The 57671-nt window shown below is 47.8% G+C and carries 44 protein-coding genes (1 of these 44 running past the window's edge); 21 read left to right on the top strand and 23 right to left on the bottom strand.

Annotation, left to right across the window (positions count from 1 at the left end):
* From ACJJIM_RS09550 to ACJJIM_RS09505, 10 genes are all read left to right on the top strand, one after another.
* Positions 1–4373 carry the 3' portion of an amino acid adenylation domain-containing protein gene (locus ACJJIM_RS09550; protein WP_444913121.1) on the top strand. Its footprint begins 1213 nt before the window's first position, so only the last 4373 of its 5586 coding nucleotides appear in the window; its start codon lies off the left edge, out of view; the stop codon is at positions 4371–4373.
* Complete coding sequence (locus tag ACJJIM_RS09545; protein WP_413662059.1) at positions 4374–6182, top strand: ABC transporter ATP-binding protein; 1809 nt, start codon at positions 4374–4376, stop codon at positions 6180–6182.
* Entirely contained in the window at positions 6179–7933 is a 1755-nt protein-coding gene (locus tag ACJJIM_RS09540; RefSeq protein ID WP_413662058.1) for an ABC transporter ATP-binding protein, read from the top strand. The genes ACJJIM_RS09545 and ACJJIM_RS09540 overlap by 4 nt, the downstream gene beginning before the upstream one ends.
* Positions 7930–9030 (top strand): saccharopine dehydrogenase NADP-binding domain-containing protein, encoded by a 1101-nt coding sequence (locus tag ACJJIM_RS09535; RefSeq protein WP_444913120.1) that lies wholly within the window; start codon positions 7930–7932, stop codon positions 9028–9030. The genes ACJJIM_RS09540 and ACJJIM_RS09535 overlap by 4 nt, the downstream gene beginning before the upstream one ends.
* A complete protein-coding gene (locus ACJJIM_RS09530; RefSeq protein WP_413662056.1) occupies positions 9027–10178 on the top strand; it encodes a class I SAM-dependent methyltransferase in 1152 nt (383 codons plus the stop codon). The genes ACJJIM_RS09535 and ACJJIM_RS09530 overlap by 4 nt, the downstream gene beginning before the upstream one ends.
* Positions 10179–10187: 9 nt before the next feature.
* Complete coding sequence (locus ACJJIM_RS09525) at positions 10188–12461, top strand: class I SAM-dependent methyltransferase (protein WP_444913119.1); 2274 nt, start codon at positions 10188–10190, stop codon at positions 12459–12461.
* Positions 12451–13557, top strand: a complete 1107-nt coding sequence (locus tag ACJJIM_RS09520; RefSeq protein WP_444913118.1) for a Gfo/Idh/MocA family oxidoreductase — start codon at positions 12451–12453, stop codon at positions 13555–13557. The genes ACJJIM_RS09525 and ACJJIM_RS09520 overlap by 11 nt, the downstream gene beginning before the upstream one ends.
* A gap of 75 nt (positions 13558–13632) precedes the next feature.
* Positions 13633–14520 carry an ABC transporter ATP-binding protein gene (locus tag ACJJIM_RS09515; RefSeq protein WP_444913117.1) on the top strand — a complete coding sequence of 296 codons (888 nt, stop codon included), beginning with the start codon at positions 13633–13635 and terminating at the stop codon, positions 14518–14520.
* Complete coding sequence (locus tag ACJJIM_RS09510; protein ID WP_444913116.1) at positions 14517–17927, top strand: ABC transporter permease; 3411 nt, start codon at positions 14517–14519, stop codon at positions 17925–17927. The genes ACJJIM_RS09515 and ACJJIM_RS09510 overlap by 4 nt, the downstream gene beginning before the upstream one ends.
* 31 nt (positions 17928–17958) lie before the next feature.
* The gene (locus ACJJIM_RS09505) at positions 17959–20103 is read left to right on the top strand and encodes a TonB-dependent receptor (protein WP_444913115.1); all 2145 of its coding nucleotides are present in this window, start codon (positions 17959–17961) and stop codon (positions 20101–20103) included.
* Positions 20104–20202: 99 nt separating this feature from the next.
* Here the strand turns inward: ACJJIM_RS09505 and ACJJIM_RS09500 are convergent, their stop codons facing one another.
* The 4 genes from ACJJIM_RS09500 to ACJJIM_RS09485 form a co-directional block, all read right to left on the bottom strand.
* Positions 20203–20886, bottom strand: coding sequence for a VOC family protein (locus tag ACJJIM_RS09500; RefSeq protein ID WP_444913114.1), 684 nt, complete (start codon positions 20884–20886; stop codon positions 20203–20205).
* 291 nt (positions 20887–21177) lie between these two features.
* The gene (locus ACJJIM_RS09495) at positions 21178–21789 is read right to left on the bottom strand and encodes a hypothetical protein (RefSeq protein WP_444913113.1); all 612 of its coding nucleotides are present in this window, start codon (positions 21787–21789) and stop codon (positions 21178–21180) included.
* Positions 21790–22107: 318 nt separating this feature from the next.
* Positions 22108–23406, bottom strand: coding sequence for a type II toxin-antitoxin system HipA family toxin (locus tag ACJJIM_RS09490; protein ID WP_444913112.1), 1299 nt, complete (start codon positions 23404–23406; stop codon positions 22108–22110).
* Positions 23400–23756, bottom strand: a complete 357-nt coding sequence (locus tag ACJJIM_RS09485; protein WP_282932855.1) for a helix-turn-helix transcriptional regulator — start codon at positions 23754–23756, stop codon at positions 23400–23402. Before ACJJIM_RS09485 ends, ACJJIM_RS09490 begins: the two co-directional genes overlap by 7 nt.
* A gap of 829 nt (positions 23757–24585) precedes the next feature.
* Between ACJJIM_RS09485 and ACJJIM_RS09480 the strand changes: the two genes are divergently transcribed.
* On the top strand, positions 24586–27549 hold the full coding sequence (locus ACJJIM_RS09480) for a DUF3857 domain-containing transglutaminase family protein (RefSeq protein ID WP_444913111.1): 2964 nt from the start codon (positions 24586–24588) through the stop codon (positions 27547–27549).
* A gap of 394 nt (positions 27550–27943) precedes the next feature.
* Complete coding sequence (locus ACJJIM_RS09475) at positions 27944–28408, top strand: GNAT family N-acetyltransferase (protein WP_444913110.1); 465 nt, start codon at positions 27944–27946, stop codon at positions 28406–28408.
* A 120-nt stretch (positions 28409–28528) separates the two neighbouring features.
* On the opposite strand, the gene ACJJIM_RS09470 is transcribed toward ACJJIM_RS09475, so the two are convergent.
* Positions 28529–29062, bottom strand: coding sequence for a Dps family protein (locus ACJJIM_RS09470; protein WP_444913109.1), 534 nt, complete (start codon positions 29060–29062; stop codon positions 28529–28531).
* 136 nt (positions 29063–29198) lie between these two features.
* Between ACJJIM_RS09470 and ACJJIM_RS09465 the strand changes: the two genes are divergently transcribed.
* The 3 genes from ACJJIM_RS09465 (at position 29199) to ACJJIM_RS09455 (ending at position 34063) form a co-directional block, all read left to right on the top strand.
* A complete protein-coding gene (locus tag ACJJIM_RS09465; protein WP_282932851.1) occupies positions 29199–29420 on the top strand; it encodes a hypothetical protein in 222 nt (73 codons plus the stop codon).
* A gap of 615 nt (positions 29421–30035) precedes the next feature.
* Complete coding sequence (locus ACJJIM_RS09460) at positions 30036–32090, top strand: S8 family peptidase (protein WP_444913108.1); 2055 nt, start codon at positions 30036–30038, stop codon at positions 32088–32090.
* A gap of 587 nt (positions 32091–32677) precedes the next feature.
* A complete protein-coding gene (locus tag ACJJIM_RS09455; RefSeq protein WP_444913107.1) occupies positions 32678–34063 on the top strand; it encodes a S8 family peptidase in 1386 nt (461 codons plus the stop codon).
* A gap of 100 nt (positions 34064–34163) precedes the next feature.
* On the opposite strand, the gene zigA is transcribed toward ACJJIM_RS09455, so the two are convergent.
* The 6 genes from zigA to ACJJIM_RS09425 form a co-directional block, all read right to left on the bottom strand.
* Positions 34164–35369: a zinc metallochaperone GTPase ZigA gene (gene zigA / locus ACJJIM_RS09450; protein WP_444913106.1), complete on the bottom strand. Its 1206-nt coding sequence runs from the start codon at positions 35367–35369 to the stop codon at positions 34164–34166.
* Between the two features lie 127 nt (positions 35370–35496).
* Entirely contained in the window at positions 35497–36750 is a 1254-nt protein-coding gene (locus ACJJIM_RS09445; protein ID WP_444913105.1) for a tyrosine-type recombinase/integrase, read from the bottom strand.
* A 324-nt stretch (positions 36751–37074) separates the two neighbouring features.
* Positions 37075–37476: a hypothetical protein gene (locus tag ACJJIM_RS09440; protein ID WP_444908249.1), complete on the bottom strand. Its 402-nt coding sequence runs from the start codon at positions 37474–37476 to the stop codon at positions 37075–37077.
* Between the two features lie 54 nt (positions 37477–37530).
* On the bottom strand, positions 37531–37929 hold the full coding sequence (locus ACJJIM_RS09435; protein ID WP_444913104.1) for a hypothetical protein: 399 nt from the start codon (positions 37927–37929) through the stop codon (positions 37531–37533).
* A 96-nt stretch (positions 37930–38025) separates the two neighbouring features.
* Complete coding sequence (locus ACJJIM_RS09430) at positions 38026–38454, bottom strand: hypothetical protein (RefSeq protein ID WP_444908251.1); 429 nt, start codon at positions 38452–38454, stop codon at positions 38026–38028.
* 206 nt (positions 38455–38660) lie between these two features.
* Positions 38661–40073 carry a S41 family peptidase gene (locus tag ACJJIM_RS09425; RefSeq protein WP_444913103.1) on the bottom strand — a complete coding sequence of 471 codons (1413 nt, stop codon included), beginning with the start codon at positions 40071–40073 and terminating at the stop codon, positions 38661–38663.
* 291 nt (positions 40074–40364) lie between these two features.
* Between ACJJIM_RS09425 and ACJJIM_RS09420 the strand changes: the two genes are divergently transcribed.
* The gene (locus ACJJIM_RS09420; protein WP_444913102.1) at positions 40365–41258 is read left to right on the top strand and encodes an enoyl-CoA hydratase/isomerase family protein; all 894 of its coding nucleotides are present in this window, start codon (positions 40365–40367) and stop codon (positions 41256–41258) included.
* Positions 41259–41497: 239 nt separating this feature from the next.
* Here ACJJIM_RS09420 and ACJJIM_RS09415 read toward each other — a convergent pair whose 3' ends face one another.
* On the bottom strand, positions 41498–42064 hold the full coding sequence (locus ACJJIM_RS09415) for a carboxymuconolactone decarboxylase family protein (RefSeq protein WP_282932840.1): 567 nt from the start codon (positions 42062–42064) through the stop codon (positions 41498–41500).
* A gap of 108 nt (positions 42065–42172) precedes the next feature.
* On the bottom strand, positions 42173–42835 hold the full coding sequence (locus ACJJIM_RS09410) for a peroxiredoxin-like family protein (protein ID WP_444913101.1): 663 nt from the start codon (positions 42833–42835) through the stop codon (positions 42173–42175).
* A 192-nt stretch (positions 42836–43027) separates the two neighbouring features.
* Here ACJJIM_RS09410 and ACJJIM_RS09405 point away from each other — a divergent pair, with 192 nt between their 5' ends.
* Complete coding sequence (locus ACJJIM_RS09405; RefSeq protein WP_444913100.1) at positions 43028–43921, top strand: LysR family transcriptional regulator; 894 nt, start codon at positions 43028–43030, stop codon at positions 43919–43921.
* Positions 43922–44068: 147 nt separating this feature from the next.
* Here ACJJIM_RS09405 and ACJJIM_RS09400 read toward each other — a convergent pair whose 3' ends face one another.
* Together ACJJIM_RS09400 and ACJJIM_RS09395 are read right to left on the bottom strand one after the other, a co-directional pair.
* A complete protein-coding gene (locus tag ACJJIM_RS09400; protein ID WP_444908257.1) occupies positions 44069–44818 on the bottom strand; it encodes an alpha/beta hydrolase family protein in 750 nt (249 codons plus the stop codon).
* Between the two features lie 302 nt (positions 44819–45120).
* Positions 45121–46017 (bottom strand): peroxiredoxin family protein, encoded by an 897-nt coding sequence (locus ACJJIM_RS09395; protein WP_444913099.1) that lies wholly within the window; start codon positions 46015–46017, stop codon positions 45121–45123.
* A 1912-nt stretch (positions 46018–47929) separates the two neighbouring features.
* Between ACJJIM_RS09395 and ACJJIM_RS09390 the strand changes: the two genes are divergently transcribed.
* From ACJJIM_RS09390 to ACJJIM_RS09380, 3 genes are all read left to right on the top strand, one after another.
* Positions 47930–49354 (top strand): serine hydrolase domain-containing protein, encoded by a 1425-nt coding sequence (locus ACJJIM_RS09390; protein WP_444913098.1) that lies wholly within the window; start codon positions 47930–47932, stop codon positions 49352–49354.
* A 541-nt stretch (positions 49355–49895) separates the two neighbouring features.
* Positions 49896–50885 (top strand): hypothetical protein, encoded by a 990-nt coding sequence (locus ACJJIM_RS09385; RefSeq protein ID WP_444913097.1) that lies wholly within the window; start codon positions 49896–49898, stop codon positions 50883–50885.
* Between the two features lie 474 nt (positions 50886–51359).
* Positions 51360–51767, top strand: a complete 408-nt coding sequence (locus ACJJIM_RS09380; RefSeq protein WP_444913096.1) for a DUF427 domain-containing protein — start codon at positions 51360–51362, stop codon at positions 51765–51767.
* 76 nt (positions 51768–51843) lie between these two features.
* Here ACJJIM_RS09380 and ACJJIM_RS09375 read toward each other — a convergent pair whose 3' ends face one another.
* From ACJJIM_RS09375 to ACJJIM_RS09345, 7 genes are all read right to left on the bottom strand, one after another.
* Positions 51844–52395, bottom strand: coding sequence for a dihydrofolate reductase family protein (locus tag ACJJIM_RS09375; RefSeq protein WP_444913095.1), 552 nt, complete (start codon positions 52393–52395; stop codon positions 51844–51846).
* Positions 52396–52559: 164 nt separating this feature from the next.
* Positions 52560–53042, bottom strand: a complete 483-nt coding sequence (locus ACJJIM_RS09370; RefSeq protein WP_444913094.1) for a VOC family protein — start codon at positions 53040–53042, stop codon at positions 52560–52562.
* A gap of 66 nt (positions 53043–53108) precedes the next feature.
* Positions 53109–53363: a cupin domain-containing protein gene (locus tag ACJJIM_RS09365; protein WP_444913093.1), complete on the bottom strand. Its 255-nt coding sequence runs from the start codon at positions 53361–53363 to the stop codon at positions 53109–53111.
* A gap of 48 nt (positions 53364–53411) precedes the next feature.
* Entirely contained in the window at positions 53412–54038 is a 627-nt protein-coding gene (locus ACJJIM_RS09360; protein ID WP_444913092.1) for a YdeI/OmpD-associated family protein, read from the bottom strand.
* 80 nt (positions 54039–54118) lie between these two features.
* Positions 54119–54775: a dihydrofolate reductase family protein gene (locus ACJJIM_RS09355; RefSeq protein ID WP_444913091.1), complete on the bottom strand. Its 657-nt coding sequence runs from the start codon at positions 54773–54775 to the stop codon at positions 54119–54121.
* A 104-nt stretch (positions 54776–54879) separates the two neighbouring features.
* The gene (locus tag ACJJIM_RS09350; protein ID WP_444913090.1) at positions 54880–55353 is read right to left on the bottom strand and encodes an SRPBCC domain-containing protein; all 474 of its coding nucleotides are present in this window, start codon (positions 55351–55353) and stop codon (positions 54880–54882) included.
* A gap of 206 nt (positions 55354–55559) precedes the next feature.
* Entirely contained in the window at positions 55560–55919 is a 360-nt protein-coding gene (locus ACJJIM_RS09345) for an ArsR/SmtB family transcription factor (RefSeq protein ID WP_444913089.1), read from the bottom strand.
* A gap of 279 nt (positions 55920–56198) precedes the next feature.
* Between ACJJIM_RS09345 and ACJJIM_RS09340 the strand changes: the two genes are divergently transcribed.
* On the top strand, positions 56199–56684 hold the full coding sequence (locus ACJJIM_RS09340; protein ID WP_444913088.1) for an SRPBCC family protein: 486 nt from the start codon (positions 56199–56201) through the stop codon (positions 56682–56684).
* Positions 56685–56705: 21 nt separating this feature from the next.
* Here ACJJIM_RS09340 and ACJJIM_RS09335 read toward each other — a convergent pair whose 3' ends face one another.
* On the bottom strand, positions 56706–57563 hold the full coding sequence (locus ACJJIM_RS09335) for an urea transporter (protein ID WP_444913087.1): 858 nt from the start codon (positions 57561–57563) through the stop codon (positions 56706–56708).
* Positions 57564–57671 lie beyond the last annotated feature (108 nt).

Below are 57671 nucleotides of genomic sequence, written 5' to 3'. Positions count from 1 at the left end.
TACTGCGGGAAATGTCCCGTGCGCGAGGACCCGAGGCCGCATTGATGCCGGTGGTATTTACCAGTGCTATTGGTCTGGGAGATACCGAAAAACCTGTCAGCGGTAGAAAGTCCGGCAGGGGAATTACCCAGACACCGCAAGTCACCCTGGATTGCCAGGTGAGAGATGATGCCGATGGTCTGGAAATTAACTGGGACGTGCGCCAGGGCGTTTTTCCATCGGGCTTGGTAGAGGATATGTTCGCGGCCTTTACCGGCTTATTGAATGAGCTCGCCGCTGGCGGCGACGGGCAATGGCTTGGCAAGTCTCCGGTTTCTTTACCCGAGTGGCAGCAACAGGAACGGTATCAGGTTAATCAAACCGATGGACCAGTTCCTTCAGAGTTATTGCACCAGGGCGTATTTGCCCAGGCAGCGGCAACACCGGAAGCTACTGCCATTATTGATAGCAATGGCAGTGTGAGTTATGGGGACCTGGCGAAAAAAGCGGCGGGTATCGCCAAATCGCTGAGAAAAGAAGGTTTCCAGCTGGGTGGTCGCGTAGCCATTGCAATGCCCAAAGGGCGAGAGCAGATAGCGGCGACCCTCGGTGTGCTCCTGGCTGGTGGTATCTATTTGCCACTGGACGCGGCACAACCGGAAATACGGCTCAATAAACTGTTGCTGAGTGCAGAGGCGGAATATGTCCTGACACTCAGCGACCTCGCCAGCCAAATTAAGTGGCCATCAGAAGTACAGGTGATCAGTGTAGATACCCTGGCACCTGAAACCGAGATCCCGGTAGCCAGTAATGGCGACCCGGAGCAGCTGGCTTATGTTATCTACACCTCCGGCTCTACCGGCGAGCCCAAGGGTGTGATGATTAATCATCGGGCCGCTTTAAATACGGTGCTGGATATTAATCGCCGCTTCGAAGTGGGCCCGGGCGATCGCATTTTGGGTTTGGCCCAACTCAGTTTTGATTTGTCGGTCTACGATATTTTTGGCCCCTTGGCAGCCGGTGCGATTTTGGTGTTGCCTGATCCGGCTCGTGGTGCAGACCCTTCACATTGGGCGGAAGTCATGGATGAGCACCGGGTGACACTGTGGAACTCTGTCCCCGCGCAGTTGCAAATGCTGGCCACCTATTTGGATACGGAGCCTCGGCCGCTGTCCGAATGGCGATTGGCAATGCTGTCGGGAGATTGGATTCCGGTTACTTTGCCTGAACATATCAGGCGCCATGTGCCCGCACTCGACCTTATCGGCATGGGTGGGGCTACAGAAGCTGCAATCTGGTCCAACTACCACCGTATTGATCGAGTCGATCCCGCCTGGAGCAGTATTCCCTATGGCGTGCCGCTGACGAACCAGGGCTTCCGAGTGCTGGATAGCCAATTGCGCGATGCCCCTGTGTGGGTGGCGGGTGAGCTGATGATTACTGGCCTGGGATTGGCCGATGGTTATCTCGGTGATACGGCCCTCTCTAAACAGAAATTCTTCTCTCATCCGGTGGATGGTCAGCGCCTTTACCGCACCGGCGATTTGGGCCGTTACTTGCCCGGTGGTGAACTCGAATTCCTGGGCCGTGAAGACGGACAGGTAAAAATTCGTGGACACCGTATCGAACTGGGAGAAGTGGAGTCTGCATTATTGGCCCACCCCGCAGTATCAACAGCAGCGGCGGTGATTGAGAAGAAAGAGGGCGGCTCGCGAGCGGATTTAAATCTGTTGGGTTTTGTAGAAAGTCGTCGCATGGATGATGCCGAGCCAGTAGCCATCGATCCAGAACTGGTAAATTCGGTGCGTCAGTTTGCGCACTACCAGGCCGGTGAGCCGGAAGCTGTCAGTGTCGGTGACTATGTGCAGGCGCTTGAGGAAGCGGCCCTGTTGTCGATGCTTCACGGCTTGATGGGCCTGGGGGCATTTACAGATTGCGAGCAGGGATACAGTGCAGAAGAAATTCTTTCACTAGCGGAAGTCCATGAAAAGCATCACTGGCTGGTGCGTCGTTGGTTGGACCTTCTCGTTAACGCAAAACTGCTCAGCTTATCCGCGATCAGCGCCGCTGCTGAGGAAAAATATACGCGTACCCGGGCAGTCGACATCTCTGCTGTTGACGAAGCGTGGAAGCGCGTTGAACAGGGAATTGAAAGCGATTTTTGTAATCGGGAATTCCTGCAATATCACCGGGATCATGTCGAGTTATTACCCCAGTTACTAGCGAATCAACAAAATCCGTTTGAATTGTTGTTCCCCCAGGGCGACCAGCAGGTGGCCTTGTCCCTTTATCGGGACGATCTTATCGCCCGCTATAACAATGCTGCCGTTTCCGCATTAATTAACCGCATTGCCGCCCAGAGCGATAGAGGGTTAACGGTTCTTGAGTTGGGTGCTGGCACAGGGGCTACCAGTGCGTCGGTTATCCCCATGTTGGATGGATATGACGTTGACTATCTATTTACCGACATGACCGCATTTTTCCTGACTGAGGCTCGCCATCAATTTAAAGAATGGCCTTGGGTGCGCTTCGGGTTAATGGATCTCAATACAGACTATCGCGCCCAGGGTTTGGCGCCCAATAGTGCAGATGTCATTTTATGTGCTGGGATGCTCAACAGTACCCGAGATCCAGACGCGGCTATTGCCAGTGCTGTCGAATTGCTGGCCCCCGGGGGCTGGTTAATCCTGACTGAGCCAACGGTGGATCACGCTCATATCCTGCTTACCCAGGGTTTTATGATGGACCCGGCTGGTGATGATCGCGCTTGTGGGGCGACCAAGTTCCTTTCTATCGAAAAATGGCAATCGCTGCTAAAAGCCCATGGTGCTGGCCAAGTGCTCTGTCTGCCGGAAGATGAGCATCCTTTGTCTGCTTTTGGTATGAACTTATTGGCCGCGCAGATGAAAACTGATCGGCAATATTTGAGTGCCGGGAAACTGCGGGACTTTTTAGCGAATAGATTGCCCGCGCATATGGTGCCCGCCCATTTACAAGTTCTCGACCAGCTGCCGCTCACCGCCAATGGCAAAGTTGATCGCAAAATGCTCGCCGGTTGGCGCCCTACGACTGGCGATGCACAAGAGGCTGCGCACTCAGAACAGATGGACCCTCTGGAAACGGCTCTGTGCAAACTCTGGGCTAATGCACTGGGCCTCGATAATGTGGGCCGACAGGACAGCTTTTTCGATCTCGGTGGTGACTCGCTGATTATGGCGCGGGTTGCAGGGCGCTTGTTGGAAGAGATTCCCGAGGCAAAATCGTTTACTTACGACGCCTTGTTGCGCCACATGCTCAATGGACCGACGGTTGCTGCATTGGCCAGAGCACTGAGAGTCGAGCCGGATGCCGCTGCCGAGGAACACGCAGACACTGATATCGACAACCTGGTTGCAACTACCCGCGAGGGCAGCAACTCCTTGATGGTTCCCTTCAGTCATAAGGGCGAGGGTAAAGGGGCATCCAAAGAAGAGGCGCCGGTGCGGATTATGTTCCATGCGGCCCTGGGTACCCTGGATTATTTCCAGCACCTGGGCAAAGCGCTTGCGGCCCAGGATTTGGGCCCGGTCATTGGAATTGCTGTCGCCAATACAGAAACGTATCTGTCCATTGATGCCAAAGAATTAATCGAGCGCACTGCCGATGATTACGCCCAGAGAATCATCGACGAGGGCTATCAGCGTTGCCAGTTAATTGGCTATTGCTTGGGCGGTCTGCTGGCAACGGAAGTTTCGCGCAGACTGCTGGAGCGCGGTGTCGATGTGATTGACCTGAGCCTGATCGACAGTATCCCAATGTTTGTCGATACCGATGAAGAGCTGGCTTTCGAAGCGATTTTTGCCCCCAACCTGAATCTCGACCCGGTAAAAGCGGTATTTGGTGAGCATATCGAGAGCGAAGATATTTCCCGCGCGATCGAGACCTTAATGCAGGAACACAACGGTCGTGTTCCCGCCGGTGCAATGGCAGAACTCGACGGTGATGCCGGGCTTAAAGCGGTAGCGGAAGCCGTGCGGCAACGCTCTCAACTCACCCAGGAGCAGCGCCTGGCCGGTTATACCGAGATGGCCTCTGCCCAGGCGGGTGTGCCGGTTGAAGCTGCGATGATACCGGGGCTTTTCCGGGTGTGCCGACACAGTATGCGCGCTGCCTGTTTTGATCTGCCTCCCTATATTGGCGATATGACCTACTTGCGCTGCCAGGAAGAGCAATCCTTCGGTGTCACCGCCGGCGTAGGCCATATGGCTGCGCCTTATTGGCAGGATGTTTGTCTGGGTGACTTTGAATTAATTGATGTGCCGGGCAATCACTTCAGCGTGATGGAGCCGCCGCAGGTTGCCACTGTCGTTGAGCACTTGGCAAAACCATTACAGCGCGGTAAAGCGGGCAAATAGATGGCTGAGCACATTTTGCCAAAGACCAACTTGCGAAAGTCCAACCTGCGGGAACTGATGCGTCCATTTCGTGGCCTCGTGTGGCTGGGGGTGGTGCTCGGTGCCTGTGGTGCGCTCACTTCACTGATTCCTTTTATCGGTATCGTTGAGCTGGCTCGCCTGTTCCTGGCGTCCGATATCAGTGATATCGCCGATGCGATTATTCCCGTTGTATTCGCGATAGTTGCCGGGCTGGCGATGGGATGGATCTGCACCGTGATCGGTTTGTGGTTAACCCATATTGCCGACCAGCGTATGCAGGCGGAACTGCGACGTGCCCTGGTGCGGAAATTGGGACAGGTGCCCCTGGGTTGGTACAGCGAACACACCTCCGGTGCGGTGCGCAAAGCGGCGCAAGATGATCTTGATGATCTTCACCATATGGTTGCGCACCATCAGGTGGAGTTGGTCGCTGCATTTGCACTGCCGCTGGCGGGCTTGGGCTACTTATTCTGGCTCGACTGGCGCTTGGCCCTGTTAGCGGTAGTTACCCTGCCAATTTACCTCGTGTCCTACGCCTGGATGATGCGTGGTTTCGGGGAAAAAATGCAGCAGCTGGATAAGGACTTTGGCCGGGTCAGTGCTGCGATTGTTGAATTTGTCCACGGCATTGCGGTGGTCAAGGTTTTCTCGCAAACCGGTCGCGCCCACAGGAATTATCAACAGGCCGTCGAGGATTTCAGTCGCCGTTATACAAGCTGGGTTACACCGCTTGTGCGTCTGGAGGCAGTCACCTCTCTGGCCCTGTCGGTGCCGGTCATTATGTTGGTGAGTCTGGCCGGAGGCGCTTGGCTGGTGGTGAATACAGGCATTCAGCCGATTGATGTTCTCGCAACAACGCTGATCGCTGTGATGATTCCCCAGACGATTCTCACCTTGAGTCAGGGGCTGACCGCCCAGCAAAAAGCCAAAGCTGCCGCAGGCAGGATCGATCAATTGTTGGAGGTTGAGCCTCTGGCTGTTACCTCTGAACCCAAAGAGCCCAAAGATGCAGGGCTGCTCTTTAAGCAGGTCAGCTTTGTCTATACCCAGGATCGGCCGGTATTAAGCGATATTACTTTGCGCTGTCACCCCGGCTCGATCACAGCTTTGGTGGGGAGCTCCGGTGCCGGGAAATCCACCTTGGCCAAACTAGTTCCCCGTTTTTATGACGTGGCCCAAGGTGCTGTGCTTCTGGGAGACGTCGATGTCCGTGATATAGATCCGGACAATTTATATCGACATGTTGGCTTTGTACTTCAAGAGACTCAGCTATTGGCTGGCACTGTGGCAGATAACCTGCGCCTTGGGCGCCCGGATGCCAGTGACCAGGAGTTGGTAGATGCAGCGCGCAGTGCCTGCATCCATGAAAAAATTTTAAGTTTCCCCCAAGGTTACCAGGCGGTTATTGGCAAGGATGCCTTTTTTTCTGGTGGAGAAGCGCAGCGTTTAAGTATCGCGCGGACGCTTTTAGCAGATGCCCCTGTGTTGATTTTGGATGAGGCCACAGCTCACGCCGATCCGGAATCCGAAGCCCAAATTCAGCAGGCATTGTCCTGCCTGGTGCGCAATCGCACGGTACTGGTGATTGCCCATAAGCTGCACACCATCACCGAAGTCGATCAGATTGCGGTCCTGGACGGCGGCCGCTTGGTTGAATGCGGAAGTCACCGACAACTGTTGGCTGAGAGCAAGCACTACGCGGAACTATGGCGTTTGTACAACAGTGCCGAACAGAGTGAAAAAGCAATGAGTGGTGAGGCTCAGGTTATTAGCGGGGTCTCATCATGATTCGCAGTTTGCTCGCCATTCTCGGACCCGCGCATCGCCGTGAAGTTGGCATTTACGCGGTATGGCTTCTCGCCTATGGGGTTTTGCAGGGAATCGCGGTGACACTTCTGGTGCCCCTGCTCAGCTCACTGTTGGCCTCTGAGATGGAGGCGGTTGGGTACTGGTTGCTTTCCCTGTTATCGGTAGTTGTGATTGCTTGTATTGCTCGTTACCAGCAAACCGTAAAAGGGGCTGCACTGGCCATCCTGGTATTGAAAACCCTGCACAATCGTTTGGGTGAACACCTCTCTCAACTTCCCCTCGGTTGGTTCAGTGCAGAAAAAGTCGGTCGTTTGTCCCGCAGTGCAACCGGGGGCACCTTGATGGTGACTAACGTTTTTGCCCACCTGTTGCCCCCCACTGTCAGCGGTGTTGTCACTCCGCTGACAGTGGGGGTGGCAATGTTGTGGTTTGACTGGCGACTGGGGCTGACCGCTTTGTTGTTTGTGCCCTTGATTTATATTGGCCATCGCTGGTCCGCCCAGTGGATAGGCGCCATGGAAACGGAAGTGGATGCTGCCGGTGCTCGCGCCAGTAGCCGGGTGGTGGAGTTTGCCCGCAACCAAGCGGTACTCAGGTCTTTTGGCAAAAATGTCAGCGGTTATCTCCCACTGGAAGAGGCGATTGCCGGGCAAAGCGGAGCGGCGGGTTCCATGTTGCGGCAGACCTTCCCCCGCTTGTTTGCCGGTGGATTTATGGTGCAACTCGCCTTTGCCGCAGTGATTGCCGTGGGTGTTTGGCTCACGCTCAATCAACAACTTCCCCCTATTGAATTGGTGGCTTTGCTAGCTTTGGCGGCCAGATTTACCGGTCCTCTGGCGGAACTCGCCGGGCGCAGTGGTCTGCTGCGCATGGCCGGTAATGATTTGCACAGACTGGCCGCTATCTTTTTTGAGCAGTCGCTACCTGAGCCATCCAGATCTCAGCCTTTTACCGAGCAGGGTGGGTTGGTTGAATTTTCAAATGTGAATTTTAGCTACGAGTTGGGGCAACCGGTATTGAAGGATCTTTCCTTTAGGGTTTCTCCGGGTACCACTACAGCGATAGTCGGTGCATCAGGCTCGGGTAAAACCACCATCACTCGTTTGTTGTTGCGTTTTTTTGATACCGACCAGGGCCAGGTAAAAGTGGGCGGGGTGGATGTGCGGCAACTGCGCACAGAAGACCTGATGCGGCAGATCTCTATCGTTATGCAGGATGTGTATCTGTTCAGCGACACCCTGGAAGCGAATATTCGATTGAGTCACCCCGAAGCCAGTCAGGAAGCCCTGGAACGTGTGGCGAAACTGGCTGGAGTAGACGAGATTATTGAGCGCTTGCCCCAGGGATGGCAGACGCAGGTAGGTGAGGGGGGCGCTGCACTTTCTGGTGGCGAACGCCAGCGGGTTTCTATCGCCCGTGCCCTATTAAAAGCTGCACCTATTGTTGTGCTGGATGAAGCAACAGCAGCACTCGATCCGCGCAATGAAAAGTACCTGAACAGTTCCCTGCAGCAATTAAAACAAGGGTCCACTGTCATTGTGATCGCCCATCAATTATCCACCGTTATGAACGCGGATCAAATAATCGTACTTGAAGAAGGTGCGGTGGCTGAAGTTGGCAATCACCGCAAGTTGTTATCACAGCAGGGTCTGTATGCACATTTTTGGCAACAGCGCAGTCAAGCTACTGGCTGGCGTTTGGTTGAGTCCGATATGGAGGTAAGCCTATGACAATTGCGATTTTAGGTGGTTATGGCGATGTGGGTGCAGCGGTTACCGGTTATTTACAGTCCCTCGAGTTGGGTGCTATGCGTATCGGTGGTCGCAACGCACATAAACAGCCGCTATCCAGTGATTCGGTAATTTCTTATCAGACGGTGGACTACCTGGATGCAGCCTTACTGGATCAGTTTGTATCTGGCTGCGAGGTTCTGATCAATTGTGCAGGACCTTCACATTTAATTGGCGACAGGGTTGCCAAAGTTGCGGCACAAGTGGGAGCAGCCTATATCGATGTTGCTGGCGATGAAGCTCTCTATAAGCAACTCGATGGATCCTATTACCAGAGCCATGGTCTGACCGCAGTTTTATCAGCCGGCTTACAGCCGGGGCTCAGTAGTCTGCTACCACGCTGGCTGGCAGAGCAGGAGTTTTCACAGGTAGAGAGCCTGATCAGCTATTTCGGCTTGCGCGATCGGTTTACCGATGTCGCTGCCGATGATTATTTGCAAGGCGCCAATGAACAGCACAGCAAGCCCTTGGCGGCCTGGCGCAATGGACGCCGGGTGAGTGGAATATTGAAACGCCGTTCCGATGTCGAGCTGCCGTTTTTTCCTGAATCTACCACTGTGCTTCCGTATTTAAATAGCGAGGGCGAGCGCCTAGCTCAGGATTTATCCCTCTCTGATGGTGATTGGTATAACGCGGTTAGCGGCTCTTATATTTTATCCGCCTTTAATACTACCCATGGTTTTAGCCGCGACGAAGCGCGGGCAGCACTGTGTCGGGCCAGTGCGCTGGATCTGGCGGGGCGCGATCCTTATGTGCTGATGCTTTTGCAACTTACCGGTAAATACAACGAGCAAGAGCGCACTCGCACAGCCGCGTTGCGGGGCACTGGCAATGCAGATCTAACAGCAGCGGTAGCCGCAGTCACCACTATGGCTGTACTTCGCGATGAAATCCCACCGGGTTGTCATTACTGCGCCCAAGTATTGCCGCCGGCATTGGCGATGGAACGCATGTCGAAGATTGGGGCATTGAGTTTTTTAACCACCCTGGAAACAAGTATTGAAGATATGGTGTGCCTTGAGGAGGGAGCCATTTGAAAAACCTAACACCTCCACCCGCCGATACCGCCCATGAGGCTGGGCTGGCAGCTTTACCCGCTGAGCTTGCTACAGACAGTGGTTTGGCAAAACTGCCGGCTGCAATGCAGAGGCTTGAGTTTATCAGCCTGCGGACGATTATGGAGTTATTTTCCTCCAGCGGAGTGCTGACTCCAGAGAGTGTTGGGCGCGGCAGTGAGGAAATTATTAATACGCTGGGTGCCGCTTCCCGACACCATTGGCTGGTTCGCCGCTGGCTGGTGGCCTTGGTTGAACGAGAGTTTTTGAGGCTCAGTAATGGCAACTACTCCTGGGAGCAAATTCCTGAGAGTGCAGTCGGAGCAGATAAATTACCGGAGGCCTACAGTGCGCTGGGATTCCCCCCTGAAATGGCCGAGTCACATCAAAAGCTCCTGACGCATTTGTCTGAACTGGTGCGGGATCAAGTCTCCATTAATCAATTGCTGTTCGAGAATGGAGAAATACTAACGGCACTGGCCGCCTACCAGAACAACTGGTTTACGACGTATCTCAATTATGCCGCAGCGTACATCGTAAAACAGGCCGTCAAGCCAGGGCCTATGCTGAGAGTGCTTGAATTGGGGGGAGGTGCAGGCCTAACCACTTCGGCAATTTTAGATACTTTAGCCGGAAGGCCGGTTAATTATCGCTTTACCGATGTATCGCCAGTATTTACCACTGCGGCACAGAAAAAATTTCGCAATCACATCGGTTTGCGTTGCAGCCTGCTCGATATCAATGTCGATTTTTCTGCGCAGTCAATTGCGCCGGCAAGTACCGATATCGTTGTGGCTGGCAATGTTTTGCACAACGCTGCTCATATTGGCCAAACGCTACAGCGTATTCGCAGGTCGCTTGTCCCTGGTGGCTGGCTATTGTTTAGCGAATCCACTCGGGATAACCACGCCATGTTAACGGCAATGCAGTTTCTGCTTTCCCCTGCTGAATCCGGGACTCTTTTGGGCAGTGAAGATCGGCGAGGGGGCTCGGATCAGGTATTTATTGATAGCGCAGCCTGGCAGGAAGAGCTGGTTAGCGCTGGCTTTGAGATTAAGTATTTCCTGGCACCCTCGACATCGTCGCTATCAGTAGCGGGCCAAACCTTATTTGTTGCAAGGGCTGTTTAAGGGACTGTGATGAAAATAGAAGCAATAGCAGCAAATATTTTAAGTGGTTTGGAACAGTTGGGTGAATATCCCGCATTATCACTTGAAGGCTGTGACTGGAGTGGCAGTCAGGTGCTGACTTGGACTGGTTCCGTGGTTGCAAAGCTCAATGAGCAGCTTGCAGAACAGGGCTCACAGCGAGGCAAAACACTACTCTGGCAAGCTGATAATTCTGGGAATGGGTTGCCTCTGCTGATGCACCTGGTGGCACTAAGGCTGGGCATCGGGTTTGAACTTGTGCCTGAGGCGAACCCAGAGAAGGATTGCTTGACCTTAGAGGTACAAATCCCGAATGCGTTAGAAGGCCATCGAGGTGAGTTTTCGGTATTGCTGGCAGAAAACACCACCGTGGAGACAAACCTGACCTTACTCGAAGCGCAGCAAGAAGCTTTGGGGCCTATTCAGGGAAAGGTCGCCGTATTTTCTCCGCTCAATGAATTTGCTCGCTTTGGTATTTTCGCAGCATGGAGTTGTGGGCTACCTGTGCGATTGCAGGACCCCGCTATCAACCCAGCTAAAGCGCTGGTTGCTCTGGAGCGTTCAGGGTTTTCCGGTGTGGTATTGACGTCAACTTTGCTAAAAGGCTTGGCCGCACACCCGGCATTGGCCTTGACCAATCTCAAAAGCCTGCAATGCCTTTTGTATGAAACCGATGTCTTGCTATCACAATCTCTGTTGCGGGATATTCAACGCTTATTGGCAAACGATATTTCCGGTTGGGTCTGTACCGATAAAGGTATAGAACCCGTTGCAAAGGTCCAGCAAGCCCAGACCCAAAAGCTTGCGACTCTTGTCGAAAGTGTGGCGAAACACCCTGCGGTCGCCAGCTCCGTGACAATTCCCCTTGCTGGAGAGAATCGCTGGGCGGTCTTTGCGCAGCCCAAAATGCAGGCAGAGGCCAGTAACCTTGATATGACAGGGTTGTTCGCGCGAATTAATACCGAGCTGGATGCGGAATTTGCCCATATTGATTTGGAACATGCGGTAAAGGTAACGGAACAACTTAACGCTACTGCTTTGCTATCCATGCTGAATGCTTTCAGCCACCTGGGATTGTTTTGCGATCGACATTCCGTACACAGCTTAGCGGAAATACTTGAAGCCCCTCCGGTGGCTCAGCAGCACCGAGCTTTGATCAAGCGCTGGATCAAGGTTTTACAGGAGCAGCAGTTACTTCGTACTGATGGCGAGTATTGGTCGCCAGAGGTAGATCCAGACAGCTACAGTGATGCTGCCCTGGCTCTAGCATGGACTCGGCTGGAACAGGAATGGCGGATGCTGTCTGGAGCCAGTAAAACGATCGATTACGCCCGCGCTAACGCGGAACAATTACCGGATCTAATTCGGGGCAAAGTCCAGGCTGTGCACCTGCTGTTCCCCCGTGGTAGCACTGAGTTGGCGAGTGCGCTTTACCGGGAGGGTATAGCGGCCAGGTACCAGCAGCATTCAGTAAGAGCTTTATTGAAGTCCATCTTAAATAATTGGGAAGGCCAGCAACAGACTCTGAAAATACTGGAAGTTGGTGCTGGCACTGGGTCGACTACCCAGGCTCTACTGCCAGTGTTGGATGGTGTCAGTGGCCATATCAACTTTGAATACCAGTTTACGGATATCTCTGCGGCTTTTCTCGACAGCTTTTTCGCAAAACATGGGGGGCAGGAGCAGCGCCCCTGGTTGCACCGTGGATTGTTTGATATTGATCGTTCACCGCGCAGCCAGGGATTTTCCCCCAATAGCTTCGATGTAATTATTGCCGGTGGTGTTTTTAACGCCGCCCGCGACACAGATGCATCATTGCGCAGGGCAGCCGAGTTATTGCGCCCTGGTGGTTGGTTCATTATGACGGAGCCAACCAGTGAGGAGTTTTGGGTGATGGCATCACAGGCGTTTATGTTGGTGGATGCCGTCGATGAGCGCACAGATACCGGTGCAACCTTCCTGTCACTTTCCCAGTGGCACAACGCCATGGATGCCGCCGGCTTACAGCTGGTCATGGATTTGCCTGTCACCGAACACCCTTTGTCCAGGCAGGGGCACCGCTTCTTTGCCTGTAGAGCCAAGCAACATCAAATGCGACTGTCAGCAGATTGCCTGGCCGAATATCTCGATCACTTTAAGTCAGAAATCTATATCGAAGTTTTGGACAAATTGCCTCTGACTCTTGAGGGGCAGATAGATAAGGACCAATTAGAGAAATGGGCCGTGTCCATGGCTGAAAACCGAGGAGAGTCAAATGGGAATTGATAACCGCAAGCGGGTTGTCGTTGCAGGGACAGGTTTTGGTCGTATTTATCTCGAAGCCCTGACATCGTCCAGATTACCCGGCCGAGAACATTTTGAACTCTCAGGATTATTGGCTCGTGGCAGCGATTATTCCAGGAACTGTGCCGAGCAATATGGGGTACCGCTCTATACCGAAGCAGAGCAGGTCCCCGATGATATCGATATTATGTGTGTTGTTGTGCGTTCTGGTGCAACCGGGGGCGAGGGTTCTGAAATAGCTCAATCGTTTCTTAAACGGGGTATTCATGTATTGCAGGAGCATCCGGTCCACACAAAAGAAATTACCGCAAACCTGCTAGCTGCAAAGCAGGGAAACTCGGCCTATGCCGTTAACACCCTCTACCCCAATTTGCGCCCCACCAGGCAGTTCCTGGCTGCGGCAGAATACTTGCGTCGGCACCAGCGCCTGGAAATGATCGATGCTATTTGCAACAGCCAGATGGCCTATCCGCTTTTGGATGTTATTGGTCGTGCAGTGGGAGGGCTTCGCCCCTGGTCTTTTAGCGAGCCGGTGCAACCAGAGGGCCATCCTTTTCAAAGTCTGTCGGCTACCTTTGGTGGTGTGCCCATGACTTTGCGTATTCAGAATCAGGTTCATCCACAGGACCCTGATAATCATTCCCTGCTATTACATCGGCTTGCTATAGGTGGCGAGGCTGGGGTTTTGACTTTGACTGATACTCACGGCCCCGTGCTCTGGAATCCCAGGTTGCATTCACCAAGGGACCAAACCGGCCGGCTTATTTTAAAGGGTGAGGGTACAGAGCGGCTGGCCGTTCCCAGCATGGTTACCCTGGGCGATACGGAAATGCGTAGTTACCACGATATTTTTGCCCTCACTTGGCCGGAGGCGGTTATTGAGGCTCTGCACTCCCTTTGTACTGATATCGCACAACCCGAGAAGCGCAAGCAAAGTGGTCAATGGGCATTGAGTGTCTCAATGGCGTGGAGTGATTTAACGGCCCGAATCGGTATGCCGACTTTGATCCAGCCAGGGGAACCGGAGCCGGTATCAATTCAGGCACTCGCGGATATTGTCGGTCAGGCTTGCGACTAGAGTTTTAAGAAAACACGAACAGCACAAAAAAGTGATTACGGAATTTTTACTTATAAAACGGGGTTAGGAGGAGAGATGCAAAATCAATCAGGGTTGATCATCGAAGGGCTCTTTAAGACATATAAAAATGGGGTGAAGGCGTTAAACGGCGTTAACTTGGAAGTTGGCCCCGGCATGTACGGATTACTTGGACCTAATGGTGCCGGGAAAAGTAGTTTGATGCGTACCTTGGCTACCCTGCAAACCCCGGACAGTGGTCGGATCATGCTGGATGGTGTGGATGTGCTGGCAAACCCGGACTTTATGCGCAGTAAACTGGGCTATTTGCCGCAACATATTGGCGCCTATCCTGGAATTGCAGCGCGGTCATTGCTGGAGCGTTTTGCCTGGCTCAAAGGCTTCACCGAAACAAGCGCAAGGCGCCATGAAGTGGATAGGCTATTGGAGCAGGTCAATTTGGCCGATGTAGCCGATCGAGCCGTATCAACCTATTCTGGCGGTATGCTGCGTCGTTTTGGTATTGCCATTGCATTGATTGGCGAGCCGCGCCTGATCATCGTTGACGAGCCAACCGCTGGCCTGGACCCCGCTGAACGCAATCGCTTTCACTGTGTTTTGGCGGATGTCGCGGCGGATGCCATTGTATTGCTCTCTACCCACATCGTTGAAGATATCGAAAACCTGTGCCAGCGCCTGGCCATATTGGCTTCTGGGCGTATTGTTGTTGAGGGCACAGCCCCAGAGGTAACAGACCCCCATATAGGCAATATGTGGCAAGCACTGATTCCCCGCAGCGAATCACTTCCCGCATCCCTGCATAATATTGCCAGACCCGATGGTACCCAGGTAATTGTACACGGGGAAAAACCTGCAGACTCTCGTTTTACTGCCCACACGCCTCGCCTGGAAGATATTTATCATCTGGCTATTGAGCAGGTAAAAGATCAGCGGGAGGCTGCATGAACAAGCTGGCGCTTATTGCCCATGAGGCAAAGCTGGAGATAAGAGCCGGATTTAGCAGCGGCATCGTGGCTTTGGCCTTTTGGGGGCTGGTGATCTACCTGCTTCTGAATTTGGTCAATGCCGACTACATGCAAAAAATGGGGGCCACAGATATTCCCCGGAACTCACCATCACTCATTTACCTGATGGGTGCGGGATGTATGTTCTTTCAGTTTTTTGCCTGGGCCTGGGTATTTTCACAACCGATTCTGCGGGATCGCAAAGCCAGTTTGCATGAAGTGATCTATACAACACCGAATTCCCTGAGCGTAATGCTTTGGGGGCGGTTTCTTGGCGCTGCGGTAATAGGAGCCATATTAAGTGCATCTGCGCTGGTAGGGTTTTTGGTCTCGCCGGTATTGGTGTGGATGGGCTTGCTGCCCGAAACAGCGATTGGCCCAGCGCCCTGGAAAGCCCTTGGCTTTGTATGGATCTGGTTACAGATTCCCGCGAGCATCGGTATTGGTGCTCTGTATTTTGTCGCTACGCTGCGAACCCGCAGCCTGGCCGGTCCTTTTGGGCTCGCAGCGGCTTTAATGATGTTGTGGATGTTTGCTGTGATCGTTCTTCGGGGTGGCAATATTAATCCGCAGCTGGCTGCGGTTATGGACCCCTCGCTGTTTACTTTCGTTTATACGGAGGTTACTTCCTGGACACCACTGCAAAAATCAACCTCCCTACTGCCGTTTACTTTGGGTTCGGTACTGAATCGAATTCTATGGTGTCTTGTTCCTTTGCTTGCCTTGGCGGCTTGCCTGAAATACTTGCGAAGGGAAACACTGGTACTGGAAGGGGCTGCCAAACCTGCCCGGGCGAAGGCCGCTAAAAAGGCAGCCACTCGCAAGGTTAAAGATTTCTCTCCATCTAAGCCCGATACCGCATCGGTTGGCCGCTCCCTGCGTCAACTCATGCTGGAAGCCCGCTGGAGATTATTTCACGTATGGAGTAGTCGCGCTTGGTGGGTCGGTGTTGCGGTCCTGGTAATAATGGGGGTGGCTAGCTCGTTTACCCAGATCATCTGGCACGCTGAAGGGCCTATGGCACCGCGCTTGGAAATGCTATTGCCGCTTCTCAAGGATGTTATTTTCCTGGTTATTGCTTTTGTAATCGCCGCATTGACTGGCTTGGTGTGCCGCAGGGATCAGGTGCCCGGGTTTGACGACATGCTGTCTGCAACCCCCGCGCCCGACTACACACGATTATTTGGCGTTGCCCTTACCGTATTCGCCATGACGGTGCTGTTGGCCCTGTTGCCGGGTCTATCGGGCATTATTGCTGTGCTTCTCACCGCTCCGGCATCTGTCGATATCGTACAGGCGTTCACTTATCAATTGCTGATAGTGACAGCTCCTTTATTGGAGTTGTCGATGATGGTGCTTTTGGTGCATGCATTGTTCCGCCATGCGGGCTTTGCCTATTCCATGTCAATGTTTGTGACCTTTATTCTGGTCCTCAATCATGAGCTGGAGCTGGTGCATTACCCGCCCTATGAAGTGGGTATCACTGCTCATATTCAACTGTCAGCACTCAGTGGTTGGGAACCCTGGATCGGTTATTTATTGGCCTTGGATGGATTTAAAGTTGCGCTTGCCCTATTGATGATCGGCCTGGCCGCTCTTTTGATTCCCCGTGGACTGGATAGCCGCATGTCTCAGGGTTTTGCCCTGATACGTTCACGCCTTATGGCCCCTCAGGGCGCCCTGGTGGCTTGTTCTGCTTTATTTCTTCTCGGTCTCGGTTCTGTATTGGGAGATAGGCTGGTAGTGCAGGGCGGATATCAATCACCAGAGCAACTCAAACAAGAAGATGCCCTCTGGGAATCTTATTGGCTGCCGAAAGCGAGTGGGTTTGAGGTGTCCGGTGGTGAATTGAATATCAATATCAACCCGGATAACCAAACAGTAGAAGGTGAGTGGTTATTGCATAAAGTTCATGTCGAAGGGCAGGGCTTGCAGTTTGAATTACCCCACGGATTTGTATTGGTTAAGGCCTTAGTGGGCGGGCGTGAAGTCACACCGGATCAGCGTTACGACCATATGTCGCTGCCAATATCAGGCTGCTCTGAACAGGGTTGTAACATCAAACTGTTGTGGCAAATGACGGCGCCGGGGTGGTCCGCAGAGGGAGAGCCCTCAGGGCTAACTGCCAGTGGAGTCTGGTTACAAGCGAGCGATATTGTTCCGCGTATCGGTGTTGACCCCGAGCGTATCTTGCGTGTGTCAGCGGAACGTGAAGCGCTGGGCTTGAACCCTGAGTTCAGCCTGCCGGCTTCACAACTGGCCACAACCCTTGAGGGCGCGGCCCCATCGGGGGACTGGCGCTGGCAGATCCAAATCCAACGGGATGATAAAAATGTCTTTAGTGAGCAGGGGAGCACTCATGGCCCCTTGGATTTCTCCATTCAATGGGCACCCAATACGAAACTAGCGGTATTCGATGGGTTTGATGTTTCCCATGATTCCGATCGCTCAAATATGGTTTCTGCCATTGCTAAAGACGTTGGGCAGATGCAGGCCTGCGTGAGCCAGCGGCTGGGTACTGATATCGAAATTAAACGGATTGCCCAATGGCCAAGAGGACTTGGAGAGACACGGGCCAGCGGTAATTTGCTGCAATTGTCCGAGGGGCCTCATTGGGATATTGCCGATGAAGGTACAGGGCGTTGGCTGCGGCGGGTCGATATCGCCCGAGCTTTGGCCCGCCAGCATTTACTGGAAAGTTCGGACATACGACGTATTGCCGGCTCCGCGTGGCTCAGCGATGGAGTTTCCGGAGCGATTGGCCTGCTTTGTGTAGCGGAAATCGATGGCATCGAAGTGCTTGATGATGTGCTGGTTCGATACTCCGATAAGACGACCAGAGACTTGGCTGGCAGTGAGGTACCCGTTGAGCGCTTGAGCACCGCACCGATTTCCGGTTGGACTCGCTACTATGCGCCGGTGGCCGCACTGGACTGGACGCTTCTGCAATCTCCTGAGTCCCTGTCCGCGTTACTCGATGACATCAAGCAGCAGAAGAATATTGAAAATGTACTGAGCGCTTATGTCGGTGAGACACGGACGCAAAATATGCTCGGGGCTCCTCTTTCATCAGCTCTAACGGTCGAGTACCTGGAGTCCGGTCAAATACGCCTGGACGGACAGCGTTGGCGCTGGGAGAAGGGTGGATGGCAGCCGGTCGCACAAACGGCCAGCTACCGTTTGCTAGCCGATATCAATGAGTTGGATTCCGAGGTCATCAATGGAAAAACGCTGATTGAGCGTCTGCCCTCGGAGAAAGTTCTAGCGCTGGATATCTGGCCTTCCTATCAGCGGGACCCTGCACAGAATTTACTGGCTGAGAGTTCTGAAGTATCGAATATCAATTAATAGCCTAAGTAATAGAAAGGAAATTCAATTTATGCTCAGCTTAAACCTAGATAAGAAAGTACTTGCGAAACAAATTTCGCTAATATCGGCAAGTCTGCTATACGCTTCCGGAGCCTACTCTGCGGCGGAAGGAGCGGAAAAGGAGAGTTCTTCCGAAACAGAAATGGAAGTCGTTGAAGTTACTGCCCGGCTTACAAAAGAGAAAGCCAAGGATGTTCCCTTCAGCTTGAGTGTTGTTAGCGAAGAGGATTTGAAAAACCGATTGCTGCTCAATTTTGAAGATGCATTGCGCAGTGCACCTGGAGTAGATGTTTATTCTTCCAGTGGTGCGGTGGATGCAAATATCCGTATTCGCGGGGTTGGTTCACTGACTCAGGTAAATAAGGATGATGGCTCCGTTGTAGTGAACCTTGATGGCGTATCTATGCCTGCGGGAAATGTGTCCCTTGGGACCCTTGATATCGAAAGACTGGAAATATTAAAGGGGCCTCAAGGGACCTTATTCGGGCGCAACAGTGAAGCTGGCGCTATTAATATTACCACTAACAAGCCAACCGAAGAGTTTGAAGCTTACGGACGTGTAGAGCTCGGAGAGGATAACCAGAGTTTATATCAAACTGTGATCAGCGGCCCATTCTCTGAATCACTCCGTGGCCGAGTAGCCATCCGACATATCAGTGAGGACCATTGGGTTGAGAATACGACTAACGGCGATCCAATGACTGAACCCAAAGACCTGGCTTTCAGAGGTAGTCTGGAATGGGATTTGGGTGCGAAAACATCAGCCTTATTTATTGCTGAGAAGCAACAACAGGAAGGCTTTCTGAACCTTCAGTTATTACAACCTTTCGGTGATGACCCTGGCAGTGAACACACACCAGGAGCTTTTGACGATAATGAAAAAACCGTTGAGCGATTTTCCACTGAAATCAATCACCAATGGGCGAATACTCAACTGACTTCTATCACTGCATTGGTCAACACGGATTTTAGTTACCTAACCGGTTTTGACCAAGAGACTGCCCAAGCAGTGTTCAATTTCCCAATGGAGTATCTTCGTGGCGATAGCCAGGACGAGCAGACCATCAGCCAGGATCTACGCTTGTCCTCATTGCCTGAGGCATCTACATTCTGGGTGATTGGACTCAATCTACAAGAAGGTGAAAGAAGTTTTGACTCAATTGATTTGGTGTCCTTCGCCAATCAATACCGGGATTACGATACTGATAGCCAGGCTATTTACGGTGAGACTACATTACCTGTAACTGATTCCCTGAAATTTACAGCTGGACTACGTTACACCCAAGAGAGTAAGAAGTACGCCGGTGAGTATTCCAGCTACGGTACGGATGGCAATCTCTACGTTTCTCAAGATCAAAGAGATTTGGACGATAGTTATACAACTGGCCGATTGGCTCTTGGTTATTCGCTGTCCAATTCTACAAATATCTATGCAGTTGCCGCACGAGGCTATAAATCCGGTGGGTTCAATGACTTTGCTTTGCAGTCGGCCGATAGCGTTGCTTACAAGCCCGCAACTGTCGACACCTTCGAGCTAGGCATTAAAAATGAGTCAGATAGTCTGAATATCAGTGGTGCTGTATTCTTTAGCTCTGTGGAAGATGATCATTTGTTAGGCTTTGATTTTGCTTCCTATTCCTCTGCTGCAGTAAATGCAGATACGGAGACATTTGGTGCAGAGCTTGAGGCCGATTGGTTTATTACCGAGCAGTTTAGTATTGCCGGTGGCTTGAGCTTCCTGGATACGGAAATTACAAAAGATGTGTATGGTGTTTCCGGCGGTGACGTTTTGGCGGGTAATGAAGTGCCTGACGTACCCAGCTGGAGTGCTAGCCTGGCATTGAATTACTACCAGCCTCTACCAGACTTTATGGGGTTAAGCGCACCGGCTCTCAATACCAACCTGACTGTACGTCATGTAGATGAGCGCCCGGCAGATGCACAAAACCACTTTAACCTGGATGCTTACAGCAAGGTGGACCTTCGTGTAGCACTGCAAACGGACTCTATGGAGCTTTATCTGTTTGCTGACAATCTGCTTGATGAGCAGTATCAGTTATATGGCTACACCAATGCGATATTTGCCCCTGATGCCAGAATAGGGGCGCCGGCAAAAGGACGTCGTGCGGGAGTTGGAGTTCTATACCGTCTGTAATGAGATTTCGACAGTTTAGTTAACGACTGTTTTATCTATCTTGATGGTGAGTGGATCAATCTCTGTAGAGATTGATCCACTAAATAGCTCAGAGGCTCCTTAGCTTGCTGGGTTGATTGTACTCCCATGCAATAGAGTCGGGTCCAAATTTTCTCTCAGTCCACTAACCTCTATACCCGTAACTTTGGTTGTAGGCCCGGGTTTGACATTAAATGTGGAATCTTTATCGATTAAACGTTGTACAGTTTTCCAGTCTTGTTCACTGACTTCCATGTGCACTTTACTCAGGCCAGTAGCACCATTTTTATGGTTTGTTTCTTGAGGGTACTGAGGTGGGTTATATGGACTTACAATAAATGGCAGTCGCTCAGAGCGAGGATAAACAAAGCGGAAGCTGGTTTTTTGTCCGTTTGGTTTGGTTCGTTGCCAGGGAATCACTCGCCCGGTTTGAACACCCTCACGCTTCATCGCTGAAAGATCATTATCAAAATCGTCACTGACTAAGGCAACATCACAAAAACCTTCCCCTTCTTGCGACCAACGTATCATCCTACGTCCTGCGCCCCGGCCGGCAAAGAGATCAATAATCCATTTGAAGTATTGAGCATTGGATGGTGATGTCAATAACTCAATAATAGCCCCTTCACTAAACCAAATATGGGCGTGCTGGGCGTTCTTTTCTTTTGTGGCGTAATCCACAGAAAAACCGAGCTGACGGAAATCTCGTACAGCTTGATGAATATCCTCCACCCAGAGTAAAACGTGGCTACAGCGTGTTCTCATAAGAGTGCCTTTTGTCTAAAAATAGTGTTGTTTGTTTAGTTTTTATTTTTTAGGCGGCAGTTGTTAGTTAATCATTTCTTGTGGTTGATTTAACCATACCAGAAATTACGATAAGGGTGATTTAACTTTTGCCGAAATTTTAACAATTATGAAAGTAATAGAATCTACTTGGTGACTCTTTCAGGAATTGTATGGGCCGCTAAACAGTGTAGGGGTCAACGCTCCGTAGTGAGAATCGGATGTCTATTTCTAAAAACACAAAAGACTGATGTGGCTTGGACCGAGCAGAAATTACTCTGAAACCTCAGGTTTGATCCCCACGCAATATTTGGCGGGAACCTCATCTAAGCTAAATGCCTTCATCAGTTTTCTGCTTGCTCCCACATAAGACTCTACCGTTGCACCAGACCAGTAACCCGTATCACAATTCAGGGATACACAGTCGCCTCCAAAAGTTACAAAAGGCTTATCACGTACAATCTTGCATGTGCATATGGCTTTGAGTGGATTCATCGGGTCGACAATGCAGGGTTGATCCAGGCAATCAGTCCACGGTTTACCTTCGGGGCAGGAAAGTACAGGCTTGGTGGGAGCCTGCGCGAAAGAAAATGTCGATAAGGCTTTTTTGACGTCGTTTGAGTCAGTCACAGGAGTCCGGTTTTTACATTCAGAAAACCCGAAGTTCAACCCCTTATTAACGTCACATCTGCAAACTGCATTTGAATCTGGATTACTGGGATCTGGAATGCATGGGGCAGATGTGCATAGAACATACTCATTATTACAAATGATGCCATCACTATTCTTGATTGAGTTATGACTATTCTCTTCTGCTGCCGTTTTAGCTCCCATAAAAGCAAGGGAAATCAAAATTATTGTGAATAGAAGTGACAGTTTCATCATGAGCAGCTCTTTTATACGTTAATCGACAAAATAGAATGAAAGCTGATATTTCCCAGATGAAGACGATTGAAGTGTCGTTTTTTCGATTGGACTTGACTTCATCCCCCTCGATATCTCATGGACTATCAGCCCGTTTACGGTGCCTCTGTTCTATTCGACAAGGGATCTTTGGAGTTAAAAGACACACTGGGGCCGCCGTAGGAGTATGGTTGGGAGGCTGAAGGTTTTAGCGGTAAAATTTGGGATCGAACCCTGGCTCCATCCTTGGGGCCACAAAAGAAGTGGGTAGTGGCTAGGTCAATGACATATAGATAAAATTCAAGTTAGCTTGCGGTGGTTTTGGCCAATTTCAATAGTCCAGCTTTCAGAGACACCGGAGGCTTCAGCGAACTGCTCCCAATTTGCTACCGCACTTGCGACCTGATCAATTATCTCCATTGGGCGCTTAATACTGATGGATTCCCCTAATGTTATTAAGTCATCTAAATTGAAGTGATCACGCTTTCCGTTAATACTTATCTGGTGTTGACTTGTCCAAGCTCCGCCAGGATTGTGGGCATAAGTCAGGTCAAAGGCTGGTGAAAGGGACCATTCTCCGGCTGGGTCCATAAGAAATGCAATATTCTTTGTATGATCATCTTGATTCCTGGCCAATACGTTGAAGACCATACGTCGATATTGCTGAACGGCTTCATTTTTAGGCAGATATAGTTCACGCATTATGCTGAATACTTGCTCATAGGAGTGTGCGCCTGCCATGTTGAAATCCAAGTGCGCAATACCACATAGAGACTGCATATGAAGCTTTTGCCCGTTTACCCGATCAAAGCGCCGCGTCATAAAATGCGCTCGGCCATTTTCCTCCAGTAGCCCGCACTCCGCCATATTGATACCCGCTTCGCGAGCCATATGATAATAGGCGTATTCAACCCGCCCATAGCCATCGCTTGCCCTGAGTTCAAGATCTCCCGCGCCGTCAAATTTTAAAAGCCAGTAGTCATAGCCTTTAGGGGCGGGGACCTGACCAGAGCGAATATCCCCCTTATCATTCATGGCAATAACTGCTTTTGCTCGAGCGCCTCCGGCACTGGTGCCAACGCGCAAAATGTCCAGCAAGGAGCCTGATTTTTCAGTATCACTATGTCCAAATTGCGTATTGAGATCCGTCTGCCTATTGGTAATTGCGGCAGCTAGATTGACTAATTCTTCAACGTTCAGGTCGACAGAGTCTTTGAAGGTGCCGTCCACCGCTGGTTGAAATTCAAGCGCGCCCATGCCACGAGTACCGGTGTAACAGAGTCGCTCAATAGGGTTGAAGCTGTCTGGAGTTCGCCCTTGGCGTGCGAGCCAGGCATCAATCACCGCATTGCCGAACTTGTCAGGCAGGCAATCGGCGAGGAGTCCCGGTAATCCTTTAAATGTTTCCCGACCGAGGCCGCGAAATGTATATGGCTCATTTGAAGCTTCAATAGGCATGGTTATCGGAGCTATATCCAGCCCCCGACGCAAGAACTCCGGTGCATACTCGAATGAACCATAACCACTGTCACCCCAGTGGACAGCGCCTACCAACTCGCCCCACAAGTGAACTGTTGCGGCATTTGTCTGGTTTACCATTCCGGCTTGCTCCTTTTCTTATTGCTGTTCAAGGGCAGGGTATCGCGCTGATTCTGTGAGCTGCGGCTGGCTCTCTGCCGCTGTTTACCTTGAGTAGCAATTTGCATCGGACTTACTGCCGGTTCAGGTAAGAAGCTATCCAATGAATCAAGTTGGCGAAGTACTCTCAGCGCAGCAACAAGGCTATCAAGCCTGCCACGACCAGCCTCCAGCCCTTTAATGGTGGAGGTGGATAGGCCTGCACGCTCAGCCATGTCATCCTGAGTAAGGTTCATTCGTAAGCGGTAGTTTTTGAGACGATTGCCCAGCGACTCAAGTATTTGCTTATCTGATTGACCGTGAAATCCCATAATAGTTGCCTTTCCACCCTTTGATTAGGTTTTGTCGAGCTAAAGGGTGCTTTTTGAGCTATTATAGTCTACAAAGGTTAAAAGTGTTAATAGTTGGAGTTGCAGCTATTAATGCTTAAATTGATCGTTTACAGGTGTTATTCAGGCTATTATTTGTATTAATCCTATTATTTATGGAGGCCGCCTCTACCGGAAGCTCAACTTCTGCTGGCGATAAGAGAAACACCTGTTCTACATAAGATTTGATGCCATAGGCGGGCGACTACTTTCCTCGGGGATGATTAGGCTCCACTGCTGCTATTAGATTTCTTGCCGTTGCCAAATGGGAACAACTAAGAGGTTTCTATGGAGATTTACATTAGCTACTGCCATGAACAGTGGCCGCAAATTAACTAGAAGCAAATTGTTTCCCTATATTGTTCTATGGGTAAACCAACAGTAGCTGACCGTTACAAAATTTATCCCTGTTAACTCCTAGTTAATAGGAAAGCTTATTTATAAGCTTACTTGTAGTTTGTGGGGGAAGTTTGGTTGTGATTAAATTTTTATAAGCCTGAATACCAGTTTTAGTATAGAGAGTCTCAGCTCTTCTAAATCTTATATCTTCTGCTATTTACGTTGTCTTAGATTCTTAGTAAATGGACTATCGTACAAAAAAGATCGGGATAGCTCGTATTGTGACTCCATATTGGACTTTCGAGTGAAAAAAGCCTTTACTAAGCCCCTTGTATAAGCAGGTATTGAGTTAATTGGATTCGCAGCCTAGTTTCACTGGTGCGCATTCATATCGTATTTGAAAGCCACTCTAAGTATTGTAGAAAAGTAGATAATGAAGAAAAAGATTGATGCGGCTATATCAATAGTTTTAGTGATTTGTTCATTCTTGGCCGCAGGCAAGGTTTGGGCAAGAGAAGAAGTTGCTACATCTCCCATACCAGATTGGGTAACAAAGGTAGTAGTTCCTGAAGTAAAAGAGCGGCCGATCGATAAAATCCAGGATGGGGTTCATTATCTTCTTCTGGACTCGCAGATCAAAGCGGGGGATAAGCCAGAATTTGAATACTTCTTTCGAATGGCTGAATACATTATTAACCCAGAGGGGGTTGATGAAAGCTCACAGATAAGTATTGATTATGACCCAGAGTATCAAAAGGTTACATTACATACTCTTAATGTGATCCGCGATGGACAGGTTTTAAATAAACTCAATACTGCGCGAATAGATCATATTCGGCGCGAAGAGGAGATGGATGAGTCAGTCTACCATGGTCAATTAACACTCAATATTTTGTTAGACGATATCAGGGTGGGTGATGTTGTAGAGTATAGCTACACGCGTTCGGGGGTGAATCCTGTTTATCAGGGGATATTTGCATATAGCTCCAGTCTGAATTGGTCTGTCCCACTTGAGAGACTCTATTTGCGTATATTGTGGGAGAAGCAAACACCTCTCTATAGTTCAATTTTAAATAGCGATTTGGAACTCAAACAAAAAGATCTGGGTGGTGCCAGAGAGTATGTCATCGAGGACAATAAACTTGATCCAGTTAAATCTGACGATGGGACTCCTTCCTGGTTTAGTCCTTGGGGCGCTATTTACTTTAGTGAACTGGCAACCTGGGAAGATGTTGGTGTCTGGGGATTAGGGTTATATCAAGGAGTTTTTAATGTTGATGCGGAGATAGCCAAATTAGTCGCTGACATCAAGTTAAATCACAAAGATAAGAGTTCTCAAATCTCTGCCGCACTTCGGTTTGTCCAGGGGGAGATACGTTACTTAGGGATAGAGTTGGGGGAAAACTCACACAAGCCCAGACCAGCGAGCACGATTTTGCGGTATAGATATGGAGATTGTAAAGATAAAACCGTACTGTTTCTAACTCTATTGAAAGAACTTGGAGTTGTTGGCTACCCGGCTCTAGTCAATACCGAAACAAGACTTAAAGATAGAATCCCCAGCGTAAGGTCATTTGACCATGTTATCAGCTATTTTGAATTTGAAGACAAAGAGTATTGGGTAGATCCAACGCGTAGCTATCAGCATGGTGACTTGAGCAGTATTTTTCAGCCAGATTATGGAAAAGCACTAATACTCAGGCCGGGCATTGATGACTTGGTAAATATGGAGCCAGATGTCGCAAAGTATGGAGTATTTGTAAAAGATGAGTTCACAGTACTGGATGACGGCCCTGCAACCTTTACAACCACTACTGTAAATTATGGTAAGGACGCTGAAAGGCAGAGACAGCGTTTAGCTAGCAATGGGCGAGATCAAATACAGACAGAATACTTGGAGTTCTTTGAGGATTATTATTCCGGGATTGAAGTCGCTGCTCTAATTGAGCTCGAAGATAACCCAGAGCGAAATATATTCACCTCTCATGAGCAATATAAGCTGGAAAATTTCTGGGAAGATAAACCAGATAGAAAGCGCCAGGAGGTTGATTTTTATGCAAACATTGTTAGCCCATGGGTATCTGAGCCGGATGATCAGGATAGGCACCATCCCTTGGCTTTATCGTATCCAGAGCATATAGAGCAGGTTATTGAAATTCACTTCGAAGGAGACGATTGGTTTTTTGATAGTGAGTATTTTGAGGAAGATAACAGCTTTTTCTATTTCAAAAATGAGGTTTCCTATCAGGAAACCAGTAAGACACTTTCACTGAAATACATATACCGCAGTAAGGTTGATCATGTTAAGCCGAGTGAATATCAAGCCTACGTAGAAGCTATTAACAAACTCAAGAATCAACTGAGTTACGGTATCTATCAGTCTTATGCAAATACCTCAGGAGATACTGAGAGTGGTTTCTTATCACAGTTATCGACCGCTACGTATATCTATATCTATGCAGCAATGTATGTCTTCCTGGTCTTTATGTGGCGCTTTGATAGATGGAAGAACCCTGTAAAGGAAGATACGATTTTTTACCCTGTCTCCCTGGGTAAGCTGACGGCGATGTGGGTTTTTACATTCGGAATTTTTGGTGTTTATTGGTTTTATAGAAACTTCAAATATATCCGGGAGCAGGAACGTAGTGCGATCATGCCGCTCGCTAGAGGTATTTTTAACAAGTTCTGGTACTTCCCCCTTTGGAATAAACTCCGTGAAGATAGTGAAAATCGATATGGTAAATCATATTTGCCAAACAAAGGATTTGCAGTTGTATTGGCCATTACCTTTTTGATCTCACCAGTCTTGGGTAGATATACGGGCTACCCCCTGGTGTTCCAGCTTCTAACCGTGCTAACAGTATTGCCATTGGCAAACTATTTACTGTTTGTGAATGGCGATAAGTCACCAGCGGTAATTGAGGGTTCCAAATGGCGTGCTAGGCATGCTTTGTTAGTGGTGTTGAGCTTGCCGGTGTGTGGGCTGGTGGTCGGTGGAGAGTTTGGTATTTTAGCTAGCGACAAGGTTGTTGAAGGAAGTGAGATATCAGATAGGGACCTCAAGTTTATGCAGAGAAAGGGGATCCTAAAGGCTACTGATGAGGTAGCATATTTCTATAGTGACGCGCTTCTATTCGTGAGTGAAGATGGCAATGGTTTTACACAACGCCATGTATTTTCCTATTGGAAAGATGGGGATATTTTGGAAAAGGAAATGGCATCTTACGAGGATATTGAGGATCTACAGGTAGACTGGTCCAGTTCTTTAGGTGATACCACTACGGTAACGGTTGTCAGAAAAGATGGTAGTGATTTTATACTTTATGTTTCCAATCTTGGGGGGAAGGATAAGGTGTTTATATCCTCCCTTAAAGAGCGATTGAAAGCTGTTCTATAGGTAGGTTGGGAGCTGCTGGAGCTTAAATTTATAGAATAGCTCCAGCTGTCCTACCTTGAATTTTTTAGACTTGGGATAAGGTAAAATTCATAAATACCTCTTGTACTTTTTCAGTCTTCAGGTTTCATACCTAAAGACTGAAAAAGCCTCTGATGTTGTTCAGGTTCCATTTCTTCAAACTTATGGTGCTATGCGAGCGTTGAGGCTTCATCAATCCCTTCGGCTCTAATGATTTCTACCCATTGGCTCTTTGTGACCATTATTCAATAGAGAGTTGTCCGCTTTCTTTCCTACGCACCCAGCTTGCTGCCAGTAAAAATTGCTGATAGATTCTAAATGTGATCACATTTCAGTTGGGCAAAAATGTAAATAAGTTAAAGGGAAGGGATAGTTTATGGTGAGTCCGATTGTAAGGGCCGGGGTGGAGCGGAGTAATGAAGTCGCAGGACTGGTAACAAAATTGCTGCAAGCCCTTGTCGGTCATAAGCGCAACATCGATCCAGAGGTGATGGCAGTAACGGCTAAGAAGCTGTTATTACAAGATAATGGATTCCATGCTTTCCTATATCATGTCGATGGAGCTCCTGTAGGAGTTATTACCCTATCCAGATCTGCCGCTATTTATGCCGGAGGCAACTACGGGGTAATCGAGGAGCTGTATGTTGAACCAGAGTTCCGCTCGCAGTTTATTGGCAAGGCTCTTTTGGCTGAGGCGATCAGCTTTGCGAAGGAAGAGGGCTGGCCACGGTTGGAAGTTAGTACTCCGGAAAGAGAAAGCTGGCAACGAACAATTGATTTTTACCTCCGAGAAGGTTTCCTCGAAAATTCGGTCGGGGAGAGGTTGAAGCTGGAATTGTAGCTCTTAACCAGAAAAGGAACAGGTCGCTTTGAAAAAAGAAAGTCGTATAGGCTGAGTTTGATCTGACAGGGTAATTCAAAAAGTAGCGCTGTCTGCCAGATCAAGCTTGGGCCACAGGGCTCAGTGGTGTGTTAAACCAGAGCTGCGACTAGCCTCAAACAAAAACCATGACCGCTTTTCCGCCTGATCAATATACTCTTCCAGCAAGCTTGCTGTAGCAATATCTCTGTGCTCATCACAAAGTTCGTGGACTTTACGCATACTTGCGATCATTTCCCGGTTGTCTTCGCCTAGCTCTAACAGCATATCTTGCGGATCTACATACTCGGCATCATTATCTGAAGAACGCTGTAGCTTAGCGATATGGCCAATGGAGCGAAGCGTAGTGCCTCCTAGTTTGCGTACGCGCTCCGCCAGTGCATCGGTCATCTCGAATACTTCATCGGCTTGATCATCAAAAAGCAAATGGTAGTCCCTGAAGTGGGGGCCGCTAACATGCCAGTGAAAGTTCTTGGTCTTCATATATAGGCTGAAAGTATCTGCCAGCAGGGTATTAACGGCAATAGTAATGCTGGCCCTCGCACTCTCACTTAAATCAGAGGGGGCGGCTAGCCTGGATTGTGTGCCTACCGCTTCTCCAGTTGCTTTTCTCATATTAAACCTCACAAGTTATGACAAAGGGACAGGTGTGGCAGTCGGTGTCTCCATGGCACTAGATTAGACACCTATATGGCGACTAGCCATTCACAAAGGGGAAGATATTTAAGGTCTTCACGAGGGGCTGCGTAACTTGGGGTATTTAAACATTGATAGCGAAGACGCGCTGGAAACAATTGTTTGTCGGCACTGCTTAAACCACCAAAAGTATGCCCTTGCCATTGAAGTTGCTACTGCACTTAAAAAAAGTGTCCTCTCTGAATTTGATAGTTCTCGGGGAAGTAAAGAAGCCTATGCCTATAAAGCTATATCCAGGTGCGATCGTTTAATTTCACTGGCGAAAGAACACTTATAAAGGTCAAGATATAGCAGTTATACAACTCGGAGGGATTAGATTTGCTGTTGATTTATCAAACGGTGAATGGTTAGCTCAAGTAAGAGGCTGATAACTAGCGCCAATTAAAGTAGTAGATTTTTTCTTTTCTTTCATACTCGCAAGAGCGCCCATCCCTCATTGAATCAACTTACCAGTCATCAAAAGTCATAGTTAAATAAAATATTTTTGATGTGATATAACATTGCTTTATGTTTGAGGGATAAGGCCGTATTTTTTGTCATAAGTGATCTGTTAATCCTCTTTGGTTGTGTCTCCCGTGAACCATTCCACACTTTTTTGCGGAAAAATATTTATTACCTAAGTTTTTTATAGAGATTTAAAACTTGTCATCGCAGTCCACATGAGTTTCGAGATCTCCATTGAGGACAACAATTTCCAAGTCGTTATACATTTGTACCAAGCTGAAACAATGGTACCAATTTCGCTCAAGCTAACTAAATGATCCTAAATTCAGCAGTTTTTGGGCTTTCCCTTTATAGAATTTATTTAGCCAAAGCGGGGCGGTTTAGGAGTAACCAATATCGAATGATTTTTTGGTATTGGAATAAATATAACTTCGGAGAAACCACAATAATGAAATTATCTTTAAAATTTCTTTTACAAAAGACGGCTTTAGCAAGTGCATTCTCATTGCTATGCACTGCGCCTTTTGGTGCCTATGCGGAAGAAGCGGATAACAAGCTGCTAACTGATCGCATCATCGTTAAGTACAAAGAAAGCGCTAAAGTTGGACGGGCCGCTACTATGGCTCAGGAAACTGTGGAAAAAGCTTCCCGTCGCGCTGGCCATAAAATGCACCATCTGCGCCGCATAGCTACTGGCGCTCAGGTAATGCGCCTGGAAGGTCGAAAAAATAGAGCTGAAGTAAATGCAATTATCGATCGCCTGAGGCAAGACCCGGATGTGGAGTACGCAGAACCAGATCTGATCTTGAAAGCAGTGGCTGTACCTAATGACCCAAGTTACCTCAATCAGTGGCACTACTATGAATCTACCGGTGGCTTGAACCTTCCATCAGCCTGGGATACCACTGCGGGTAACGGGGCTGTGGTCGCGGTACTCGATACTGGTTATCGACCCCATGCAGACCTGGCAGCCAACATTTTGCCGGGCTACGACATGATCGACGATACCTTCGTTTCCGTAGATGGCGATGGTCGCGATAGCGATGCCACCGATCCGGGTGATTGGTATAGCTCTGGTACTTGTGGAGATAGCTCCTCAAGCAACAGTAGCTGGCACGGTACCCATGTTGCCGGCACTATCGCTGGCGTTACCAACAATAATCTTGGTATCGCTGGTGTTGCCTATGAGGCCAAGATCGTTCCTGTCCGTGTGCTCGGCCGTTGTGGTGGCTATACGTCAGATATTGCTGACGGGATCATTTGGGGGGCTGGCGGTTCTGTCAGTGGCCTGCCAGCCAATGCGAATCCCGCCGACGTACTCAATCTCAGTCTTGGCGGCAGCGGAAGCTGTGGTACTACTACACAAAATGCCATCGATACTGCCCGCAGTCTCGGTGCCACGGTTGTTGTAGCCGCTGGCAATAGCAATGCTAATGCAAGCCAATTTACTCCTGCCAGTTGTGATGGGGTGATCTCAGTGGCTGCGACTAATCGCAGTGGCGGTCGTGCTTACTACTCTAACTACGGCAATGTAGTAGATGTTGCAGCACCGGGTGGAGCACAGAGCTTCGCCAATGACTCCGACGGCGTCCTCTCTACCTATAACAATGGTGCTACTGACCCAGGCAGTGATAGTTACTATTACATCCAGGGCACCAGTATGGCGGCGCCTCATGTGGCCGGTGCCGCAGCATTGCTCTACTCTGTAGACCCTACCTTGACCCCAGATGAAGTTGAATCAATCCTCACCAGTACCGCACGGAGCTTCCCGGCTTCTTGCAGCAGCTGTGGCTCAGGTATTGTCGATGCAGCAGCGGCCGTAGCCTCGGCCAATGGTGGCGGCGGCGGTGGTGGTGGTGGCGGTAACGACGGTGGTGAACTTGAAAACGGTGTTGCTGAGACGGGTATTGAAGGTAATAGTGGTGAAGAAATTGACTTCACGCTGGATGTACCTGCAAATGCTACAGACTTGTCTTTTGTAATGTCTGGCGGAAGCGGTGATGCTGACCTCTACGTTCGTTACGGTAGCGCACCAACAACCAGCACCTATGATTGCCGGCCCTACACCTCAGGCAATAATGAAACCTGTGATATCGCTAACGTACAGGGAGGGACCTATCACGTCATGGTGCGAGGCTATAGTTCTTTTTCTAACGTTAGCCTCGTAGGCAGCTACACCGCAGGTGGTGGCGGCGGTGGCGGTAGCGACAGTTGGGAAGAGACAAATCTCAGTGGTTCCCGCAACAGCTGGCAGCACTTCACTATCGACGTTGATAGCGGAGCTTCAACACTGAGCGCCGTAATGTCTGGTGGCAGTGGGGATGCAGACCTCTATGTTCGTTTTGGCCAAGAGCCCACCCGCACAGCGTACGATTGTCGTCCTTACGAGTGGGGTAATGATGAAAGCTGCAGCATCAGCAATCCAGACGCAGGTACCTGGTATATCAGTATCCGCGGTTACTCTGACTACTCTGGAGTTTCTTTGAGTGCTAGTACTGAGTAAATGGGCCAACTCCCACTCGACAGGTTCCTGTGGGGTGGGTAGATAGCTGTTCTACTCAAATAATGCCAGTCAGTTAAGCTGACTGGCATTTTCATTTAACACGTTGATCTCCGCAGAATCCTTTCCCAGTTATATTGCCGGCAATATCACCAATTCTGTGATGATCATTTCCACTGCTCGATTAAAGCTCGTTTTATCAGAGTGGATTAACTTCAAGCTCCAGCCTTTTCTTTAAAGTTGATAAATTTCGAAAAGTATTTTGCAGCCTTTCTGTGCACAGTGATTGGAAAGCCCTTAGTTATCTCTATATCGGTGCAAAGACAGATAAATAAGTTTGTTTAGGTGGAGGCTGTCACAAGAATAGAAAGAGGCCGGCAATCACCTAAGAAGGATACATCGGTTGCCACTACTATCCCTGTGGGCAAAATTGAAACACTGGTACTAATTTTGTCTCGATATCCAGCCATGACTTGCTCAGGCATATATCTTGCGTAAAGCCTAACGTGCCCTGTCACAACAGGGACAGTGGTACTAATGGTTAGGATGTTACACCCCGTCGGCTAAATCATCATGGAGAGATAACAATAATGAAGTCACTGTTGAAAAAATCCACTCTAGCAGGTGTGTTTTCACTTCTATGTACAGGCTCCTTCGCCACCCAAATGGATAACCTAAGTAGTTCCCCAACAACTGACCGGATCATTGTGAAATACAAGCAGGATTCCACGATCGGACGGTCAGCGAGCATGACTCAGGAAACCGTGGAGAAAGCCTCTCGCCGTGCGGGCCACAACTTGCGCCACTTGCGGCGCATGGCGACGGGTGCACAAGTCATGCACCTGGGGAGCCGAAAAAGCCAAGCCGAGATCAACCTGATAATCAACCGCCTAAAACAAGACCCCAATATTGAGTACGCTGAGCCCGACTTGATGATGCACCCTATGGCGGTCCCAAATGACCCCAGCTATTACGACCAGTGGCACTACTTTGAAGCTGATGGTGGACTGAATTTGCCCGCAGCCTGGGATATAACTCAGGGGGAGGGCGTGGTAGTAGCAGTTATTGATACCGGTTATCTCGCTCACACAGACCTCATGGACAACTTGCTGCCTGGTTACGACATGATTTCGGATTCCGATATCGCTGTAGATGGGGATGGCCGTGATAGTGATGCCAGTGATCCCGGGGATTGGTATACCGATAGTTACTGCGGAAACCCACTGTATCCCGAATTTGATAGCAGCTGGCATGGCACTCATGTGGCCGGCACCATTGCTGCCGTCACCAACAACAATATGGGTATCGCTGGGATAGCCCATAAAGCAAAAGTGCTCCCCGTTCGAGTACTCGGCCGCTGCGGCGGTTACACTTCTGATATTGCCGACGGCATTGTCTGGAGCGCTGGCGGCTCGGTTAATGGTGCACCAGCCAATGAAACTCCGGCCCAAGTGTTGAACTTGAGCCTGGGTGGTCTTGGCCTCTGTGGAAGCACAACTCAAAGCGCCATTAATACGGCCCGTAACCTGGGCGCAACCGTTGTTGTTGCGGCGGGTAACTCTGGGCGGAATGCCTTCTGGTTTTCCCCGGCTAACTGTTCAGGAGTCATTACAGTATCCGCAACCAACCGCTCCGGAGGGCTTGCTTACTACTCCAACTACGGCAATGTGGTCGATGTAGCCGCCCCTGGAGGTGAAACTAACTCGGTGGAATCCGATGGCGTTCTCTCTACATTAAACAGCGGCGCGCGAACTCCCGGTAGTGATAGCTTCGCTTACTACGCCGGCACCAGCATGGCCGCTCCACATGTTGCCGGTACAGCCGCACTTATATATTCAGTCAAGCCTGATGTTACACCAGATGAGGTTGAATCCATTCTCACCAGTACAGCCCGAAGTTTTACAGGCTCATGTCGGCGTTGTGGATCAGGCATTGTTGATGCGGCGGCAGCCGTTGAGGCCGCTATAGAGGATTGAACTGTCGAAAGGCGCTAGCTTAATAAAAGACCGACATTTCGTCGGTCTTTTACACTTTCCCACTAAAGGATCTAGCCAAGTACAGGGGTGAGGTTAATATTCATCCTTGTTCCCATGCGGGAAATGGATCATTCAATGTCGCCCAGTATTCTTTGCCTCGTAGCACTTCGCCCTCGCTTAGCAGGCAGTCATCAAGCGCTTTTGTCATGCTGGTTTGATTCAAACTCTGGCCAATAAATACTAGTTCTTGCCGCATATCACCAAAGGGTTCTACCCATTGTTTTTCAATGGAGCTGCGATAATTTTCGTCTGTGGGCCAGTTTTCTTTGGGGACAGCTTTCCAGAACATCCCAGCGAACCCATAGTGGGCAATACCTCCCGCTTGACTCCACTCGCCTGCAAACTCAGGGCGGGACGCTAGCCAAAAATACCCTTTGGAGCGAATTAACTTGCCGTGCCTCTCAGTATTGTGCAGAAATTGATGAAATTTTTCTGGATGGAAGGGGCTACGTGCTTCGTAGCTGAAACTGCTAATGCCATACTCTTCCGTTTCTGGAATATGTTCACCTCGCATCTCTTTAAGCCAACCAGGTGCTTGCTGCGCGCGCTCGAAGTTAAATAAGCCGGTACTTAGAACCTCGTCAATATCGACTTGCCCCTGAGAGACCGGAACTATTTTTGCCTGCGTATTTAGAGTTCGCAGAATGGCCTCTAGGCGCTCAACATCAGAAGGGCCAGCTAAATCTGTTTTACTGATCAGAATGACATCTGCGAACTCGACCTGGTCGATCAGCAAATCAGTTACACTACGTTCGTCGTCTTCGCCTAATGACTCACCAGCATCCTGTAAAAATACGGCCTCGTCATAGTCCTTTAAAAAATTGACTGCATCGACCACCGTCACCATTGTGTCCAAACTGGCAACATCAGAGAGAGAAACACCATTTTCGTCGGCAAAAGTGAAGGTTTCTGCAACGGGTAAGGGTTCAGAAATCCCTGTTGATTCAATAACGAGGTAATCAAACCGTCCTTCCTGCGCAAGCTTAGTGACTTCCTCCAGAAGGTCTTCCCGCAGAGTGCAGCAAATACAGCCATTACTCATTTCAACAAGCTTCTCCTCACTACGGTTAAGAGAAACTTCGCTCTGTACTTTCGTAGAATCAATATTGATTTCACTCATGTCATTGACGATTACAGCAACTTTTTTGCCTTCGCGATTGTTCAGTATGTGGCTAAGTACGGTAGTTTTACCGGCACCTAGAAAACCTGAAAGGACGGTGACTGGGAGTTTGTTTGTATGTGCCATTAGTCTCTCCGCACTCTGAGTATTCATCCATGTGTACTAGGTTAATCAGATGGTGTGAAATGATATATCGTATCCATTGTGGGTCAAGCTATTTCATTTATATGAGGGTAGGGGTAGGGCGGTAGTATTACCGCTCTTCCTTTACCCGCTTACTCCGCCCGCTCTCATGTCGCTCTCGCATATCGGAATCAATGTAGCGATCGGTCGTAGCCATACTTGCATGGCCCGCATCATCGCGCACATGCTCGCGGGGGCGGTACTTCACATCTTCAGAAATACCCGTATGGCGTAGCCAGTGCACAGTGGCAGCCTTAAGATCTTCAGCATCTTCCCCTAAGCCTTCTTCAACCATCCGTTGGTGGGCAGCATCAAAGCAGTTTTGAACAATCAGGCGAACCTGTCGGGTACTGGTAACCGGTCCCTTGCCACGGGACTTGTGCACCAGAGGTGTCTGCTCATTAATGCTGGGCAGAGCAGGGAGCTGCAAATAATTTCTGTAGCGCTTCAAGGCCTTCAACATTTGGTCGCAAACAGTGATCGCCCGGCCTTTGTTACCTTTACCCGTAACGTGAAACCACCAGTTTCCGTCGCGATCTTTCTTGAAATCACCCATAACTGGTGCCGATCTTTCATCCGCAACCAACTCAGAGATTCGCAAATACATAGCGAATAGGGCGTTCATAATGAATAAAGTTCGCTCGTGATCTGTTGGTGATGTCTCGGCCATGATCTCAGCAGTCTCCAGGACATAGTCCCACTGCAAGTTGCTGATTCGGCGTACAATCTGGCTTTGTTGCTCACGTCGAACAAACTTACTTTTCTGGCGAATCAGTGCCACAGGGTTGGCTGGAACCAAGCCTTCTTGATAGAGAAAATCGAAGAAGGATGACAATGCAGTAAAGATGCATTTGATCGCTGCCTGGGATGGCCGGAACTCCTTGGGAGAAGCCGTCTTGCCAGCACGAAACTCAACTTTGGACACACTGACTACGAATGGCCGCCAATCGGCATTCACAACACGCTCGCCATTCTGTGTTTTGAATCTGGCAACATTCTTAGTTCCGATCCAGGCAATTGGCGGCTCAATGCAAAACTGCACAAACTCCTCAATGTGTTCGCGCTTCAGAGTCATTATTGAAACTTCTTCAATGCGCCAAGCCCATTGCAGCAAGCGCTCAAGTTCACGGCGGTAGCTGTTAAACGTTGCCTGGCTGCCGTTATAGCTGTAAAGAAACTTAAGCGTGAACTCCAGATCGGTATCAGCACCAGGAATCTGCTTGCTGAGATAACGGCTAGCTGAAAAGCTGGTGCAGCGGAATGGATTCTCAAGATTGCTCAGGTTGTCGATGATTGGTGCTGGTGGCCGGTTGGAAGCAGACATAGAAATATGGAGTTGTTGTTGGAATGCGGCAAATTATACGGAATATCGGGCATTTATAAAATATCCGATATTCACAAATATCGGAAATAATGGGGATCCTGGTGGAGCCTAGGTTTGAATTTTTTGGACGTCCAACTAATGAGCCTGTAGCCACAGGATTATTAACGTTCAGGTATTAGAATTAAAATTATAGGCTGTCGTACTATCTACGCTGACTGTATTACCAACGGCCCTACTCCAACGGTAACTGGGTCACCATTTTCATCAAAATAGGTTCCTGGCACTGGAGAAAAATTACCGTTCGGCCCCTTTTGTGCAAGAGAATTACCTATTGATCACCTTAGCTGAGCCAACATATACAACTGAGCAAAAAAACAACGCTAGAGTAAACCCTACCAAAAAGATTGTAATTCCATAAAGTAAACCGCTGCTACCGCCATATTCTGACATCGAGTTAGTAACCAAGCCCGACCATAAAAGGAGCACCCCAAAAATTAAAGAGGTAATAATTGATATAGCTATACCTTTTCCTCGTGATCGAACAATTACAACCGAGGCAGTGAAAGACAATAAAATGACCGCCAGTGATCTAATTAATATGTAGATAACATCTAAATGCCCACTTTCATCAATATAACCAGTGCCGGCTTGAGAAAAGCCAAACCATGAGACCATTGCCAAATTTAGGGTAATTAGAGTCCAACGGAAACCTAATTTGTAATTCATTGTTATTATCCTAGCCGATCGGTTAAAATTTGTGCGGCGAAGAGCTTTAGTTGATCAAGGTTGTGATAACTTATTGATTAATAACGGACTTTTATGAATACTGATTAAGTGCTTTACTTGGCAGTCCACTTTTTCTTGGCGGTTTTTTTTCCGATATTCACGTGTCCCCTTGCTGTGGGAATGCCTGGTTGCTGCCATGACACTCTCCGTTTGTTTTGGGTCCTGGTTAACCAGGTCGGTGTTTATGCTCGCGAGGTACTGCCGGTGCGGCTGAACTTCGTTAGCAAATATCGTTAGCTGCAAATCAGACATGGCTGGATTATCTACCAAAATTCCAGCTCCTGCACATCCGTCACAAACTCTCCATTGTTGATCAATGCCTGTCCCTGCGCACTTACTACAAAGCCTCACAGAACCTGGACCATCATCAACTTTGGTCTTGATTTGAATCATTTCGGTCTTGCCGACTTTAGAGGAAGCTTCTTTGGAGGAGGCAAAATATAATAACAGAGTATATCTGGCGTGTGAGGCTTACAAGAAAATGTCAAACTAAAGGGGCCACTCTTTCAGCATATCACTAGTAATATACTGGTCAGGCTCATACTTACTTAGAAATCTTTTGAAATCCATCCCAAGCTTTCCCGGCGAGGATTTGGACATCGAATCTAAGTCTTTCAGTACAAAGCCTACCTTCACAGCCCCCTCGATATTAGCTTGGTACTTAGTCAACACTGCATTCCAGAGGAAGGAAATAGGACGAGCCCATTCTCTCAAATTGCCGCTATGAGATAAAGGTACAAACTTCCCGCTAGAGTCAAGTATCCAACCATCTTTTGCTTTTGATCGCCGATTCTCCAGAGTGACAAATGTCTGCTCGTCCAAAAAACGAGCCCCTAATGCTTTGAAGCTACTCTTTGTGTGCACTGTAATTTTTCCATTTAAAAAGCACACTACAGGAAATGTAATAACCGAATCCATTTATTATCCTCGATTACTCGCCCTTTCCAGCTTTAAGGCTTGCCCCAAATGGTAACGCATACACCATCAAATTTTCGCTCCTCTCGGTAGATAAGTGGCCCTCTGCAATGCACACTTAAATTCAAATGAGCCACTTTGACCTCGAGTCCCATGTGTTTGGGTGGGTTGTGCCCACCCTATTTCGTTATGAATTATCTGACACGGGGTTACAGTCGATTGTCCTCTAGGTACTTTAGCGCTACATTTAATGCTTCATCAGGCTTTGTATTGATATCGGGCTGCACCTTATATACCAGCTCGCCGCGTATCGAGGTTGACTGTCCCATTGGAATCGCAACTTTTGTTCCGTTTGTAAATTTAAATAACTTATTGGTAGACATTAAACCGGCTGTCTCTGATCCTATTAGAATAGTGTTTTCCCGATCTGAAAAAGCTTGGGCGAGCATCTCGGCTGCACTACCAGTATAATCACTTACCAATAAAATTACGTTTGCTTCTGAGAGGGGACGGTGGTAGGTGTTGGTATCATCCCCTGGCTTGAGAGAATCTTGCATCATCTTTCTGGTTCCGAATTCAACGCTACCATTTTTTAGCCAGAAAAATCTTTCCGATCCGTCAACCAATTGGTATGAGAAGAGCTGCTGATTTGAGAAGAACTGTCTTGTAAGATTAAATAGCCTGATCAAATCGCCCCCTGGTTGTTCACGCAAATCAATAATCCAATTCTGTACTCCGTTTTCACTATATTTCTCGATTAGTGCGCTTGTGCGGGCAAATTCCTCCTGTTGAGCCGTTTCAGAACCAAACTTCTTGGGGAGAGAAATTAAAGCAGTATTATTTCCAACTAAACTTAACTCACTCTTCTGCTGTCTTGTTTCTCCATGTGCAGAGGTCTTAGCACGATTAAGGATTGTTAGATGTCTATGATTGAGTTTTGAAAATAATGCGGTGAGAGCCGCATCTGCTTGGTCATCGTTTTGAACACCGATAAAAACGTCGTCTGCAAATTGTTCAAACTCTGTTATATCGATCGTGTCGCGCAAAATGTAGTGATCTTTGATTAATGAAAGCGCATATTCTTTGAGTTTGTCATAGGAAGTGTTCAATTCAGTCTCAGTTTTATCTTGCAATAATTGCACATCTCCCAGCCACACCTCTCCAGATGAAAACATAAGATAGCCGACCATTGCATTAGTCGCTTTACTAAGGCGTGGGACGCTCACGGTAACTGTACGCCAATCGTGGGTTCCACTAACTGGATCATTTGCCATTTCGTACAGATAAAGCGGTGATCCACTATCTTCAACCTTAATGATAAAGTGGCCGGTTTTAGTGACTTCATTCGCCTTGATTTTGAACTTTAATTCTGTTGGCCCCTTATGGAAAATTGATGGGTCAATATCAAGAGTCATAAATAGTTGGCTGTCAGCTTGAGCTACTATATGCGCCAAAGCCCCTTCTGATGTTGAAATAATATTGCGAGTAGCATTGTTAGTCTGAAATTTCCATTCCTCAGAAATTTGTAAGGTCTTCGAGTCTGATACAGGTGCTGAAAGAGCACTTTGTGATAGAGCCAAAAAAGTCAAAAGTGCAGTATTAATTATTGTTCTAAAGTGCATGGTCGCCGCCTTTCCTGTCGTATCCTCAAGCAAAGTTAAATTGATGCTAAAGTTTTAAGAAATGGATATTAGAATAGGTGTGTAGCCATCTAATCATTGCAGGATGAAAAGTACAAGATTTTATTGCGGTAGCAAATAAAGTTTTATTACCTGAAAAAGGTTCATTCGTACTAACTTATTGCGGTATATATTGATCCATTCTTAATCGGCACCTGGATTAAATTCTCATTTGATGTATCAAGGGTAGGTTTTAAATATTACTTCGACGCCACATGATAAAGGTCTTATGACATGGAATATCATCATATTAAATACGAGCAAATTGGCCCTGTAGCCATCGTTACTTTTAACCGTCCAGAGGTTAAGAACTGTATTGGTACTCGCGCTCACCGTGAGCTGGTGGATGCATTCGATCGCTTTCGTACCGATGACGGAGCAAAAGTTGCGGTAATCACCGGTGCTGGCGATTCTGCATTTTGTGCAGGGGGTGATTTGAAAAGCAATCTTGCTGCAACCGAACCCACTAATCACCCCGATCCTGACGTGGCTGTTTTATGTCCTGTAGAGCCCGCTGATATTGCCCGGCATAACCGAGGAGAAGCTCCAGGTATTATAGGTCCATCCCGCTGGACCGATATTTATAAGCCTATCATTGCGGCTGTGAACGGAATTGCTTATGCGGGTGGCTTTGAGTGGGCATGTTTTGCCGACATGCGGATTGTAGAAGAACACGCATCCTTTGGAATGACTTGTCGTCGTTGGAATATCGGCCTAGCCGATGGTGGTACTCAGCGTTTGCCGCGTATTGTTGGTATGGGGCGAGCGCTGGAGTTAATCATCACGGGAAAAGTTATCAATGCTGAAGAAGCTTATCGCATTGGGTTGGCCAACGAAGTGGTGCCAAAGGGAACCGCATTAGACCGTGCCATTGAGTTAGCACAGTATATCTCTACCCTTCCCCAGCCAGCGATTCACTCTGATAAAGAAGCCGCCACCCGTGGTTATGGAAAGGATCTTGATGAAGGTCTACGAATTGAGGCTGAGTGCTTTAACCGATTATTCAGCGACTCTGAATCCAAAGAAGAGCTGTCCGAAGGCTTGAGGCGTTTTAACGAGCGCGATCATCCTGACCGATTGCGAGGACAAGCCAAAACTCCCGGCATTATTCGTAGCGAAATGGAGTAATTGCGATAACCCAAAAGAAGGCTGTATTCAAGAGGATGTATTGTTTAGGGGCTTAGATACCACGAATATATCTCGGACAATGTAGTAGAGGCCCATAGTGGCTATATGGGCCTCATTACTTTGGTGAATCAGTGGCGTTCTTATCGTCACTTTTATGACCTGGACAGGCGCCCTCTTCCCAAGGCCCAGTCTTGATTGGACGCATGAATCGGATACATGTTTTTTATTTGCTTTTACGCTCAACCATTCGAATCCATATCCTTACTCCAGGCCATTGGCAAAAACGCATCATCGAGACTGACATTCAGATTGTGGGTAGAGTAATTCGAGAGTACTTTTAGACTGGTTCCAACTATCACCTCTAGAACTGTCTCTTTCGTATAACCTGCTGCAAGAAACGCCTCAACCTCCTCTTCTGTAGCCCATCCACGTTTCTCATTGATAATGACACTGAATGCTCGGAGCGCTTCGAGTTTAGGGTCATCGAGTGTTTTACCGCTACGCAGCGCCTTGATGACATTTTCATCTACACCGGCCATTTTGCAAACTGCGGTATGCGCAGCCATGCAGTAGGTGCAACCGTTTAGGCGGCTGTTTGTCATCAGGATTATCTCTCGCTCCGTTTCGCTCAAGCGAGATTTATCGAATAATCCCATAAGTGTTAGGTAGCTCTCCACCATTACAGGTGATTCGGCCATGGTTGCCATTAGATTGGGTACAAATCCCATTTTCTTTTTAGCGGCTTCTAGAGTGGGCTTAGAGGCTTCTGGTGCTGTTTCAATTGTGTAACGTGTAAAATTGACCATGAGTCTTACCATATAAGTTGGGTTTTACGGTGCTCGATATCGATTTACATTGAGTGCTTCCACCTCTTTGGCGCTAGTCAGCGCTAAAGAGGTGGAGGTGTTTACATACTATGCAGTTGTAGACTGACTGAGCTTTTCAAGTACGGGAAATAAGTCGCTGGGTTCGGGGCGACGTGTATAGTCAGGATTCACCTCCGCATATGCGATTGTTCCATCGGTATCTATGACATATCTTGCAGGCATAGGTAAGTTCCACGCGCCGTCACGATGGATGGTCGGGAGTTCGACTTTGAACATCTTGTGGAACTCAATTACATAAGGTTGTAATGTCCAGCGGATACCAAACTCTTCAGCAAGCTTTCCACTTTGATCAGTCAGAATTGGGAAGCTTAGCTTGTTATCTCTCTGGGATTTGCGGCTTTCAGCGGGCCCTTGCATGGAAACAGCAACTAGGGTTGCGCCACGCGCTTTGATCTCTGCAGCAACTTCTTCTAACGCTTGCAGCTCAATATTGCAGTAAGGGCACCACACGCCTCGATAGAACGTTAGAATAACGGGCCCTTTGGCTAGGAGTTCTTCCAGGACAAGGTCGTTACCCTCTGAATCTGGCAATGTAAAGTATGGGACTTTCTCCCCTACTTTAATCGAACGTTCAACTTGGCCACTAGCAGCCAATTCCCTGGATGATCTGGCAAAGGCTTCAAATGCTCCTTCCGGGGCCTGTTGCTTAAATACTTCTTTGAAAGCATCTAGTTTGTCTTGAAGAGACATAACCTATTCCTCTAATGGTTTAAAGTTTGGAAGCGCGAGCTTTGGGTAAGCCTTAGATGTGACCTGGCTAATTCTCCAATTGGTCTCTATGCAGGTACTTACGCCAAACCACTATTGGGAAGATTAGTTACTTTGATTTGCGCTATAAACATGCTATTTTGATACTCATTGTATCCATTAGGGACACAATCTGTGTTTCAACAAGCCCATTTGAACGAAATAGTTGTATTTATTGCCGTTGCCGAACATGGAAGCTTTACAAAAGCGGCGGCATCATTGAACTCAACCAAATCAGGCGCTGGTAAGGCAGTGAAGAAGCTTGAGGAGGAATTGGGTCTTAAGCTATTCAACAGAACCACACGAAGTATCAGGCTGACAGAAGAAGGCAAAATATTTCTAGATGCCGCAAAACATGCGTTAGAAACAATCAATGAGGCCAGGCTTTTGCTGCATGCCAGGAAGGATGAGCCTGCTGGACGATTGCGTATCAATTTGCCAATAGGCATAGGCCGAAATATTGTCAGTGCGTTAAAGGGGTTCACGCAGTTGCATCCCAAGGTTACGGTCGAGGTCTCTCTTTCAGATAGCCTGGAGGACGCTATTAGAGGTGAATGGGATGTCGTCGTGAGGATTGGTGAACTGGAAGATAGTTCTTTTATCGCAAAAAAAATATGTGAAACCAGACGTATCCTGTGCGCTTCACCTGAATATCTTTCACAAAAGGGTATGCCAAAGACTTTGGAAGATTTAAAGGAGCATGATTCTCTTGTTTTCCGCGCACCTACAGGAAAATTGAGAGGCTGGTTGTTCCAAGAAGATGGAGGCCCAATTACTGAATTTTCCCCCTCACCGCTAGCAATATTCAGAGATGGACGAACTCTGATTGACGCAGTGGTAGCCGGTATGGGAATAGCTCAGGTATATGATAAAGCGCTTGGCTTTTTTGTTCAAAATAGTGAAGTTGTTGAGTTATTCCCAGAGAAAGTAGTTCCAGGACCGCCTGTTAGCGCACTGATTCCCAGTGGTCGAGCGATGCCGGCAAAGACCAGAGTCTTTATCGAGTTTCTAAAAAAGGAACTGAGTTAAGCCCTGGATTATTAGGTGGACTAGGAATAACCTAAATTCCATCTAGTGCTGTTTCTATTGTTCTTTACAGCCCAGCTCTCGACAGTTGACGGTTCTTTAATGTTGCAAGGCTTTAAAGTTCGATATTACTCTCTGTAACATTCGATATTAATTAATGTATCTTTGAACCCAGGCTCCAATAACATTACCGACATATTCAGCATCTGATTTTTTCATAAGCAAATGATCAGCTTTGTCTAAAGAAATAAAACTTTTAGGATGATTCGCAGCAGCGAATATTTTCGCCGCATGCTCAATTGAAACAGTGCTGTCTAGTGGTGAATGCATTACTAGCAGCGCTTTCCTTAATTCCTTAAGGTTAACCAAGACGTCTGCTTCATTTATATCATCAATGAACTGCTTCTTTAGCGTAAACTCTCGGCCAGCCAGAACCACTCTTGCCTGACCTGTTTTATTGATGCTATCGAGTTCCTCTTTAAACATATGCTGGATGTGTTTAACATCACTTGGGGCAGCTATAGTAACAACAGCTTTAGCTGTCTTTATCATACCAGCGGCTTTCAAAACGGCAGCACCTCCAAAACTATGCCCAATTAACAATTTTGGTGCCTCGAAGCGGTTTTCGATTTCATTGTAAGCACTAAGTAAATCTTCAACATTGGATGAAAAATTAGTATTGGAAAAATCTCCATCACTATTACCCAATCCAGTGAAGTCAAACCTTAATACTGATATTCCTTTACTGGTTAATGACTTACAAATATTGCTTGCTGCAATAATATTTTTTGAGCAAGTAAAGCAATGTGCAAAAATTGCATAAGACTTTGGGATTCCAGCAGATTCTTCTAACTTACCCTTTAATTCTACGCCATCACGATTTGGGAAGTTAAACTCCATGACGTTCTCCAATTTCAATTACTTACAGAATACTCTAATCTCAACAAGGAAAAACCCCTGTCTATCATAGAAAGGGGTATGTGAATATGTGATAGTCTTTTATATGTCAACTGATATAAGGTGGACCTGTATTTGCTTAGGCATCGATAGAATCTTCAGGCTTTATATAATCCATATTGGTTGTTCTAAGGCATTTACTTAATCCCGGTTCAGGCCTGCGACAATATTGCTAGCTAGACAGTTATCTTTCACTCTTCATGGGCCTATCGATAAGCTCTATGAGAGATTGATATTTTACCTCACTAGGCGGTACCTTTGAGAGTTGGGTTAGCATCTAAAGTCTGCGGCTTTGAGCCTTCAAAAACATGCAGAAACGTTGTCGGGTCTGGGCGTCTCCGATAATTGTCGGTCTCATCACCGAATATAACCGTACCATCTTCATTCAGTGCTATCACTGTGGCCATAACGGTATCTTTAGGGTACCCAGGCATTCCTGCAGGGGAACCGTCAATATCTTCAATGCCTAGGGCTTTAGCACCCATTAAGTTGTCATCTTGAAGAATTTCAAAATGACCAGGTAGGTCAAGCTTGTCGGCTAACTTCCTTGAGTTGTCGTAGCCTTGGTTAGAGATAAACTTTACCTTCACATCATATTGCTTAAGTGTCTCAGCATACTTCTTCACTTCTTTTAACTGGTTCATACAAAATGGGCACCAGTTGGCTCTAAAGAACACTAATAGTGTTTTAGATTCGTCAAAAGAAGTGGAAGACACAGCCGATTTATCTAATCGAGTAAAATTCATTTCAGGCAGTTTTTGGCCTTTTGATATGGCCTTGCTCTTTCTGCGGTTGTAAACGGAGAATGACCAGACATACCAATGAAGGGATACGAAGCCCAGGGCAGCAGCTGCAATAGGAACGTACTGAGACAAGGACATTGGAGCCTGGTTCGAATAAGTTGAATAAGCAACCAGTGCAACTCCTAAAAAGTTAACGGCTTGAATAACTGGCAGCCTTTCTGATGTTCTTGAAATGCTGAACATATTTGTCAGAACCATCAAGAAAAATGGTAAAGGCAAGGTCGCTAAAAGTGCGCCGACCCAAACCGGATCGCCGCCAGACATATAGATCATGATGCCGGACCCTACTCCGCCAAGCATGTTTAATAGAATCATTGGTAAAATAAGTTTTGCTTTCATTTCAAGCTCCTGAAGCGTTGGGTTAATGTCCAAAACTTGCGATCTATCCTAGTACATCACATTGACTCAATAATTAGTTCAAAAAGAGAAACAATGTTGCGAAAACGGATACAATTGGATTTATTTTATCGATCTATTAGTAGTGGCTGGCATGAGTAACTTACACTCGGCTCTAGCAGGAATTTAGTATTTCTTAGCAAATAAAGGAGCTAGTAAGCTGGAAGAAGGTGTAAAGATGTAGACAAGATCAGACCACGATCTGACAGATCGTCTTGAATAAGAAGGGTTTACCGGTTTTGATGGAAGTGCCTAAACCTAAAAGCAAAACCAAGGATAAACCCCATGATCCATACTAATGATCGCATCATCAAACATTAACTGCTAGGTGATTTCGATTGCAATACCACTCCAAACGTAACTATGCCTTCCAGCGTTTTGATGACGCAACGTTCGCCATCCAATATCAGCCCTCCAAACTGGTTGATCTTCATTCGGGTTATAATATTTGACTGTGGTCCCATCCTTGGCAACCAGGATATTATGGAAACCCATTTCATGAGCAGACCCAGGGGAAGGGCCTCGAAACATCATAAAAGCGCAATTGTAATAGGTGTCGGTAAGCAAGTTCCTCGGCATTCCCCCATTACTAGCTGGCTGTATGAGATTTGTAAACAACGCATTATAATCAACTCTATTGCCCGGCTGCGCGAATTGAAGGCACATGTCTTTCTGGGTCGCGTCATATAAAATCCGACCGGTACGCCCAGGGCACTGGGTATTCACATAGTTTCGCACACGCATCGGTGAACTATTGTTGGCCGCCACTAAGGGATGGTCGGCACCGTTTGGCATCGGAGGTAGGTCCCCATTCTGCCATTTGATAGCGCGCCACAGAGTGTCTTCCACAAAACTCTGTGGCCTTGGCGCACGGAGATCAAATCCTGACACTGCGATCTCGGTGCAGTGAGCGGCGCAAGAGTTACCGTTCTGACTCGGTAAAGTTTTAAGATTCAACATCAAAATTTCCCTTTTCGTTGTGCTTGACAGTGAGAGTGGTGAGTCCAATGTACCAATTTGATAGGCAGTAATATATAAAATGGATTGAAAAATAAGATTACGAGTTATTACGTAACCAGTAGTAAAACCGCGTACTTCCCTTTCCTGATTTAAGGGCCATTTTTTCAATGCCACTTTCAAAGGACTTCGAGACTGAAGCAGCTCTGTCTGAGTAACAACACATAGATATAAATTCTTAAATCAATCGCTATAGCAATTCTACGGTCGTTAGTAACCATAAAGGTTTTATTAATAAAAAGGGTAATGTTTTTAGTCAGCGTTTTAACCTCCACATCCTTGGCATAATCGTATAAATTTAATAATGACGTTAGGAAGGGCTATAGATGTTTGATGTGGCCCCATACACTTTAAACTATTTTTTTATTTATAGATAACGCAGAAGACGGGCCCTTAACTTTTCGGGCCATCCTAATCTTCCATCTACGACAGTTACCAGCTGGAGAATAGCCTCATAAGGACGAGGTTTTCATGAGTGTAAACTCGCCTTCCGTCAGTGCCTTCACTCTACCAATAACCTAATATTTTCTATCAAACTCATTTCAGAGTTTTTATAAACGTGCTTTACTAGTGTAAAAAGCTCGGTTACCCCTGAGCCTCTTTATTCAGCATCACAGGTTATTGGCAATAGTCCTTTTTGAGAATCTAACTGTTCTAACTTTACTGGTTGCTCCACCAGCTCCATAGTTCTGCTTATCCTCCATTAGGCTCCGTTTGCCCAAAATGCGTTTATCTCTGTTAGTGATCAGCGTATCTATCACAAGAACTTTTATGCCTTTCTGATAGTCAAAGTTTACCAACTAAACTCTGGAAAGTTTTTGAATAGGTGTTGATTGCCATGGAACGACGTGATTTCGCAAAATTATTTCTTGGAGCTACCTCTGTATTTGCTGTCCCTCGACCACTCATCGCTTTAGATGCTTTATCAAGTCATCCAGTGAATGATGATGACGAGTTTCAACGTCTCATTCGCCATCGTATTCTTAAGCAGCACGCGGCACATGCAGCAGTTGCAGGTACCCTAAATTCTTCTGGTCGTCGAATCATTACTGTTCGAGAGCCTGAAGCCAAGGATACTTATCAACTAGGGGACGATACGATTTTTGAAATTGCGTCGTTAACTAAGATATTTACGGCCTTGCTCTTGGCTGTTGAAGTTGTACATAAGAGAGTGAAACTCGATGATCCTCTCCAGGATTACGTACCAGCCGGTGTAAAAGCTCCAACTTTTGAAGGGCAACAAATCACTCTCGCCGACCTGGCTACCCATGCTGCTTCTCTTCCTCTAAGACCAAATAATCTTGCTGCATCGGCGCCCGATGCGCCCAATAAGTACGCTGGTTACTCCTTTGAGCAGCTCTATGGTGGCTTGCCAAGCTATCATCTGAAAGCTAGCCCGGGTACTCAATTCAGCTATTCAAACCTGGCTTTTGGGCTCTTAGGTCAAGGACTTGCTTTGAAGGAAGGCCACTCTTTTGCAACGATATTGCGAGAGCGTGTGACGGGACCTTTAGGGCTAAGTAATACCACTTTAGAGGATGATCCCAAGAAGTCTGCTCGGCGAGCTCAAGGCCATGACTTCTATCTCAGCCCGATCGGCCCAACAAGCGATGGGGTGCTCTCGCCGGCTGGCGGTTTACGATCTACAGCCAGAGATCTCCTTACACTTCTCGACTTGTTTATCAACGGTCGGGGTCCTAAGGATTTGGTTGCAGCATCGCGGCTAATGCTGTCAATTGATAGGCCGGGAGGCAGTGATATCACTCGTATGGCCCTGGGTTGGCGCAGGACAACCACCAATGGAGAGACTTACTATTGGTCCAATGGCAGCAGTGATGGATCGCGTACATTTATGGGTTTTAACCCTGCGCGGAGCGCAGGTGTTGTTGCCTTGGCAGATACTGCCAGCGGTGAAGGGCTGGATGATATTGGCCATCACTTCTTGAACTCCGAGCAGACGGTATCTACTAAGATTGTCCCTGTCCCAGACTTCATCACTTTACCAGAGGAGGTGCTTTTGAGAGGTGTCGGGCGCTATGGGCACGGAACAGATGATATTGTCGAAATCAGCCGCGGCTATACAGGTCTTATAGTTTCAGCGGAATATGGAGAGTTCGTAATTCGACCGCAATCGTCCACAATCTATGCATCGAAGATGGTTCCAGGGTTGACTATTGAGTTTGAGGAGGCCAATACGAGCCCTGCCCGCTCGTTTATTCTTCGTCAAGGTGGAAAAGCTTACTCCTATAAACGACTGCCCTAGTTTGAATGGTCGGCTAGTTACTACTGGGGTGGAAGGAAAGAATACACCGCACGCGAGATGCGCGGTGTATTTTTCCCTTCTCCCTTTTTAGTAAGTGCAGCCTAGGGGAATATTAGACGAAACAGTTTTAACTTATTGATTAATTGAGATTTTTTATATCAGTCAGGTCATTGCTGCAAATTGATTTATCAATACCACATCTTAATTGGGCTGGATTTGGCCGGGTTTCGTAGTGGCCGACGCTCAGTAATTACTAGCCGAGTTTAAAATCAGCAAAAATCAGTTAAAGTGACTCAAAATACTGCGAACTACCTCAATCCCTCCACAATATTAATCTAGGAGTAATCTCCAGAAGAATTATTGCAAGACACTTTAATTCGTGGTGGATTGTTAAGAAGTGCTATTCCTGAATAATTTAAAGAATATTAATGTACAGTCGTGCTAAGTAATATTATATATTCTATTTTACTCTGGTTTGGCATCAGAGCAAAAACAGTGAATTCCATCGCTGAAAGTAGCAGGAAAAGGCAGGAGAATAATTATGACAAAAATAGTGAGCCGCAGTATCAACCGGGAAGTGAGTTTTACCGTGTTGGTAGAGGATAATTCGCCGATACTTTTTCAAACGAAGGTCAAAAAATCACTCGAAAACTGGCTGGATGAAGCGCAGACTATCTTAAAACGAGCGATAGATATGTGCACTGTAGCGATTACATACCCTGATAAGGTTCCTGATAAGTTTAAAAATTTAGTCTCCTACTACTTTGGCCTTCCTATGGATTGCCCGCCACAAAGATATTCAAACTGCGTAAATGCGATACTCCAAAAGCTCAGTAAAACCCAGATAGGCTTGAGTGGTGATGTAGAGTGTGCGGATGTAAAAATGATGCCCACCTTGTGTAAAGTTCAATGCTCTACCATATCGACGATAGGATATCCTTTTGGTATTGAGGACCCTTCGAAAAACGCGGCCGGGTTTGTGTTTGTGCCCTTTACGGAAAGTTGGGGCAGATCAATTTCAAACTTCTGTAAGTTGTCATGGGCCGGTGGAGGGCAACTTAAGGGGGGGAGCTTTATGAAGCCCAATCAAAATCCTATCTGTTTGAGTTTTAGTAAAATTTGGGAAAAAGGTGAGGTTTTCTGCATTGTTACTCTGATCCATGAAGGAACACATAAATATGCGCAAACCGTGGATCATAAATATTTTAATGATGAAGGCATTGCGGATAAATTGGATAAAGCTATCAGTGAAGGTGGCGCTATATGGATGAAGTTCCATCAGGACAGTGGTAAAACCCATGATCAAGCGTTCAAGCTTGTTGTACAGCAGGCATTCAATCAGTTACGCGGACAAGATGCAGCGGCAACACTTATGGCAGAGCTCACTGAAGTCAAAGCGGTGGAAAATGCAGACTCAGTGGCATGGTTCGCGTATGACGTAGCACAGCTTCCCTCTGAGCAGGAAGTTGGGAGAATTGTTACCGGGATGGTAGGTAAACGAAAAGTGCACCCAAGCCTACTTAATCATTAGAGGAAAACCCAGGGGGCAGTCTAATTAATTGAGACGATTACGTTTCCTGCAATTTGGGGTCCTATCCCGAAATCAGAGAACTGTCCCTGGAAACCCAAGGGTTTCTATATTTGGGGTGTAGATGCTCGGGCAAATGCGTGAGTGGTGAAGGATTGGTTGATATTGGTCACCACTTCCCGTACGCCGAGTACACGGTAACAATTTACACTGTTACTACCTCAGATTTTATCGCTGGAATTGGAGAGGTACTTTAGGGAGTTGGCTAACGCGTGCGAAGCAGGTGATACCATCGAAATCAGTCGTGTCCATGCAAATCCTATTGTTTCAACGGGATCTGGAGAGTTCGTAATTCGGCGCCAATCGTCCACAATTTATGCATCGAAGGTCGTATCAGCGCTAACTATTGAGTCTAAGTGAGGTGACATGAAGGCTCGCTGTTCGCGCTTCAGGCTAATACCTTGAAAGGAAAGATCAATGCCCTATCCAGAAGTTACGATGTCTAGTGACACAATCCACAACCCGAAAGAACCCCGACACCTTATGCGCGCCAAGATTGTGCCTAGGACAGTGCGTGTGCGTCGTGGTGGCAAGGTGATTGCCGAGAGTAGTAATGCTTTGAGAGTTACAGAACTCGCAAAAGATATGTTCGACCCCGTATTCTATTTCCCAAGAGAAGATGTTCTTGCTCCCCTCTCCCTTATAGAGGGAAAGACAAGCTATTGCCCACTGAAAGGCGATGCCAGCTACTTCTCAATCGATGATAGCGGAGAAGCTATTGCATGGGCCTATGAAGCTGCTTTTGACTTTGCCGGGGTGATCAACGGGCGTATTGCCTTCTATCCAGATCAAGTGGCAATTGAAGAGGTTGGAACTTCATCATGACCCTCTTCCTATAGACTCTTTTAGGTTAATGATACAAACCATGCCTAGAACCTGGTTGCAATAACACTCCGCCCTTTTATAGACACTTGTAGCGAAGGACCAATCCGCCCGTTTCAAGGGTATCTGCCCGCATCAGCTTAAAATTTTTCTGGATACCGTCAGGCTTGAAGAGAGGTGAGCCAGCTCCTAGTACGGTAGGTGCTAGGCATATCCGGTACTCGTCTACTAGACCCTCTCTGAGCAGAGTAGCTACAAGATTCGAACTACCAAATACGAAGATATCCCTCTTCCCGGTCTCTTTTTTCAGTGCGCGAACATGTTCGGCCGCCTCGCCTTTCAGTAGACGAGTATTTGACCAATTGGCGGTTTCTAGCGTGCGAGAGATGACGGCTTTTTCAAGCGAGTTCATCATGTCCGCAATCGCCCCAGTTTCGTTTTGCCAATAATCGGCCATCCCTTTATAAGTGCGACATCCGAATAGCAAGGTGCCGATTTCATCACCCTGTCGAAGAGAGAAGGCTTCTAATTCGTCGCCCCACACTGTTGCGTGATGGTCCAATGACCATGGGGTGGTGCCTTCAAAGCAGCCGTCCAATGACATCACATTCCAAACCACTAACCGTCTCACAATCTGATCCTCATAAATTTGTCTCTTGCATTGTCTGTTGGGACTGAGCTTGATGAGGGCAGTGTCACTCAGCTTGTTAGGGCCTTGCGCTAGTAGCTCTGGGTTTCTGAGGTGGTTTGGCCATGCGTAGTTTAAATACTCCTTCGCGATATCTCTCTGTTACTTCAAACCGAATTTGTAGCTGCTTGAATTGTCGCAATATCGATCTTTCTCATGGTCATCATCGCGGTAAAGGCGCGTTTTGCCTTGTTACGGTCGTGGTTCGTTGTAAGATCGAGTAGCAGTTTTGGCGTAATTTGCCACGAATGACCCCAGCGATCCTTACACCAACCGCAGGCGCTCTCTTGCCCACCGTTATCCACAATCGCATTCCAGTAACGGTCAGTTTCCTCCTGGTTTTCGGTGATAACCATGAAACTAACTGATTCATTCGGAGTTAGATTTGGACCGCCATTCAGACCTATAAACTTGCGCCCAAGGACAGTCAATTCAACGGTTAGCTCACTGCCCTCATTGCCGCCGGGGTAGTCGGCGGCGGCCGCATTAACGCGGTCGACATGGCTGTTAGGAAAAGTTGCTGCATAGAATTCCGCCGCTTTCTTTGCTTCGCCATGGTCGAACCACAAACAGGTAACGAGTTCGGTCATATTGATTCTCCTATTGCTTTGGGTTGTTTGATTACTGGCTTTGAAGAAAGTCTCTGGTGTTTTTAGTCAGATAGCGTCCTCCGGCGGGTGCTCAGTGAACCATTCCATGATTTTGGGCATGTTTGCCTCAAACGGCCCACCAATGTAAACGTTGTGAACACCGGCGCGCTGATCACTGCGGTTTTCAAAGTCATGGCGCACGCCAGGCTGGATGAAAATGAAAGCGCCTTTTTGGGTATCGAGCCACCGATCACTCACCAGAAACGTTACGGTGCCTTCCAGCACGTAAAACAGTTCTATCTCAATTGCCCTCTTCGGCATTATGAACGTACGCTTCGTATCTTATTGCTGCGTTGCTATGTTCCCCTTCTATCGCTCCATAGCGCCTTTACCGGCGATTATCTTGTCGCGGAATTTCTTTATTCTCGAAACTCGTGTAGACGATTTCTTTGCTGAATTTAGGTTGAAAGCATAGCTACGCTGCCGCCCCGGTGTTAGGGCATGAAACGCTTCTGCAAGCTGAGGGTCGGCATCCATGGCTTCCACCAGTTCATGGGGGATCTCGATATCACGTTTTACTATTGGTGGCTTAATGCCCGCCTCGGCATAACCCTTCGCTTCTTCGATATAGGCTCGTATGACCGCTTCGATCTTTTTCACCTGTTCATTCGCCTTCAGGAGGATCTCATGAGCGTGCTGCGTATTGGCGCCGCGCTTTTGAAGGAGGCCTTCGGGATCTTTCAAGAGTGCTGCATTCATGAAGCTGATGACGAATGCTTCTCGAAACGCCCCTAAAATAACGATGTTTCGTCCGGCGAATGTGTAACAGGGGTGGCCCCATTTCACCACTTCTTCCAGATCCATACTTATACATATACGGCGTAGTTCGATCAGGCCGGACTCCCATTTTCGGACAGAGCACAGGGGTGTTGCGAAACGTTCGCAGCGCCCGCAACCTTTCGCGAAAAAGTCCTCGATATTTGAAATCATGGCCATTCAGGTTTGACTCTAGGGCTGTTAAAAACAGCGTGATTGGCGACGACCGCCTGGTTGAAGCTTCCAGTGGAGTCCAGTGCTTACGAGATATCTCGTTGAAGGGAGAAATCTCCAGTCGTAATACTTCCGCCTCGAATATAGGTCACACAAATTACACCGCTATCTGTCGTCATGGCTTGCTGTACATGGAACGCTGTAGAGAGCACACCTGAACCGAAAAGACGTTTCCCGTTACCCAGGACCAAAGGAAAAATCAGTAATTTAAACTGATCAATTAAGTCCGCTTTGAGTAGAGTTTGAATAAAGTCAGCACTGCCTGGAACCAACAAATCAGAGCCATTGCTAGCCTTGATTGCACGAAGCCTCGAGATTGGGTCATCCCCCAGCCACTCGCTGCCTTCCCAGGTAAACTCAGGTTTCGTGCGAGAAGCCACGTATCGTGTTGTACCGTCGATTTTTTTGGCCAGCTGGATTTCACTTTCATCAACACCCTCAGGCGGAGGGTCAGCAGCAACTTTTGGCCAATGCGCAGCGAAAATATTGTGAGTCCGATGGCCAAGTAGTAACTCAAATGGCGCTGCGAACACATTGCCCATGAATTCACCAACACCTTCATCAAAATAGGAAGCTACCCATCCACCAAGCTCAAAGCCCCCTGAAGAGTCCTCTTCCGGGCCGCCAGGGGCCTGCATCACACCATCCAGGCTAATAAACGTGTTTACAATTATTTTTCGCACAAGTTCTCCCCTGTTGGTTCTATTGGTCCAAATGATGCTGCGGGTTGTACTTGGACTGTTACTCAATGGCTATTGAAGCCTGAAGAGAAGCAATATTGCCCTTCCTATTCGGCTTCTACTTTTCTTGCTTCCAAGTATGCAGTCAGATTGGAAAGAGCGCGCTGCCATCCATTGCGAGTTCCCTCGATTATTCCCGAGCCGACCAGGGAGGCGATTTGTATCGTTACCTTGAGTTCTGTCATGCTTTCACTATTGCCGATCTCCACGCTAATCAAAGAGATACTCAGTGGAGAACTATCCGTAGTTATACGTTCGGTGAACAACAACCGGTGCGGCCTTCTGATTTCGTAATAGTGTGTTTCAACCCTGAATCGCAGATCGCTACTTTGACCGCATCGATGTACGTCAATGCCTCCTTCGCGAAAGTCATTTTCGAGAAATTCGATTGTTTCATCTTCTGAGGGTGGCCCCCATATCGAGCGGGCTTGCGGGTCTTCCCATGCAGAAAATACCCGCTCTCTCGGTGCTTTGATCGTTCTACTGATCGATATGGTGTCGTGGGATAAATCTTGGCTCATGCGAATCCCTCTGCGATGTTTGCAAAGCGTGAACAGCCGAGTGCAAAAAATAACGATAGTTAGCTTTTTGGATAACTATAGTTAACAGTAATTGTTAGGTCAATGGATAACCGGCGAATGGCTCCGCGCGGTTAAAACTTCAGTGCTAGGTGGGATGGAGGGCGAGAAATTAGTTTACGCCTATGGGATCCGTACTGTTGGGGCATCTACCCCTTTTGTACTAAGTCATCCTGCTCTTCTGCATCAAGCGTTTCGACATAGCTCGCCATCCGAGCCATCCGGCTTTCCCATATGGCCGTTTGTGTATTGATCCATTTTTGTGCCGCTGTCAGTTGCTTGGGTTTTATCTCACAGGTTCGCACGCGACCGGTTTTCTTGGAGCGAATCAAGCCCGCATCCTCCAGCACACCAATATGCTTCATGAACGAAGGGAGTGCCATCTCAAATGGTTCTGCGAGCTCGGTGACCGACGCTGGTCCGCTTATCAAATGCTGAATGACAGCGCGTCGTGTTGGATCAGCCAGAGCTTGGAAAACAGTATTCAGGTTGTCGTGATTTTCTTCCATCTGAATAAGTATATCGGTGAAAAATTGTTAGGCAATGGCTACTGGGTATAGCTACGTATTAAAAGCAGCTTAAGGTTGCTTGGAAATCGCTCTTATTCAGTCATTCGATTAGCCTTGCCGCCTCAACGATAATGGATATGCTCTAGAGCGTCTGCAAGCGCTGGTTTGGCTCCCTACTATGATCATAGAATCAGGTGGAGTTGTTATAGGGCAAAGATAAAATGTTTCAGTGTTAACAGGCTACTGGAACCCCATTACTTAAAAGAATAAGGTGCAACAGTGATCGATTTTACTTATCAAAAGGATGTTCGAATCGAACCGATCTCTTATACAGTCCGGGCAATGCCAGAGAAGGTCTTCGATGCCTGGATCATACCCAACATGGTTGAAAAATGGTGGGGGCCTGACGATTTCACGACACGTGTACTCAACCTCACCGCCAAGGTTGGTGGGTGCTTTGCTTTTGAGATGACTGCTCCAAACGGCAGTTCCTGCATTATGTCTGGTGTGTATCGCAGCGTTGACAGGCCAAAGCGATTAGTTTTTGAAGTCCACGAGCATTGCAATCTTAATCTGCCAAACAGTACCGAGCCGCAAGAGAATGCATCTTTGGTCGAAGTTGTTTTCAGGGGCAGTGAGCTTGGTACCATCGTTACTCTGACACATAAGCTTCTCAACACTGACTATGCAAAACTGGCAAAAGTCAGTTGGACTCAATCAATTTGCCAAATGGAAGCTGTACTTACCGAATCTATCACGAGCTAGTGTTTTCTCTAATGGGCTGGATTAATGAGTTAACGTAAGTTTTCTTTGGATCAACAATATAATCCAGCTAGCGATAACAAATGGTGCGGTTAACACAATAATATCAGCGCTCATAAAAGCCATTGCGATTGGAACGGTTAATATGCTTCCTGCAATTGGGGCTAGCCATCGCTTACGACCATTTGATAATGCAATAGCGCTCAAAGATGCATTGTAACCGAAGAGCCCGGCAAGAATTAATGTGGGTGATAATGCCAGGAACATGGCCAGTGATGTGGCCAGCATTCCACCAATAATACTCCAAAACGCATGAGATTTATTCGAGATGAAAATCCCAATTAAAAAACAAATACCTGTAATGGCATTGTTCTGAAAGATGATTTGACCAATACCTTCGAATATCCCCCAGGTTGAGGTGTTTTCGTTAACGAATGCTGCAGTTGGCGCTAGATCTAGTGCTGGAGCCAATATCCATATAGCCCATATCACCAGAATGTAGGGTGCAGTATAAGGCGGAAGGACAAAATGAAGCAGCATAAAGCGCATAATTAAGACTGTTAAAGCACTTCCACCGACAATCAATAAAAAAGTCATTAGGGATGGAGCATATAATAAGAATATGACTACACCGATCAAAGCTCCATTGTACCCAAATAGTCCATCCTCAATTTGTTTTACGGGATAATTAAGAATATTTGCACAGGCAGTTGAGGTGATAACCCCAATTGCGACCCCTATAGCCATGGCAATAGAGTTAACTGTTACTCCGAGTATGAATAGAAAGCCACTCAAGGCGTTTCTTTGCAGGATGACCTGGCTAATTCCTCTGAAGAGACTGACAAGACAATTTCTGAGTTTTGTAGTTATTGGCTTTGTCATAGTATCTCTATTACAGCCTTAATTCGAATTAGTTAGTGTGGCTGCCAGATTTTGAGCCAAGTGAAATTAGAATATATTGTGTATGAGATTAGCAAAGGGGTTATCCAT

It is taken from the genome of Microbulbifer maximicatervae (SeqCode), assembly GCF_052467615.1.
This window is presented reverse-complemented; position numbering and strand designations above follow the sequence as displayed.

Bases quoted from the DNA above. Each gene is read 5' to 3' on its own strand.
- ACJJIM_RS09545 (WP_413662059.1), top strand. From the start codon at position 4,374: ATGGCTGAGCACATTTTGCCAAAGACCAACTTGCGAAAGTCCAACCTG.
- ACJJIM_RS09540 (WP_413662058.1), top strand. From the start codon at position 6,179: ATGATTCGCAGTTTGCTCGCCATTCTCGGACCCGCGCATCGCCGTGAA.
- ACJJIM_RS09535 (WP_444913120.1), top strand. From the start codon at position 7,930: ATGACAATTGCGATTTTAGGTGGTTATGGCGATGTGGGTGCAGCGGTT.
- ACJJIM_RS09525 (WP_444913119.1), top strand. From the start codon at position 10,188: ATGAAAATAGAAGCAATAGCAGCAAATATTTTAAGTGGTTTGGAACAG.
- ACJJIM_RS09520 (WP_444913118.1), top strand. From the start codon at position 12,451: ATGGGAATTGATAACCGCAAGCGGGTTGTCGTTGCAGGGACAGGTTTT.
- ACJJIM_RS09515 (WP_444913117.1), top strand. From the start codon at position 13,633: ATGCAAAATCAATCAGGGTTGATCATCGAAGGGCTCTTTAAGACATAT.
- ACJJIM_RS09510 (WP_444913116.1), top strand. From the start codon at position 14,517: ATGAACAAGCTGGCGCTTATTGCCCATGAGGCAAAGCTGGAGATAAGA.
- ACJJIM_RS09505 (WP_444913115.1), top strand. From the start codon at position 17,959: ATGCTCAGCTTAAACCTAGATAAGAAAGTACTTGCGAAACAAATTTCG.
- ACJJIM_RS09500 (WP_444913114.1), bottom strand. From the start codon at position 20,886: ATGAGAACACGCTGTAGCCACGTTTTACTCTGGGTGGAGGATATTCAT.
- ACJJIM_RS09495 (WP_444913113.1), bottom strand. From the start codon at position 21,789: ATGATGAAACTGTCACTTCTATTCACAATAATTTTGATTTCCCTTGCT.
- ACJJIM_RS09490 (WP_444913112.1), bottom strand. From the start codon at position 23,406: ATGGTAAACCAGACAAATGCCGCAACAGTTCACTTGTGGGGCGAGTTG.
- ACJJIM_RS09485 (WP_282932855.1), bottom strand. From the start codon at position 23,756: ATGGGATTTCACGGTCAATCAGATAAGCAAATACTTGAGTCGCTGGGC.
- ACJJIM_RS09480 (WP_444913111.1), top strand. From the start codon at position 24,586: ATGAAGAAAAAGATTGATGCGGCTATATCAATAGTTTTAGTGATTTGT.
- ACJJIM_RS09475 (WP_444913110.1), top strand. From the start codon at position 27,944: ATGGTGAGTCCGATTGTAAGGGCCGGGGTGGAGCGGAGTAATGAAGTC.
- ACJJIM_RS09470 (WP_444913109.1), bottom strand. From the start codon at position 29,062: ATGAGAAAAGCAACTGGAGAAGCGGTAGGCACACAATCCAGGCTAGCC.
- ACJJIM_RS09460 (WP_444913108.1), top strand. From the start codon at position 30,036: ATGAAATTATCTTTAAAATTTCTTTTACAAAAGACGGCTTTAGCAAGT.
- ACJJIM_RS09455 (WP_444913107.1), top strand. From the start codon at position 32,678: ATGAAGTCACTGTTGAAAAAATCCACTCTAGCAGGTGTGTTTTCACTT.
- zigA (WP_444913106.1), bottom strand. From the start codon at position 35,369: ATGGCACATACAAACAAACTCCCAGTCACCGTCCTTTCAGGTTTTCTA.
- ACJJIM_RS09445 (WP_444913105.1), bottom strand. From the start codon at position 36,750: ATGTCTGCTTCCAACCGGCCACCAGCACCAATCATCGACAACCTGAGC.
- ACJJIM_RS09440 (WP_444908249.1), bottom strand. From the start codon at position 37,476: ATGAATTACAAATTAGGTTTCCGTTGGACTCTAATTACCCTAAATTTG.
- ACJJIM_RS09435 (WP_444913104.1), bottom strand. From the start codon at position 37,929: ATGATTCAAATCAAGACCAAAGTTGATGATGGTCCAGGTTCTGTGAGG.
- ACJJIM_RS09430 (WP_444908251.1), bottom strand. From the start codon at position 38,454: ATGGATTCGGTTATTACATTTCCTGTAGTGTGCTTTTTAAATGGAAAA.
- ACJJIM_RS09425 (WP_444913103.1), bottom strand. From the start codon at position 40,073: ATGCACTTTAGAACAATAATTAATACTGCACTTTTGACTTTTTTGGCT.
- ACJJIM_RS09420 (WP_444913102.1), top strand. From the start codon at position 40,365: ATGGAATATCATCATATTAAATACGAGCAAATTGGCCCTGTAGCCATC.
- ACJJIM_RS09415 (WP_282932840.1), bottom strand. From the start codon at position 42,064: ATGGTCAATTTTACACGTTACACAATTGAAACAGCACCAGAAGCCTCT.
- ACJJIM_RS09410 (WP_444913101.1), bottom strand. From the start codon at position 42,835: ATGTCTCTTCAAGACAAACTAGATGCTTTCAAAGAAGTATTTAAGCAA.
- ACJJIM_RS09400 (WP_444908257.1), bottom strand. From the start codon at position 44,818: ATGGAGTTTAACTTCCCAAATCGTGATGGCGTAGAATTAAAGGGTAAG.
- ACJJIM_RS09395 (WP_444913099.1), bottom strand. From the start codon at position 46,017: ATGAAAGCAAAACTTATTTTACCAATGATTCTATTAAACATGCTTGGC.
- ACJJIM_RS09390 (WP_444913098.1), top strand. From the start codon at position 47,930: ATGGAACGACGTGATTTCGCAAAATTATTTCTTGGAGCTACCTCTGTA.
- ACJJIM_RS09385 (WP_444913097.1), top strand. From the start codon at position 49,896: ATGACAAAAATAGTGAGCCGCAGTATCAACCGGGAAGTGAGTTTTACC.
- ACJJIM_RS09380 (WP_444913096.1), top strand. From the start codon at position 51,360: ATGCCCTATCCAGAAGTTACGATGTCTAGTGACACAATCCACAACCCG.
- ACJJIM_RS09370 (WP_444913094.1), bottom strand. From the start codon at position 53,042: ATGACCGAACTCGTTACCTGTTTGTGGTTCGACCATGGCGAAGCAAAG.
- ACJJIM_RS09365 (WP_444913093.1), bottom strand. From the start codon at position 53,363: ATGCCGAAGAGGGCAATTGAGATAGAACTGTTTTACGTGCTGGAAGGC.
- ACJJIM_RS09360 (WP_444913092.1), bottom strand. From the start codon at position 54,038: ATGGCCATGATTTCAAATATCGAGGACTTTTTCGCGAAAGGTTGCGGG.
- ACJJIM_RS09350 (WP_444913090.1), bottom strand. From the start codon at position 55,353: ATGAGCCAAGATTTATCCCACGACACCATATCGATCAGTAGAACGATC.
- ACJJIM_RS09345 (WP_444913089.1), bottom strand. From the start codon at position 55,919: ATGGAAGAAAATCACGACAACCTGAATACTGTTTTCCAAGCTCTGGCT.
- ACJJIM_RS09335 (WP_444913087.1), bottom strand. From the start codon at position 57,563: ATGACAAAGCCAATAACTACAAAACTCAGAAATTGTCTTGTCAGTCTC.